General features: G+C 38.1%; 54 protein-coding genes and 2 tRNA genes (2 of these 56 cut by a window edge). 26 read left to right on the top strand and 30 right to left on the bottom strand.

What is annotated here, in order from left to right; translation table 11 throughout:
• The 3 genes in view from FD20_RS03990 to yycF are tightly spaced (at most 37 nt apart) and all read right to left on the bottom strand, a layout consistent with a single transcriptional unit that may run on beyond the window.
• Positions 1–430, bottom strand: partial view of a YycH family regulatory protein gene (locus tag FD20_RS03990; RefSeq protein WP_057736299.1) — the beginning only. The gene continues 896 nt to the left of window position 1, outside the view; 430 of the gene's 1,326 nt are visible here — the first part of the coding sequence; it begins with the start codon at positions 428–430; its stop codon lies off the left edge, out of view.
• On the bottom strand, positions 420–2,288 hold the full coding sequence (gene walK, locus FD20_RS03985) for a cell wall metabolism sensor histidine kinase WalK (protein ID WP_057736298.1): 1,869 nt from the start codon (positions 2,286–2,288) through the stop codon (positions 420–422). The genes FD20_RS03990 and walK overlap by 11 nt, the downstream gene beginning before the upstream one ends.
• A gap of 37 nt (positions 2,289–2,325) precedes the next feature.
• Complete coding sequence (gene yycF / locus FD20_RS03980; RefSeq protein ID WP_057736297.1) at positions 2,326–3,039, bottom strand: response regulator YycF; 714 nt, start codon at positions 3,037–3,039, stop codon at positions 2,326–2,328.
• A 316-nt stretch (positions 3,040–3,355) separates the two neighbouring features.
• Here yycF and FD20_RS03975 point away from each other — a divergent pair, with 316 nt between their 5' ends.
• From FD20_RS03975 to FD20_RS03965, 3 genes are all read left to right on the top strand, one after another.
• The gene (locus FD20_RS03975) at positions 3,356–4,219 is read left to right on the top strand and encodes a pyridoxamine kinase (protein WP_057736296.1); all 864 of its coding nucleotides are present in this window, start codon (positions 3,356–3,358) and stop codon (positions 4,217–4,219) included.
• A 2-nt stretch (positions 4,220–4,221) separates the two neighbouring features.
• Positions 4,222–4,782: an ECF transporter S component gene (locus FD20_RS03970; protein WP_083489034.1), complete on the top strand. Its 561-nt coding sequence runs from the start codon at positions 4,222–4,224 to the stop codon at positions 4,780–4,782.
• A 126-nt stretch (positions 4,783–4,908) separates the two neighbouring features.
• Positions 4,909–4,981 (top strand) — tRNA-Lys (locus tag FD20_RS03965).
• Between the two features lie 299 nt (positions 4,982–5,280).
• Here the strand turns inward: FD20_RS03965 and FD20_RS13285 are convergent.
• Positions 5,281–5,421: a hypothetical protein gene (locus FD20_RS13285; protein ID WP_157060842.1), complete on the bottom strand. Its 141-nt coding sequence runs from the start codon at positions 5,419–5,421 to the stop codon at positions 5,281–5,283.
• Between the two features lie 233 nt (positions 5,422–5,654).
• On the opposite strand from FD20_RS13285, the gene FD20_RS03960 reads away from it, so the two are divergent.
• Entirely contained in the window at positions 5,655–6,494 is an 840-nt protein-coding gene (locus FD20_RS03960; protein ID WP_057736295.1) for an aldo/keto reductase, read from the top strand.
• 121 nt (positions 6,495–6,615) lie between these two features.
• Positions 6,616–6,687, top strand: a tRNA-Asn gene (locus FD20_RS03955).
• 266 nt (positions 6,688–6,953) lie between these two features.
• Here FD20_RS03955 and nhaC read toward each other — a convergent pair.
• A complete protein-coding gene (gene nhaC, locus FD20_RS03950; protein WP_057736294.1) occupies positions 6,954–8,378 on the bottom strand; it encodes a Na+/H+ antiporter NhaC in 1,425 nt (474 codons plus the stop codon).
• 782 nt (positions 8,379–9,160) lie between these two features.
• On the opposite strand from nhaC, the gene FD20_RS03945 reads away from it, so the two are divergent.
• Positions 9,161–9,661, top strand: a complete 501-nt coding sequence (locus FD20_RS03945; RefSeq protein WP_057736293.1) for an acyl-CoA thioesterase — start codon at positions 9,161–9,163, stop codon at positions 9,659–9,661.
• A 15-nt stretch (positions 9,662–9,676) separates the two neighbouring features.
• Here FD20_RS03945 and FD20_RS13970 read toward each other — a convergent pair whose 3' ends face one another.
• From FD20_RS13970 to dnaA, 15 genes are all read right to left on the bottom strand, one after another.
• Positions 9,677–9,799 (bottom strand): hypothetical protein, encoded by a 123-nt coding sequence (locus FD20_RS13970; RefSeq protein ID WP_268871932.1) that lies wholly within the window; start codon positions 9,797–9,799, stop codon positions 9,677–9,679.
• Positions 9,800–10,219: 420 nt separating this feature from the next.
• Positions 10,220–11,512: an adenylosuccinate synthase gene (locus FD20_RS03940; RefSeq protein ID WP_057736292.1), complete on the bottom strand. Its 1,293-nt coding sequence runs from the start codon at positions 11,510–11,512 to the stop codon at positions 10,220–10,222.
• 481 nt (positions 11,513–11,993) lie between these two features.
• On the bottom strand, positions 11,994–13,391 hold the full coding sequence (gene dnaB / locus FD20_RS03935; RefSeq protein ID WP_057736291.1) for a replicative DNA helicase: 1,398 nt from the start codon (positions 13,389–13,391) through the stop codon (positions 11,994–11,996).
• 75 nt (positions 13,392–13,466) lie between these two features.
• The gene (gene rplI / locus FD20_RS03930) at positions 13,467–13,916 is read right to left on the bottom strand and encodes a 50S ribosomal protein L9 (protein WP_057736290.1); all 450 of its coding nucleotides are present in this window, start codon (positions 13,914–13,916) and stop codon (positions 13,467–13,469) included.
• A gap of 25 nt (positions 13,917–13,941) precedes the next feature.
• Positions 13,942–15,945, bottom strand: coding sequence for a DHH family phosphoesterase (locus FD20_RS03925; protein WP_057736289.1), 2,004 nt, complete (start codon positions 15,943–15,945; stop codon positions 13,942–13,944).
• A 296-nt stretch (positions 15,946–16,241) separates the two neighbouring features.
• The gene (gene pnuC, locus FD20_RS03920) at positions 16,242–17,012 is read right to left on the bottom strand and encodes a nicotinamide riboside transporter PnuC (protein WP_057736288.1); all 771 of its coding nucleotides are present in this window, start codon (positions 17,010–17,012) and stop codon (positions 16,242–16,244) included.
• Between the two features lie 271 nt (positions 17,013–17,283).
• Positions 17,284–17,520, bottom strand: a complete 237-nt coding sequence (gene rpsR / locus FD20_RS03915) for a 30S ribosomal protein S18 (RefSeq protein WP_057736287.1) — start codon at positions 17,518–17,520, stop codon at positions 17,284–17,286.
• 20 nt (positions 17,521–17,540) lie between these two features.
• On the bottom strand, positions 17,541–18,068 hold the full coding sequence (gene ssb / locus FD20_RS03910; RefSeq protein WP_057736286.1) for a single-stranded DNA-binding protein: 528 nt from the start codon (positions 18,066–18,068) through the stop codon (positions 17,541–17,543).
• A gap of 33 nt (positions 18,069–18,101) precedes the next feature.
• Positions 18,102–18,389: a 30S ribosomal protein S6 gene (rpsF, locus tag FD20_RS03905; RefSeq protein WP_057736285.1), complete on the bottom strand. Its 288-nt coding sequence runs from the start codon at positions 18,387–18,389 to the stop codon at positions 18,102–18,104.
• Positions 18,390–18,583: 194 nt separating this feature from the next.
• The gene (gyrA, locus tag FD20_RS03900; RefSeq protein WP_057736284.1) at positions 18,584–21,103 is read right to left on the bottom strand and encodes a DNA gyrase subunit A; all 2,520 of its coding nucleotides are present in this window, start codon (positions 21,101–21,103) and stop codon (positions 18,584–18,586) included.
• 75 nt (positions 21,104–21,178) lie between these two features.
• Positions 21,179–23,131 carry a DNA topoisomerase (ATP-hydrolyzing) subunit B gene (gyrB, locus tag FD20_RS03895; RefSeq protein WP_057736283.1) on the bottom strand — a complete coding sequence of 651 codons (1,953 nt, stop codon included), beginning with the start codon at positions 23,129–23,131 and terminating at the stop codon, positions 21,179–21,181.
• Positions 23,132–23,170: 39 nt separating this feature from the next.
• The gene (recF, locus tag FD20_RS03890; RefSeq protein ID WP_057736282.1) at positions 23,171–24,295 is read right to left on the bottom strand and encodes a DNA replication/repair protein RecF; all 1,125 of its coding nucleotides are present in this window, start codon (positions 24,293–24,295) and stop codon (positions 23,171–23,173) included.
• Positions 24,295–24,525, bottom strand: a complete 231-nt coding sequence (gene yaaA / locus FD20_RS03885; protein WP_057736281.1) for a S4 domain-containing protein YaaA — start codon at positions 24,523–24,525, stop codon at positions 24,295–24,297. The genes recF and yaaA overlap by 1 nt, the downstream gene beginning before the upstream one ends.
• Before the next feature lie 287 nt (positions 24,526–24,812).
• Positions 24,813–25,952 carry a DNA polymerase III subunit beta gene (dnaN, locus tag FD20_RS03880; RefSeq protein ID WP_057736280.1) on the bottom strand — a complete coding sequence of 380 codons (1,140 nt, stop codon included), beginning with the start codon at positions 25,950–25,952 and terminating at the stop codon, positions 24,813–24,815.
• Positions 25,953–26,113: 161 nt separating this feature from the next.
• Positions 26,114–27,466 carry a chromosomal replication initiator protein DnaA gene (dnaA, locus tag FD20_RS03875; RefSeq protein WP_057736279.1) on the bottom strand — a complete coding sequence of 451 codons (1,353 nt, stop codon included), beginning with the start codon at positions 27,464–27,466 and terminating at the stop codon, positions 26,114–26,116.
• Between the two features lie 512 nt (positions 27,467–27,978).
• Here dnaA and rpmH point away from each other — a divergent pair.
• The 3 genes from rpmH (at position 27,979) to yidC (ending at position 29,382) form a co-directional block, all read left to right on the top strand.
• Complete coding sequence (rpmH, locus tag FD20_RS03870) at positions 27,979–28,113, top strand: 50S ribosomal protein L34 (RefSeq protein WP_057736278.1); 135 nt, start codon at positions 27,979–27,981, stop codon at positions 28,111–28,113.
• Positions 28,114–28,177: 64 nt separating this feature from the next.
• Positions 28,178–28,522, top strand: a complete 345-nt coding sequence (gene rnpA, locus FD20_RS03865; RefSeq protein ID WP_057736277.1) for a ribonuclease P protein component — start codon at positions 28,178–28,180, stop codon at positions 28,520–28,522.
• Between the two features lie 26 nt (positions 28,523–28,548).
• On the top strand, positions 28,549–29,382 hold the full coding sequence (yidC, locus tag FD20_RS03860; protein ID WP_057736276.1) for a membrane protein insertase YidC: 834 nt from the start codon (positions 28,549–28,551) through the stop codon (positions 29,380–29,382).
• A gap of 115 nt (positions 29,383–29,497) precedes the next feature.
• Here the strand turns inward: yidC and FD20_RS03855 are convergent, their stop codons facing one another.
• Together FD20_RS03855 and FD20_RS03850 are read right to left on the bottom strand one after the other, a co-directional pair.
• Complete coding sequence (locus FD20_RS03855; protein ID WP_057736275.1) at positions 29,498–31,405, bottom strand: M13 family metallopeptidase; 1,908 nt, start codon at positions 31,403–31,405, stop codon at positions 29,498–29,500.
• 240 nt (positions 31,406–31,645) lie between these two features.
• Positions 31,646–32,500 (bottom strand): aldo/keto reductase, encoded by an 855-nt coding sequence (locus FD20_RS03850; protein ID WP_057736274.1) that lies wholly within the window; start codon positions 32,498–32,500, stop codon positions 31,646–31,648.
• 203 nt (positions 32,501–32,703) lie between these two features.
• Between FD20_RS03850 and jag the strand changes: the two genes are divergently transcribed.
• Both jag and FD20_RS03840 read left to right on the top strand, forming a co-directional pair.
• The gene (gene jag / locus FD20_RS03845; RefSeq protein ID WP_057736273.1) at positions 32,704–33,435 is read left to right on the top strand and encodes an RNA-binding cell elongation regulator Jag/EloR; all 732 of its coding nucleotides are present in this window, start codon (positions 32,704–32,706) and stop codon (positions 33,433–33,435) included.
• A gap of 49 nt (positions 33,436–33,484) precedes the next feature.
• Positions 33,485–33,937 (top strand): MarR family winged helix-turn-helix transcriptional regulator, encoded by a 453-nt coding sequence (locus FD20_RS03840; RefSeq protein WP_057736272.1) that lies wholly within the window; start codon positions 33,485–33,487, stop codon positions 33,935–33,937.
• 229 nt (positions 33,938–34,166) lie between these two features.
• Here the strand turns inward: FD20_RS03840 and lrgB are convergent, their stop codons facing one another.
• From lrgB to FD20_RS03815, 5 genes are all read right to left on the bottom strand, one after another.
• Positions 34,167–34,889, bottom strand: coding sequence for an antiholin-like protein LrgB (gene lrgB, locus FD20_RS03835; protein WP_057736271.1), 723 nt, complete (start codon positions 34,887–34,889; stop codon positions 34,167–34,169).
• A gap of 2 nt (positions 34,890–34,891) precedes the next feature.
• Entirely contained in the window at positions 34,892–35,374 is a 483-nt protein-coding gene (locus FD20_RS03830) for a CidA/LrgA family protein (RefSeq protein WP_057736270.1), read from the bottom strand.
• Positions 35,375–35,503: 129 nt separating this feature from the next.
• The gene (locus tag FD20_RS03825) at positions 35,504–36,244 is read right to left on the bottom strand and encodes a LytTR family transcriptional regulator DNA-binding domain-containing protein (protein ID WP_057736269.1); all 741 of its coding nucleotides are present in this window, start codon (positions 36,242–36,244) and stop codon (positions 35,504–35,506) included.
• A 2-nt stretch (positions 36,245–36,246) separates the two neighbouring features.
• Positions 36,247–37,971, bottom strand: a complete 1,725-nt coding sequence (locus tag FD20_RS03820) for a sensor histidine kinase (RefSeq protein WP_057736268.1) — start codon at positions 37,969–37,971, stop codon at positions 36,247–36,249.
• 305 nt (positions 37,972–38,276) lie between these two features.
• The gene (locus FD20_RS03815; RefSeq protein WP_057736267.1) at positions 38,277–38,525 is read right to left on the bottom strand and encodes a hypothetical protein; all 249 of its coding nucleotides are present in this window, start codon (positions 38,523–38,525) and stop codon (positions 38,277–38,279) included.
• 181 nt (positions 38,526–38,706) lie between these two features.
• Between FD20_RS03815 and FD20_RS03810 the strand changes: the two genes are divergently transcribed.
• From FD20_RS03810 to FD20_RS03780, 7 genes are all read left to right on the top strand, one after another.
• Positions 38,707–39,150, top strand: a complete 444-nt coding sequence (locus tag FD20_RS03810) for a MerR family transcriptional regulator (protein WP_057736266.1) — start codon at positions 38,707–38,709, stop codon at positions 39,148–39,150.
• A 26-nt stretch (positions 39,151–39,176) separates the two neighbouring features.
• On the top strand, positions 39,177–39,563 hold the full coding sequence (gloA2, locus tag FD20_RS03805; protein ID WP_057736265.1) for an SMU1112c/YaeR family gloxylase I-like metalloprotein: 387 nt from the start codon (positions 39,177–39,179) through the stop codon (positions 39,561–39,563).
• Between the two features lie 281 nt (positions 39,564–39,844).
• Complete coding sequence (acnA, locus tag FD20_RS03800) at positions 39,845–42,460, top strand: aconitate hydratase AcnA (protein ID WP_057736264.1); 2,616 nt, start codon at positions 39,845–39,847, stop codon at positions 42,458–42,460.
• 27 nt (positions 42,461–42,487) lie between these two features.
• On the top strand, positions 42,488–43,576 hold the full coding sequence (locus FD20_RS03795) for a citrate/2-methylcitrate synthase (protein ID WP_057736263.1): 1,089 nt from the start codon (positions 42,488–42,490) through the stop codon (positions 43,574–43,576).
• A 19-nt stretch (positions 43,577–43,595) separates the two neighbouring features.
• A complete protein-coding gene (gene icd, locus FD20_RS03790) occupies positions 43,596–44,882 on the top strand; it encodes an NADP-dependent isocitrate dehydrogenase (RefSeq protein ID WP_057736262.1) in 1,287 nt (428 codons plus the stop codon).
• Positions 44,883–45,076: 194 nt separating this feature from the next.
• A complete protein-coding gene (locus tag FD20_RS03785; protein ID WP_057736261.1) occupies positions 45,077–45,829 on the top strand; it encodes a CPBP family intramembrane glutamic endopeptidase in 753 nt (250 codons plus the stop codon).
• A 164-nt stretch (positions 45,830–45,993) separates the two neighbouring features.
• Positions 45,994–46,590, top strand: coding sequence for a TetR/AcrR family transcriptional regulator (locus FD20_RS03780; RefSeq protein WP_057736260.1), 597 nt, complete (start codon positions 45,994–45,996; stop codon positions 46,588–46,590).
• Between the two features lie 147 nt (positions 46,591–46,737).
• Here the strand turns inward: FD20_RS03780 and FD20_RS03775 are convergent, their stop codons facing one another.
• Positions 46,738–47,106, bottom strand: coding sequence for a PaaI family thioesterase (locus FD20_RS03775; protein ID WP_057736259.1), 369 nt, complete (start codon positions 47,104–47,106; stop codon positions 46,738–46,740).
• Between the two features lie 52 nt (positions 47,107–47,158).
• On the opposite strand from FD20_RS03775, the gene menB reads away from it, so the two are divergent.
• Complete coding sequence (gene menB, locus FD20_RS03770) at positions 47,159–47,980, top strand: 1,4-dihydroxy-2-naphthoyl-CoA synthase (protein WP_057736258.1); 822 nt, start codon at positions 47,159–47,161, stop codon at positions 47,978–47,980.
• A gap of 32 nt (positions 47,981–48,012) precedes the next feature.
• Positions 48,013–49,482, top strand: coding sequence for an o-succinylbenzoate--CoA ligase (locus FD20_RS03765; RefSeq protein ID WP_057736257.1), 1,470 nt, complete (start codon positions 48,013–48,015; stop codon positions 49,480–49,482).
• Between the two features lie 252 nt (positions 49,483–49,734).
• On the opposite strand, the gene FD20_RS03760 is transcribed toward FD20_RS03765, so the two are convergent.
• Positions 49,735–50,064 carry an ArsR/SmtB family transcription factor gene (locus FD20_RS03760; protein ID WP_057736333.1) on the bottom strand — a complete coding sequence of 110 codons (330 nt, stop codon included), beginning with the start codon at positions 50,062–50,064 and terminating at the stop codon, positions 49,735–49,737.
• Between the two features lie 127 nt (positions 50,065–50,191).
• Positions 50,192–51,133 (bottom strand): nucleoside hydrolase, encoded by a 942-nt coding sequence (locus FD20_RS03755; RefSeq protein WP_057736256.1) that lies wholly within the window; start codon positions 51,131–51,133, stop codon positions 50,192–50,194.
• Positions 51,134–51,360: 227 nt separating this feature from the next.
• Here FD20_RS03755 and FD20_RS03750 point away from each other — a divergent pair, with 227 nt between their 5' ends.
• From FD20_RS03750 to FD20_RS03725, 6 genes are all read left to right on the top strand, one after another.
• On the top strand, positions 51,361–52,392 hold the full coding sequence (locus FD20_RS03750) for a BMP family lipoprotein (RefSeq protein ID WP_057736255.1): 1,032 nt from the start codon (positions 51,361–51,363) through the stop codon (positions 52,390–52,392).
• Positions 52,393–52,510: 118 nt separating this feature from the next.
• Positions 52,511–54,025, top strand: a complete 1,515-nt coding sequence (locus FD20_RS03745) for an ABC transporter ATP-binding protein (RefSeq protein ID WP_057736254.1) — start codon at positions 52,511–52,513, stop codon at positions 54,023–54,025.
• A 22-nt stretch (positions 54,026–54,047) separates the two neighbouring features.
• Positions 54,048–55,133: an ABC transporter permease gene (locus FD20_RS03740; protein ID WP_057736253.1), complete on the top strand. Its 1,086-nt coding sequence runs from the start codon at positions 54,048–54,050 to the stop codon at positions 55,131–55,133.
• Positions 55,130–56,089, top strand: coding sequence for an ABC transporter permease (locus tag FD20_RS03735; protein WP_057736252.1), 960 nt, complete (start codon positions 55,130–55,132; stop codon positions 56,087–56,089). The genes FD20_RS03740 and FD20_RS03735 overlap by 4 nt, the downstream gene beginning before the upstream one ends.
• A gap of 234 nt (positions 56,090–56,323) precedes the next feature.
• Positions 56,324–57,481 carry a baeRF6 domain-containing protein gene (locus FD20_RS03730; protein ID WP_057736251.1) on the top strand — a complete coding sequence of 386 codons (1,158 nt, stop codon included), beginning with the start codon at positions 56,324–56,326 and terminating at the stop codon, positions 57,479–57,481.
• A 161-nt stretch (positions 57,482–57,642) separates the two neighbouring features.
• Positions 57,643–57,671: the 5' portion of a methylated-DNA--[protein]-cysteine S-methyltransferase gene (locus tag FD20_RS03725; protein WP_057736250.1), read on the top strand. It continues 577 nt past the right edge of the window; 29 of the gene's 606 nt are visible here — the first part of the coding sequence; it begins with the start codon at positions 57,643–57,645; its stop codon lies off the right edge, out of view.

The following is a 57,671-nucleotide window of genomic DNA, read 5'->3' as shown; positions in this document are numbered from 1 at the left end:
GCTTCTCTATTTTTTGTGAGAAAGCTTGATTAAACAATTTTATCGTCACAGAATCCGAATAGTTCAGAACGACAGCATTTTTTTGTTCAAGAAAAGCAACATATTCTTCCTCATTCTTAAAAGTTGTTTTAGTGATGTTTTTACGTGCAGTCCATTTACGGATCTCATTACGAAAACTATTGACTAAGTTTACTTTTGAACTGTACAACTGGTACTGCTCCCGATCCTGATTTAAGATTGTTTGAACAGGTACAAAAGTATCACTTACTGTTCTGGTGCTCGTTGTCGTATCATTCTCCCCAGGTGACGTTGTCGTTTTTGAATCGCGCTGAAAGGTCGCTGGGTTTGTTAAAATAATAGTGGTTAAAACAACACTGACAATTACCGTAACCGTCAGCCCAAAGTGTAATAAAAAGTTCCTAATTTTCATCCCACAGGTCCCCCTCATATTCTTCATAAGGTAATGAGATATAGAATGTTGAACCTTTTCCTTCTATACTATCAACCCATATTTTGCCTCCATGCATTTCAATGACTTCTTTCGAGATAGCTAAGCCGAGTCCTGTCCCACCTTGAGCACGTGATCTCGCCTTATCAACTCTAAAGAATCGGTCAAAGATATGGGCAACATCCTTTTTAGGAATTCCCAATCCTTGATCAGAAATACTTAAAATGACATGATTGTGTGTCTCTAACAGGCGGCAGGTAACTACACCACCATCAGGCGAATACTTAATAGCATTATTCATAATATTATCAACAACCTGCATAAACTTGTCCGTGTCTATTTCAACCCATAGTTCTCTACGTGTAAAGTCACGTTTGATAGTGTAGTTTTTCTTAACTTTTTCAGAAGTATCACTAGAATTATCCGTTTTCAACATCATATCAAAACGGTCAAGAATGTAGTTATACAGTTCATTCAAATTAACCAATTCTAAATCTAATTTTGATGTTCCTGAATCCATTCGCGACAGACTTAACAAGTCATTGATCATCCTTATCATTCGATCAGTCTCATCTTGGGTTACTTTTAGAAAATTTGGCGCTACTTTGGGATCTTTCCAAGCACCATCATTTAAGGCCTCAATATAGCTGCGCATACTCGTTAGTGGTGTCCGCAATTCATGTGAAACGTTCGAAACAAATTGACGGCGCTCACGATCAATTTTCTTTTGTTCAGTAACATCATGCAACACACATACAAGACCACTAATAAATCCTGATTCCCGCTGAATCAGTGAAAAATAAGCGTTTAATACTTGATCATGTTCCTCATCTGAAAGATCCAAAATAATTTCATCATGCTTTTCCAATAAATCACGCAACGTATAACGTCCGCGAATATTCAATGTATCTAAAATAGAATGTCCATCAGCGTCAGCTGCATCTATATTAAGAGCTTCAGAAGCCGTTTCATTCATAATGATTACATTGCCACGACGATCAGTCGCAATGACACCATCAGACATATGTGACAATACACTGTCCAGCCTTCGTCGCTCCGCCTCAGAAGATTCCTGGGCTTCTTCCACACGAACAGATAAATTATTAACTGCTTGCGCCAATTGGCCTAATTCATCGTTACCGTACACATGTACTTGACCGGAATAATCCCCGCGCGCAATTCTGGCTGTCTGCTTTTTCATCTCATCAATCGGTTGTGTAATAGCACGTGAAATCAGAATAGCTAGAAATAATCCCAACCCAGTTGCTATCAGTGAGGCTGAGAAAAAGATAACTGTTACATTACTAAGTGATGAATAGACTTGCTCCAAGCTTGCTCTGAGATAGACAGCCCCAACCAAAGTATTAGTGCTGCCACTTGAGCTGAACAAAGGTGTGATTGAAACATAATACCGCTTATTATCGGTCTTATCATAAGTCAGTTTACTATACGTTCTGCCATTATAAAGGACCTGCTTAATATCTTCATCAGTTGTTTTTTGTCCGACCCACGCCTGACTATTGACATCACTATCTCCTCGAATTGTTCCTTTAGTGTCTACAACTTGGACTTGAGTCACATTTGAGTTATTAATGTCTTCCAAAATATCACGAATATTGGCATTAGCACTTTTAGTATCGCCCTTAGCCAGATTATCGATCAAAGAATTGTCAACATAACTTGAAAGTTCAACTTGCTGCTTGAACGTCTTCAAGTTATCCCTTTTCAATTGTTGCACAAAATAAGCCCCGATTATCTGGAACGTTATTAAAAATAATAACGCAAAAACGAGAGCTATTTTAAAGTGTATAGATTGAAAAAAATGTAGTTTTTTATTCATTGCAACTCCACTGACCTAATTTAAAAACATTCAAAAGTTATTCTGTTTCTGGATTACGTAAATAATATCCAACTCCGCGTCGAGTCACTAACCATGTTGGCCGGCTGGGATTATCTTCAACTTTTTCACGCAATCGACGCACCGTCACATCAACGGTTCTAACATCACCAAAATAATCGTAACCCCATACGGTTTGTAAAAGATGCTCACGTGTCATTACCTGCCCAATATGCTTTGCCAAATAGTAAAGCAATTCAAATTCGCGATGTGTCAATTCAATTTTTTCATCACGTTTTGACACCATATAAGCCTCTGGATGAATGGTTAAATCACCAATTGTGATTTCATTATTCTTGTTTTCTTCTTCATTTTGAGCCGTCGCTGCTGCGCTTGACTGACGCCGGAGGTTAGCTTTGACACGCGCAACCAGTTCTCGATTAGAGAAAGGTTTTGTAACATAATCATCAGCACCTAATTCCAAGCCCAGCACCTTATCTATCTCTGCATCCTTAGCTGTTACCATAATAATAGGCATGTCATGGGTTTTCCTTACTTCGCGTGCCACTTCAAGACCATCAATTTTTGGAAGCATAATATCAAGCAGCACCAGGTCAGGATTTACTTCCTTAACCTGCTTCAACGCTTCTTCTCCATCATAAGCTGTGTAAACATCAAAGCCTTCTTTGGTTAAATTAAATTTAACTATATCAGAGATTGGTTTTTCATCATCCACAACTAATATCTTCTTCATCTTCAAACTCCCTCCAATAAATACCTCATTGCTCTAATCCCTAGCACTAAGCCAGCATTTCAGCAATATTTTAAAAAAGACCGCTTTGCTTACTTATACTAACAATTTACGCTTAATTACGGTCATTCTTTTTAATATCTTTACGTATTTATAATTCGTTAAATCATAGTCTTTTCTATTATAACCTATCCTTAACCTAAAACCAACTAGCCTTCTACTTGCATCAGTGGCTTTGCAATAAATATAATACTTTAAAAGTATGCTTCTAATTGTGCTATAATGTTGTTACTCTATCCGAATTCAAGGAGGTGAATAGATGCCAACAGATGTTTTAGTTGCTCAAGACTTATCTTGTGTTGGTCAAGTCTCTATGAGTGTCGCCTTACCATTACTAGGTGCCGCGGGGCTTCGTCCAACAGTTCTTCCAACAGCTTTATTATCTACCCATACAGGTGGATTCGGTGCCAATACATACCTTGATTTAAGTAGTGAAATCGAAAAAATCATAGCACACTGGCACTCTCTCAATTTTAATTTTTCAGCTGTTTACCTAGGCTATCTGGGTCAAAAACCTTTAGAAATGCTCTTGCAGCATTTTGATACGTTAGTTACCCCGCAATCGTTCAACTTGATTGACCCTGTCATGGGTGATAACGGTCATCTATACCATGGCTTTGATAGCAATTATATTGATGGTATGCGTCAATTGATAAGTAAAGCCCAACTGATTACGCCCAATGTAACTGAAGCAGCGTTGCTTTTAGGCAAAACCACTTCCTTCAAACAAGCCTTAACTCTTCATGAAGCACAAGACTTGCTACAAGAGTTAGCTCAAGCCTTCAACAAACAACAGATCGTACTGACAGGTGTCCATTTAACTAACGGCAAAATAGCTGTACTTGGTTATGATAAGATTTCCCGGGAAATATGGAATCAGCAGCAAGAAAAAATTCCAGGAAACTATTTTGGAACTGGTGACATTTTTGCCAGTGTATTGTTTATCATGCTATTAAAGGGCTCGACTATCCGCATGGCTGTTAAAATTGCCATGGAGTTCGTCAGCAATTCAATTCAAAGCACTCTTGAAGCTCCGGGCTTCAATGCCCGCTATGGAGTTAACTACGCTCCGCATCTGCCACAATTGTTGAAAAAAATAGCTCATATTCAAAGGAGGATCTAGATTTGTTACACTACAATAAGAATTCACTTCAAGCAATTATTATGACTGGACTTTTCACTGCCCTTATTTATCTTGGAATTTTCATTTTTAGAATACCTATTCCTGCTTTGGTTGGGAGACCATTTATTCACTTCGGTAATACGTTAGCTATTTTGGCTGTTTTATTCCTTGGTCTGCGTAATGGTGCTCTGGCTGGAATAATTGGATTAGGCGGTTTCGATATTTTGAATGGTTATGCCTTAACATCATGGCTCACGATGTTAGAGATTGCCATCGTGGCATTAGTTGTCAGTTTTCTGTTAAGCGTCTTCAATTACAACGATAGTAAGAAAAATATCATTATTATCGCTATTGTGGCAGGAGTGCTTAAAATTTTCACATCTTACTGCACATCAATTGTTGAGGCTTTGATGGTTGGAACATCATTTAATGCAGCTGTGGTTGCGTCTTTCCTAAGTCTTCCAGCAACCGTGATTAATTCCATTTCAACCGCAATTTGTGTCCCACTTCTTTACTTTCTATTAAAACGGATTTTCAAGATCATTGAAAAGCGTCGTAATTAGTCCTGACTATTCATTTCACGGTGATTCTCAATATTTAGCAGAATCATCCTTACTTTGAAATTTATTTTTAAATTAGGTTGCATCTCATCAATATAAATGGTAATATATTTCTTGTTGATGAGATATGGGTGGCTAGCTCAGCTGGCAGAGCAACGGACTCTTAATCCGTGGGTCCAGGGTTCGATCCCCTGGCCACCCATCAGAGGTTTACTACCAGTAATCATAGGATGTCAAAATCCTTATGGTTACTGTTTTTTTGTATCTAAAATCAGCTTAGCGTTTTATCAACTAATACTAATTATATAAAAAAAGTGGATGTTAAAACTAAAAAAGCTCAAGACAAAAACTGTTTTTGCTTTTGTCCTGAACTTTTTTACTAAGAACCTGCTGCAATTACCAGCACACGTGGCTAAGTAAATAAATTAATGCCCATTTGTTTTGCATACATACGAATATTAATTTACTTGCTTATCTAACTGAAAATAAGTTACTTTGCGCTTAAATCGTATTGATATCATTCTTAAGAGAACGCAGTACGTTGATAACTTCTGAAGTGCTTAAAACGTTGTGGCCTTCTCGTAATACTGATTCAATATCATCAATTCTAGTAAAAATAAGCCCCTTTTCTTTTTTATCCACAAGCTCACCCCCTTCCCAAGCTCTGTTTTAATAATACCATATGCTGATGCACTATTTCATCCGCTTTTTTAATAATTTTACACCTGCTATCATTAATTTTCACAGTCCTTTTAAAACAACTTGAGTAAGCAAAAGCAGTATATTTCACAAAAACAATATAAAGTATTATCGTAAAGACACACATTAATAAGAATTCTGATTAAACATTATTATTAATAAGGAGGATCTGTCACATGAATATTCCTAAAATAACTCTTAACGATGGCCATCTGATTCCTTCTATCGGTCTTGGAACCTACCAGATACGTGGAGGTCAGGGAATCGATCAGGTTCTCTCCGCCATTCAGGATGGTTATCGATTACTTGATACCTCAACTAACTATGATAGCGAAGGAATTGTTGGAGAAGCGATCCGCCGTTCTGGTATTCCGCGTTCAGCCTTTACTGTTACTTCAAAACTTCCTGGCAAATATCATCATTACGATGATGCCCTGATGAGTATCCAAGAGTCGCTATGCCGCATGGGCCTGTCATATTTTGACTTGTATCTGATACACTGGCCTCTACCTAAGAGAAAACTTTATGTTGAAGCATGGAAAGCACTTATAACTGCTCAAAAGCTAGGCCTCATCCGCTCGGTCGGTGTTTCGAACTTTGAACCTGAACACCTTGATCATCTTGTTGACAAAACGGGGATTACTCCAGCTGTTAATCAAATTGAGGTCCATCCCTTCTGGATTCAAGAACGGATGTTGAAAGCAAACAAAGAACGTGGGATAGTTACAGAAGCATGGAGCCCTCTCGGACGTGGAAACAAAGTTCTGCAGGAACCATTGATCAAAAAACTCGCTGACAAATACCATAAAAATATCGGCCAGATAGTTTTACGTTGGCATATTGAAAGAGGAGTTGTTCCAATTCCAAAATCAAGCAACCTGCTGCACCAACGCTCTAATCTAGATGTCTTTGATTTTAAACTAACTACCGCAGAGGTTGACGCCATCAATGGCTTGACTCGGACCGATGGACGCATCGATGATCAGGATCCTAATGAATATGAGGAGTTTGACTGACTTTTATTCGTCGAATTGTTACTTAATCATCCACTGAATACTGTAGCTCATTATTCTAAAAAAATATGTTTACAAAGCATAATTGATATGGTATAACTATATATGTGCTATTAATGATCATTGCTCAGTAGTTCAGTGGTAGAATAATTGACTGTTAATCAAGAGGTCGTAGGTTCGAATCCTACCTGAGCAGTTTTTAATTTATCGGTATAAAAAAGAACTTGTAATTATACAGGTCCTTTTTTTGTAGTCTAATAATTGATATGTTGCAGTCTATCTGTAGACTCCGCTAACTTGCAGTATTATTATTTTGACAAATTAATTATAGTTAGTAAGAAAGTTCGACCTCTAAGTAAATAGCGCTTATCATCCCTGAATTTTCTGATGATAAGCGCTATTCAAAAAATCATCCATACATTATCACTGCAATACAAAGCATCCTGATTAGAAAAATTTCCATTAATTGATTTGACTGCCTTCTACCGCATTTGTGTCAACTAGTGCATCTCCTGCGGAAATTCGTTTCAGACCTACTCCTGTAAAACCGCTCAAAATTGAAAAAAGAGGACATAAGAGACTGAAGAAGACAAATGGCAGGTAATGTACTGTTGGTACACTTAATGTATTGGCCAAGAAAACTCCACCAACTCCCCAAGGAACCAAGTAATTAATGACTGTGCCACCATCTTCAAGCACACGACCCAATGCATCATTTGCTAGGCCACCTGCATTAAATGTTTGCTTAAATGCCCGCCCAGGTAAAATGATCGATAAAAATTGTTCGCCCACAAAAATATTAACACCTAGACATGCTAGAATCCCGGCTGTGATCAATTTACCTGTACTATTGAGATGCTTGGCCAATGGAGCCATCACAGTTCTTATCAAGCCAAATCTGACGAGGAGTCCGCCCAAAGACAAGGTCAAGACGATTAAAGCGACAGTTGGCATCATACTGACAATTCCCCCACGCGACAACAACGTGTTAACTGTTACATTTCCCGTTTTAGCGACAAAACCATTTGTAATAATTTCTGCCAGTTTTTTTAATGGAATTTGAGGATCCTGCACAAAAATCATAATGCTCGTGACAAAAATGTTTAAGAGCATCGTTGGGACGGCTGGCATCTTAAAACCAGCACACAAAAAAACTAAAACAATTGGAATTACCGCCCAAAATGAGATATTGAAATGTGAATTTAAAATAGCAACAGTTTTATTGATTCTCTCTAAACTCATACTGGAATTATCATGACCCACGATCATGAACAGCACAGCTGTCAGAATTCCTGCTGGCAACGTTGACCATAAAAGGTTCCTGATATGTTCAAATAATTCTGTATCTACTACTGCTGAGGCCAGATTATTAGTTTCCGAAAGTGGTGAAAGCTTATCTCCAAAAATTGCGCCCGAGATAATAGAGCCCGCTATCATGGCTGGGTTCAATCCCATCGTAATCCCCATACCCATAAAAGCAATTCCTACAGTTGAGGCCACTGTGAAGGCACTCCCAACTGCTGCTCCCACAAGTGTGCATACAACAAAAACGGAAGGAAGAAACCAGCGCACACTTATTATTTTAAATCCCAATACCATTAAAGACGGAATCGTACCAGCGGCAATCCACGTGCTAATCATGGCACCAATCAGTATAAAAATAAAAATAGGGATGATCCCCTTCTCAATTCCATCTTTAATGCCTAAATTGACGCTCGCCCAGCTGAAACGTTTTAGCTTCGCCCACAAAATGATTGTCCCCATTGCTAACATAACGGGAACTTGTGGTGAAAGCCCGAAACCGATTACGCCGCCTCCCATTATCAGTAATACCAAAATCAAAATACAACTTGCTTCTTTTACACTTATCTTTTTAATTTCATTCATTTTGACACTCCTCATCGTTGTTAATGTTTGCTAATTTTTATTGTTTTCGTGCGCAATATTGATAACCCGCTATTCCCCCAAAGCTTCCAACCATTCCTTATCACCCTTTTTTAAATAATAAAAAAATCCCTATTGCAATAAATGCAATAGGGACGAATTTCCGTGTTACCACCCAGTTTGAAGACAAAAAAGCCACTAGTCTTCCACTCACTAGACGATAACGGAGTCTAGTTATTAGCCGTTCAAAGAAACTCTGTCAATGTATTTCGCCAAACTACCCTGATCGGTTCGCAGTAACCACCGACTTCCTGACACCCAGATAGATAAACTACTTATTATGACATTCAACGTTCAGTTATTAGATTACGCAAAGATTAACATGCTATACTTCCTATGTCAACCCTTCACTTAAATGTGCTATCAAGAAATTCACATACACTTCCACGTAAATTTATTTTCAAAAAAGCCACTTGAAGGCAAATTAACATGGTATTTCAAATTACATTGGTGCAGTTTGTCGATATTTGATTCTTTTCATCGTTAAGTACTCAGTATTTCTGCACTAGTATGTCTTCTCCGCCTTATTTCCGTCCCCTTTTACATATTTTGGGCGAAATCAGTTGGATTCTAACCATATTCAGAACTGTATATTTTTTTATTGAAAACGGTTATTAATGTTTCATGTGAAACATCAATAACCGTTTCATTTTCTCATAGCTTTTACTAGTGTGCTATTATAATACTGAAACTCAAGTAAAAAATTAGGAGGTCTAGACTTCACTATGAACTGTCAGCAAACCTTAGCAATCACAAGCCATCGGGTCCTAGTTAGTGATTTAAATGAACACGAAACCGTCTATGGCGGTCGTCTACTCGAATTGTTGGATAGTACTGCCTCAATCTCGGCATCGCGTGTTGCACGCACAGAAACAGCCACTGCATCACTTGATCACTTTAATTTTATCGCTCCTTTTAAATTAAAAGATTTTTTCTACATTGAAACCTATGCCAGTGGTGTCGGAAAACGCTCCATCGAAATATTTGCCAAAATAATCGGCGAACATCTTCAAACAGGTGACCGTTTTCTGGGGGCAACCGCTTTTTTAACATTTGTTGTTCTTAACAAAGAAACTATACTAGAACCCATAATCCCTACATCAAAAGAAGAAAAAGCCATCTGTTCAAAGTATCCTGAACGAAAACAAAAACAAATTGATCAACTTAAACAACAAAAAGAATTCAGACAGAGGATCTCACTTGCACTCCCCTGGCAACAAAAATGACCAACTGCTGAAAATCTAATTCACTGACCTTTGCTTTTGGACAACGTCAATTAAAAATGCTATTGCTTCCTCATATGTACACGCTTTCTGTTTCATTACTGTCCTGATCGCCTTTTCTGTATCACTAGAAAATACCATTATCATCACTCCTATAATAATTAACTCTTAGCACCGTACTCTCTATGGATCACAAGACAGCTTTGCTAGACATCAATCTTTTATCGAACGTTCATTCCCATTCTATAACGGTTAGACGGAAAAAACGAGGATAATGTATTGTTAAAATTTGAACTATGTCATCCTTTTAGCGTCAAATTAGGAATTCTTAACTAAAAATTATTTTAGCAGTAAAATAATTACTCACGGCAACATTTATTTTCTAAGAAACCTCAACTCGATTCCAGTAATTGACTTTAAACATCTTAGTATCATTTTTTGCTTACGCTTAAATTAAGTAAAGATTGCAATGTGATTAAACAAAAAGTACCTTCAAAGTTGAAGTGAAAAGCTTTAACTTTGAAGGTACTTTTTTATGACTACAATTTTAAAAAGTAATACTTAGATCTGCTCCCATACATTGTCTAAAACGTTGGTTTGTTCACGATCAGGTCCCACTGAGAATGTTGAAATTCTAACACCAACCAATTCTTCAATTTTTTGTACATAATTGCGTGCATTGACTGGCAAGTCTTCAAGCCGTTTAACATTGGTAATGTCTTCCTTCCAACCTGGTAACGTCTCATAAACAGGCTTGCATTGACTCAGTTGCTTCAAACTTGCTGGATAATGGTAAATTGTTTCTCCATTCAATTCATACGATGTACAAATCTTTATTTCATCCAATCCTGTCAAAACATCCACACAATTTAAGCAAAGATTAGTCAAACCAGAAACACGTTTAGCGTGCCGTAAAACGACGCTGTCAAACCACCCAATCCGACGAGGACGATGAGTGACAGTCCCGTATTCATGACCTGCCTCGCGAATGAAATTACCCGTTTCATTATTCAACTCTGTTGGGAAAGGACCATCGCCCACTCTTGAAGTATATGCTTTACAGGCTCCTACTACCTTATCAATCTTAGAAGGACCGACTCCGCTACCGATCGTCACTCCACCAGCAACTGGGTTCGACGAAGTTACGAATGGGTAGGTTCCTTGATCAATATCAAGCATGACACCTTGTGCACCCTCAAATAAAACTTTTTTCCCACTATCAAGGGCATCATTCAATATCACTGATGTGTCTGCAACATTATCTTTAAATTGTTGGCCATATTCATAGTATGCTTCAAAAATATCTTCAAATTTCAAAGGTTCATGGTCATAAAAACGTATAAATTCTTGATTTTTTTCTTCAAGATTATGTCTTAATTTAGCTTCAAAAATTTCTTTATCTAGTAAATCAGCCACACGAATACCGACCCGAGCCGCTTTATCCATATAAGCTGGTCCGATGCCTTTATTAGTTGTTCCAATTTTCTGATCTTTTTTAGCTTTTTCTTGAAGTCCGTCTAACAGAATATGGTATGGCAAAATAACATGCGCACGATCTGAAATACGCAAATTATCAGTCGAAATTCCTCGGTCTTTCAAATATTTTAATTCTTCAACTAACGACTTAGGATTTAACACAACTCCGTTACCTATTACGCTTGTCTTAGAGGAATAAAAGATCCCGGATGGTATCAAACGAAGCTTGAAGGTTTTTCCACCGAACACAATCGTATGACCTGCATTATCGCCGCCCTGATAGCGAGCTATTACATCAGCATTATGACTTAGGAAATCAGTGATTTTACCTTTTCCTTCATCGCCCCATTGACTACCTACAACTACTATTGATGACATTAAGTTTCACCTCATTGAATGATTTAACCAAAATAAACTACACAAACTTAATCATTAACCTCGATAATTGTATCAGTCAAAAGTTTATCTTTCAAGTAAATAACGAATATTTATAAAAAAGCTTTTTTCAAAACTCAAAAATAACGAACTTTAACTCTGACTTTTGCTTTTTACGGAAGAGTCTAAGAACTTTATATAGGCGGCTATGATGCGGAAAACGACAGATATGTGTGGTAGAAATTCGAGATCTTTCGGCACTAATGGCATATACCAATAACTGTTAGGCTTTAAGCTTTAAGCATTAACTATGAATATAGATTGGACTATGCGTAATTCATGGTTAGATAAAAAATTCATCTTTAAATCATATTGTACGAAATTTCTCAATTACAAAAAAGCTGCAGCAAAACTAATGTCTTGCTACAGCTCTATTTTATTCTTTTTAGCTTTATCTTATAGAAAAGAACGTTGACTAACATTCTTACCCATTCTCAGGAACATATGCTACTGATGAAAATTTATTATATGACTTCACGAATAAAAGTTTGACGGTACCACGCGGTCCGGAACGGTTTTTTTCAATTATTACTTCCACTTCGCCGACATCTTGCGTATCGTCATCTTTACCATTATTGCCGCCATTGCCCTCGTTTTCATCGCCTTCTTGTCGATCATAATAATCATCCCGATACAAAAAAGCAACAATATCTGCATCTTGCTCAATCGATCCTGACTCACGAATATCAGAAAGAACCGGTCTTTTATCTTGACGTTGTTCAACTCCTCGTGAAAGCTGTGACAACGCAATTACCGGTACCGACAATTCTTTAGCCAACTTTTTGAGCTGTCGTGAAATTTCAGAAACCTCTTGCTGCCTGCTTTCCTTATTAGTTCCCTCAATCAACTGCAGATAATCGACTACGATCAAACCCAAATTACCCTTTTCTTTAGCTAAGCGACGACATTTCGCTCTTATTTCAGCCATTTTAATACCTGGTGTATCATCAATATAAATAGATGCTTGTGACAGAGAACCCATGGCCACAACTAAATTCTGCCATTCTTCATCGTTCAGCTGACCTGTTCGCAGATGGTTTGCATTGACACTTCCCTCTGCACAGAGCATACGGTTAACCAACGATTCAGCACTCATTTCAAGTGAGAAAATAGCTACTGTCTGATCTGTCTTGGTTCCAACGTTTTGCGCAATATTCAAAGCAAAGGCCGTTTTACCAACAGCAGGTCGTGCTGCCAAAATAATCAAGTTGTCTGGCTGAAGTCCAGCAGTCATTTTATCTAATTCATTATAGCCTGTTGCCAACCCCGTAATATCTTCATCATTCTGATATAATCTATCAATCTGCTCGATCGTGCTATTCAGAACGTCGGTAATCGACTTAAACCCACTTCGATTTCTACGTTCGGAAACATCCATAATTTGCCGTTCAGCATCGTCTAGTAATGTTGGCACGTCTTCTTCTTGGTTATAGGTCTGGGTGACAATGTTCGAAGCTGTCGCTATCAAACGACGCATAATCGCTTTTTCTTCAACAATACGCGCGTAATACGCGACATTCGCAGCCGTTGGAACGGCTGTTGCTAATTCAGCAATATAACCGACCCCACCGACATCTTCGCTTTGGTTCTTAGCATTCAAATAATCGTTCATCGTCACAACATCAATTACTTCGTCTTGATTATTTAAATCTATCATTGCTTGAAAAATTATCTGATGTGCACGCCGATAAAAATCATCAGGTTGAAGATATTCCATCGCCTCAACTAACGAATCTGAACGCAAAAAGATCGAACCTAAAACTGCTTGTTCAGCCTCAATATTCTGTGGTGGCAAATGGTCTGTCAAAACATCATTACTCATCTTTTTTTCCTCTCACTCCAAATAAGCCTAAACATTAAGGACGTTCTGTTCGAATTGTCGAAACCTCTATATTTGCTATTTTTCTGCTATATGAACTCGGATTTTAGCACTGACTTTGGTGTGCAATTTAACTGGTATATTTGTGTACCCAAGAACTTTGATAGGCTCTGGCAAATCCATCTTGCGCTTGTCGATCTTTAAGCCATACTGCTTAACAAGTGCCTGTGCTACTTGTTTGCTTGTAATCGAACCAAACAATCTTCCATCTTCTCCGGCTTTCGCTTTCAGTTCAACGACCATTTTACCAGATTCCAATTTTTCTTTAAGTACTTTTGCTTCTGCTAAAATTTCAGCATCTTTCTTTTCTTCAGCACGTTGTTGTGCTTTCAATTGACTCATTGCCTGTGCTGTTGCAGCTTTAGCTTTATTTGCCTTCATCAAAAAATTGGCATACCCATCAGGAATATCCTTGACTTCTCCACGTTTTCCCTTGCCTCTAACATCTTGTACAAAAATAACTTTCATTCTAAATCCTCCTCAAAATAAAACTCTAATTTTCTTTTTTCAGAACATCTAAAAGTTGTTCTCGTGCCTCGCTAACTGAAACACCTTCCAGTTGTGTTGCCGCATTCGAAAGATGACCGCCTCCACCCAACTGTTCCATAACGACTTGGACATTGGCCTTTCCATTGCTGCGTGCAGATATTCCCACTTTTCCATCCTTACGTTGCGTAACAACGAATGAAGCCTCAACTCCGCTAACTGTAAGAAGTGCATCTGCAGCTTGTGCCGCAGTCACCGGATCATAAATTTTATCTACCTCACCGGCACACAACGCCAAATTTTCACCAATAAACTCTACACGATCAATTAAATGATTGCGTTGCAAGAAATTGTCGGCATTTTCTTTCATAAAATGCTGTGACATAGCTGAATCTGCCCCAACTGAACGCAAGTAACTAGCCGCATCAAATGTTCTCGTTCCTGTTCGCAGAGAAAATGATCTTGTATCTACGATAATCCCTGTCAACATTGCTGTTGCTTCTATCTTGTTAATCGGTTCACTCTCCTTGGATTGATATTCGAACATTTCTGTTATCAATTCACACGTTGATGATGCGTAAGGTTCAATATAAACTAAGATTGGATTTTCAGGAAACTCTTCACCACGGCGATGATGATCGATCACCATTACGCGGTTGATTAATTTAGTATAAAGTTCCTCACTGACTGAAATCGATGGTTTAGAATGATCGACCATTATTAACAAACTTTGTTCTGTCGTTTTTTCCAGCGCTTCCTCAGCCGAGATAATGTTTCCCTTTATATCTGGATACTGTTCAAGTTCCTCCATCAGCCGCTCAACGTCAGAGTGCAGACCGTCTTTATCCAGAACAATCCAGCACTTTTTTTTGTTCATGGCAGCAATTCGCCTAATTCCAAGACATGCACCAACAGAATCCATATCCGGTTGTTTATGACCCATCACAAAAATTTGCTCCGACTGACTCATCAACTCCTGTAAAGCCTGTGAGATCATGCGTGCTCGAACGCGGGTCCTCTTCTCCATTGGGTTTGTTTTCCCACCATAGAAGCGAGCCTGTCCATTAGGTGTCTTCACAACGACCTGATCGCCCCCGCGGCCAAGAGCCAAATCTAGATTACTTTGAGCGAGTCTGGCTAAAGCAGCTAAATTATCATCATCGTAGGCTATTCCGATGCTTAACGTTAACGGAAAGTTTTGTTTTGAAGTTCTTTCACGAATTCGATCTAGTATCCTAAACTTCTCATCTTCTAACTGTTTTAGAACTCCTGCATAAGCCACAACAAAAAAATGGTCATCATCAATTCGTTTAAGATACATTTCAAAACGTTTAGCCCAATTAGACAATTCATTGGTCACATAATTGCTTAAATTGGAAACTTTTTTATCAGTCATCGTCTGGGTAACCTCATCATAGTTATCCAGAAAAATTTGACCGACAACAATTCCTGTATCACGGTCATGCTGCTCAATTTGAGCATATTTTGTCACATCCATCAAATATACCGCATGAATATCATTTTGTATCAGCATCTGAAACCTACGTTTGCCCCAAGAAACTTCCAGAGCACCCTTAGTTTTATAGTTTTCTTTGATTAAAGTAGCTAATTCTTCATCAACTTCAGACACAGACTTCCCTAACACTTCATTTTTGCCAAAATATTTTTGCAGGTAAGGGTTAATCCACTCTATCTCACCCTTCTCACTTAAAAATAAAATTCCAATCGGCATTTTTATTAGCGATTCTTGTTCACCACGCTTAATACGGTAGGACAAATCCGAAATATATTCATTGGTATCCTCTGTAATTTCCTTTAGCGTAAAAAACGCCACTGCAATTGTTAGCACAACCAAAACTAAAAGAACCAGACCTAAAATTGGATTCACAAGAAACGCCATTATCTCGCAAACTATTGAAAGTAATAAAAGAAAGATTGCGATTAACATTATCTTGTTATTTTTCATAAAAGCCGGCAAATGCCAGAAATCCTTTGAAAAAAATTGTTTCACTATCTTCTCCTCACATTCTGTGAATATTAACCAAAACCGTAAATCAGATCAAAATCAGCCATGGGTTTTACCCTATAGATTTCTTAACCAGTATACAGTCTCATATGATAGCATAAAATATAAAAAGCTCATCGTTCTTTCTATTTTATCACAAACAACAAACTGTTACATCAGATACAAAATTAACTAGTATGTCCAACTATTTTTATAAATATCTTTTTAAATTCGACTTTACAAAAACAAAAAAGCTGTGAGTTTAGTTATTGAACTCACAGCTTTTTTGTTTTTGTATCATACTAAGCTTCTGTATGTGTATTTGAACGAAACCATCCCCGAACACTAAAGAATGCATACATATCATTTAAGAAGAAGACGCCATAACTGAAAATCAAAGCAAAATTTCCATCTCCTTGCAGCATAGTCTGCATCCATAATGCAATTGTGAAAATCGAACTAATAGTCCACACATAATACTGTTCACGTTTTCGATTCAATTCTAGCAATGATCCGGTGATGGCCATTGCCAAATTTAAACTATCTAAGAAAACACGCGGATCACTAGTTAAACTAAAGATATAGTAGAGAACTGCCCATGCCAAACCAAAGAAAATGACATACGCTATCCATTCAAACCGGTTCTCAAATTTTTCAGCTTGAATATTATCATTCCATTTTGGATCCAAAATGCAGAAAAAATCAAGGAAAAGCAAATACCCGATTTGTTCCCAAGCAGTTGCATAATTTCCCGCCATAAAGCCCACTGAAGCAATGCAGATAGCACTGACAGCACCTGCCCACCCCTGAATACCAGAACGATTTGAAATTCCGATAACACAGGCCACAGAGAGATTACCGCCGATAAACGAAACAACAGATTGAAGAGGAGCCACATTAAATGATTGCAGTAATGAAAAAATCTGTAAAATAAAATTAAAAATCAATAGTCCATAACTAAACTTTCCCCAGCCGCGACATTGATTCAGTAACCAGCTAAAATAGTCCTTTCGAAAAACATTCTTAGAATAGCTTGGTAAGTTTGTTAGTACATCAATATAGCGATTAAACATCTTGATAATAACCTCCTTAAAATTTAGAGCACTTTCAATTAATTCAGGTACTTTCCTGTCGACAGAATAAAAACATTTTTCTGAATTTCATGTTTGAGTGGCTCACGCTTTACAAGTATATGCGCTAAATTTAAGAAAAACCAGTCTTGACATTCCAATATGTTGATCAACTAATGACACATGGCACAATATATAGTATTTAAATTTTTTAATTAGCTTTTTGAGCAAAAAAAATAAGGCTCGGGAAACCGTGCCTTGTTTTTCTTTTTTCTTAGTCCTCTGTAACAAATGGTAAAAAGCCCATAATACGTGAACGCTTAACTGCGATAGTTAAACGACGCTGGTTTTTAGCACTTGTTCCCGTTACTCGACGTGGTAAAATCTTGCCTCGTTCTGAGATAAAACGTTTCAAAAGATCAGTATCTTTGTAATCAATATATTCAATGTGATTGGCCGCAATAAAATCTACCTTACGGCGACGGCGTCCGCCTCTACGTTGTTGTGCCATTTAATTTCCCTCCCTTTGGATTAAAATGGTAAGTCATCATCTGAGATATCTATCTGTTTTCCATTATCTGCAAAAGGATCGACATCATCATTATTGCCCTGCTCTTTTGCAGGATTATTTTTAGCCGGACCTCCAAACAAATTATCATTGCTTGTACCAGATCCATTTTGAGAGGAAGCGGAACCTTGCGTATCGTTGCCATGTTGCTGTTGATAACGTTCTGATTGTGAACGAGATTCAAGCAATGAAAAACTATCAACAACAATTTCAGTCACATAAACACGATTACCCTGTTGATTTTCGTATGAGCGAGTTTGAATTCGACCATCTACTCCAACCAATGAACCTTTGTGAGTAAAATTAGCAAAATTTTCTGCTGCTTTACGCCAAATTACGCAATTAATGAAATCAGCTTCACGTTCCCCTTGCTGATTAGTAAATTGACGATTGACAGCAACCGTAAATGTTCCAACGGCTACTCCACTGCCGGTATAACGCAAATCTGGATCACGTGTTAATCGACCTACAAGAACAGCTCTATTGATCAAGATTCCGTTCCTCCTTTTTTAATTTCAAAATAATTAAGCTTCACGTTTAACTATCATGTGACGTAAGATTCCTTCGTTGATCTTAGCAAGACGATCAAATTCATCAATTGCTACTGCATCATCAGCCTTTACGTTAACGATATGGTAAATACCTTCTGTAAAACCACCGATTTCGTAAGCAAAACGACGCTTAGACCAGTCTTTTGAATCTACGACTTCAGCACCGTTGTCTTTTAAAACTCCATCAAAACGCTCTACTAAAGCAGCTTTTGCAGCTTCATCGATGGCTGGGCTGATAATATAAGTAATTTCGTAAGTCATGACTGTTTACACCTCCTTATGGACTATTGGTTCTTATTTTTTAAGAACAAGGAAAGTAATCTAATGCTATTTCTAGTTAGATACTAACGAATAAAAATTATAACATTTAAAGATGGATAATGCAAGAGGACCCCTGATGACCTTACAACTATTAAGTACGCAGGTTTATCGGAATCCTCTTGAAAATATTCTTTTTATTCTTTATCGTCTTCTTGTTCTGTTGGTTCTGTTGGTTCTGTTGGTTCTGTTGGTTCTGTTGATTCAACTGATTCTGCCGTCATCTGTTCAGGCTCCACTTTCGCCATTGTCGAAACTGCTGCATCTTCGTTAACCTTGATCAAATGAACACCAAGCGTTGCACGTCCAGTCTGAGAAACACTATCAATTCCGAAACGAATCATTACTCCCTTATTCGTAATCAGCATTATATCTTCTCCTCCAAGGACCGTGGTCAGTCCGGCTAACGGACCATTTTTCTCGGTGATATTGGCTGTTTTAATTCCCTTGCCGCCACGTCCCTTAATCGGGTATTCTTTCGATGCTGTTTGCTTGCCAAAACCTTTTTCACTAATAACAAAAACGCGACTGTCTGGATACAATATGTCTGCACCAACAACGTAGTCTCCCTCACGTAAACGAATTCCGCGAACACCGGCCGCAGACCTTCCCATTGCTCTCACGGCTTCTTCGGCAAAGCTAACTGCGTAGCCTAGATGAGTCCCGATAATGATGTTGCGTTTGCTATTAGTAATCTGAACACTCATTAGTTCGTCCCCATCTTTGAGTGTAATAGCCTTAAGTCCATTGCTTCTTATGTTCGAAAATTCATCAACTGCTGTTCGTTTAACAGTCCCTTGACGTGTAGTAAAGAAAAGATAGCTCTTCTGATCTTCATTGTTTCTGGAGACATTGATCACCGCTTGAATCTTCTCACCTGAATCAATTCCTAATAAATTAATAACAGGAATTCCTTTAGCAGCACGCCCGTACTCAGGAATCTCGTATCCTTTCATTCGATATACTTTTCCCATATTTGTAAAGAACAAAATACCTTCATGTGTAGAGGTAGTAGTCAAATGCTCAATGAAGTCATCATCATGAACACCCATACCTTGGACACCACGACCTCCGCGCCGTTGAGACTTGAATTCACTGGTTGGTAATCTTTTAACATATCCATTATGTGTTAACGTAACAACAATTTCTTCTTCTTCAATCAGATCTTCATCTTCAAGACTTAAAACTTCTCCAACCATTAATTCGGTTCGGCGATCGTCGCCATACTTCTCCTGTATCTCAAGCAGTTCTTTGTATATTATCTGGTCAATTCGTTCTTGATGTGCCAAAATATCCTTGTAATCGGCAATAGCTTCCATCAAGCGCTGATACTCATCCTCAATCTTATCACGTTCCAAACCAGTTAATTTAACTAGACGCATATCCAGAATTGCCTGTGCTTGCTTGTCCGACAATTGGTATTCATTAATCAAACGAGACTTTGCAATTTCACCACTTTTTGAACCGCGAATAATATTAATGATGGCATCAATATGATCCAATGCAATGCGCAAGCCTTCCAGGATATGTGCACGAGCCTGAGCCTTCTTTAACTCGAATTCAGTTCGACGTCTGATTACACTTTCCTGATGCTTAAGGTAATACTGCAAAATTTGTTTCAAATTTAAAATCCGTGGTGTCCCATTTACAATCGCCAACATATTAAAACTAAAAGTTGTTTGCATCAATGTCATTTTATATAAATTATTCAAAACAACTGACGCACTCATATCCTTCCGGACATCGATTGTTATCCGCAGACCTTCGCGATCAGATTCATCTCTGATATCTGTAATTCCCTCAATTTTCTTTTCTCGCGCTAACTCGGCTATCCGCTCGATTAATTTTGCTTTGTTGACCATGTATGGTAGTTCATGAACCACAATTACTTCTTTACCACTCTTGAGCTCTTCTATCTCAACTTTAGCCCGGAGAGTAACCGTGCCTCTGCCCGTTTCATAGGCTTTTCTTATTCCAGACTTTCCTATGACGATTGCACCTGTTGGAAAATCAGGACCTTTGATAACCTCCATCAAGTCGGCTGTTGTTGCCTCAGGATTATCCATCAAGATATGCAGCCCTGAAATAACCTCTTTTAAATTATGCGGTGGAATATTGGTGGTCATCCCAACGGCAATACCCGTTGCTCCGTTGACTAACAAATTAGGGAAACGTGCTGGTAAAACTTTAGGTTCACGTTCAGTACCGTCATAGTTTTCCTTAAAATCAATTGTATTCTTGTTAATATCTCGCAGCATTTCCGTCGCTATTTTACTCATTCTAGCTTCAGTATATCGCATAGCAGCTGCACCGTCACCATCGACTGATCCAAAATTCCCATGTCCGTCAACCAACATGTATCGGTAACTGAAATCCTGAGCCATTCTGACCATTGATTCATATATTGCTGAGTCACCGTGAGGATGATACTTTCCCATCACATCACCGACAATCCTCGCAGATTTTTTGTATGGCTTATCTGGTGAAACTCCCAGCTCATTCATTCCATATAAAATGCGTCGATGAACCGGCTTCAATCCGTCACGAACATCTGGCAAAGCTCGAGCCACAATAACACTCATTGCATAATCTAGGAAAGATTTACGCATGATACCAGACAAATCCGTTTTCTCCACTCGATTTGGTAATTCTACCAATATTCCTACCTCCTACTTTTAAACCTTTTTAACATTTCAGAAAATAGATATCCTCGAATATTTCCTGGGAAATTTTTAGACATCCAAATTTTCAACAAAGGTTGCATTAGTTTCAATAAATTCACGTCGAGGCTCTACTTTGTCTCCCATTAGCATATCAAAAACATTGTTTGCTTCCTCTGCATCAGATAAACTAACCTGTAAAAGCCGTCGCTTTTCCGGATCCATCGTTGTTTCCCATAGCTGTTCTGCATCCATTTCACCCAAACCTTTGTACCTCTGAATAGCTGGTTTAGGGCTTGGTTGCAGTTTGCTCAACGTCTCTTCTAATTCCTCATCCGAATCAATATACCTAATCATTTTTCCTTGACGAACTTGGTATAATGGTGGCTGCGCAATGTAAACAAATCCATTGTCGATCATTGGACGCATAAACCGATAGAATAAGGTCAAAAGCAGTGTACGAATATGCGCACCATCAACATCTGCATCAGTCATAATGATTAGTTTGTGATATTTTGCTTTACTAACATCAAACTCATTGCCGAATCCTGTCCCTAAAGCTGTAAATAGCGAACGTATTTCTTCATTTGCTAAAATTCGATCTAAACTTGCTTTTTGAACATTTAGAATTTTACCCCTAATAGGTAAAATTGCTTGCGTCAAACGTGAACGTCCTTGCTTGGCTGATCCACCCGCTGAATCACCCTCGACGATAAATAATTCTGAAATTGCAGGATCTTTACTCGTATTGTCGGCTAATTTTCCAGGCAAATTACTGATTTCCAAGCCATTTTTCTTGCGTGTCACTTCGCGCGCTCTTTTAGCTGCAACTCTTGCTTTTGAAGCAAGAATTCCTTTGTCTATTATTTTTCGTGCAACTGTAGGATTTTCCATCATAAACTTACTAAAATGTTCTGCGAACATCCGATCTGTGACCGTTCGTGCGTCAGAGTTGCCTAACTTAGTCTTTGTTTGTCCTTCAAACTGCGGATTTGGATGCTTAATACTGACAACAGCAGTCAACCCTTCACGAACATCTTCACCTGACAGATTATCTTCATTTTCTTTCATCAAATTATTCTTATGAGCATAATCATTGATCACACGTGTCAAGGCTGTCTTGAAACCTGCTTCATGTGTGCCGCCTTCGTAAGTATGAATATTGTTTGTAAAAGTTAATAAATTTGAATGATAGCCATTAGTGTATTGTAGTGCAACTTCAACGGTAATTCCCTTTTGTTCACCCTCAACATAAATAGGTTCTTCAAAAAGAACTTCCTTGCCTTTGTTCAAGAACTCAATATAATGTTTGATTCCACCTTCATAATGAAAAGTGTTATTTGTTGCCTTTTCTGGGCGCATATCATCAATCGTTATTTTTAAGCCCTTATTCAAGAAAGCTAATTCTCTTATCCTTGTTGTTAATGTTTTAATATCATAGACTGTTGTCTCTGTAAAAATATCTGGATCTGGCAAAAAGTGAACGATGGTCCCATGTTCATGCTCCCCGCAAGTTCCAATTACACGCATTTCCTTAGCTACTTTTCCACGCTGAAAATCCATCGCATAGATTTGACCATTACGCATAACTTTAACACTCAAAGTGGTTGACAACGCATTAACGACAGAAGCACCCACACCATGCAAACCGCCTGAAACTTTGTAGCCTCCGCCACCAAATTTTCCACCGGCATGCAAAATCGTGAAAACAGTTTCCAAAGCTGGGCGCCCCGTCTTCGCTTGAATATCAACAGGAATTCCACGGCCATTATCTTTGACCGTAATACTATTATCCTTTTCGACAATAACATTAATTTCATCTGCAAATCCTGCCAAGGCCTCATCTATACCATTATCAATAATTTCCCAAACCAAATGGTGAAGTCCTTGCGAACTGGTCGAGCCAATATACATCCCTGGACGCTTTCTAACCGCTTCAAGCCCTTCAAGCACTTGAATTTGACTCGCATCATAATCTTTGGCACGTTCTTCTTTGACTTCTTCTTGTTTTTCCCTGTCTGTCAACCTTTTTTCCTCCTCAAAGCAGTTGCTTGTATTACATAACTAATTACTTTTTTGTAATTCAACTTTTCCTTGTGCGATTCTAAATATTTTAGGATCATCAATCAGCTGCCTAGTAATTTCACTAAGGCTAGGTGTTGTCAAAAAAGTTTGTACTTTATCTTGAATTGTTTTCAATAAATGCGTTTGCCTATCTCCATCAAGTTCAGACAAAACATCATCTAAAAGTAGGATTGGATATTCTCCCGTTTCCTCCTTCATTAACTCAATTTCAGCAAGTTTAACCGATAAAGCAGTTGTTCTTTGCTGACCTTGCGAACCATATGTCTGCACATTTCTCATGTTGATCAAAAAACGTACATCATCTCGATGGGGGCCATATAAGGTCGTACCTTGAAAGATTTCCTTTTTACTATTGTCAGCAAAGCTCTGCCGTAAAACACCATAAAGTTCATCAACTGATTTTTCAGAAACTTCTGAAATACTTGCCTCATATTCAAAAGACAAATTCTCTTTGGATTGAGTTATATTATTTTGAATTTCCTGTGCATACTTCTCAAGTTTATCTAGAAATTTCAAACGCCGCGCAATTATTTCGGCTCCAAAAGCTGCCAGCTGATCTGAAAGTACACCTAATAAAACTAAGTCCACAGCTTTTTTTGATTGCAACTGCTTCAGATATTTATTACGCTGCTTCAAAATTGTTCGATATTGGCTTAGATTGTGCAGATAATGTGGGTCAATCTGTCCAAATTCCATATCAATAAATCTTCTTCTTACAGCCGGTGCACCTTTCACAAGCGCTAAATCTTCGGGAGCAAATAAAATGACATTCATCTGTCCAACATACTGGGAAAGTCGTGCTTGCTCCAAATGATTAACTTTTGCTTTTTTCCCCTTTTTACTCAGTATCAATTCCAATTTAAGTTTACCCAATTTACGTTCAATCGTCCCGCGAATAGTGGCGTTTTCTTTTTTAAAAGTTAAAAGCTCACGCTCACTACTTGTGCGATGACTTCTTGTCATTGCAAGAACATAAATTGCTTCGAGTAAATTTGTTTTTCCTTGTGCATTTTCGCCAATTAGGACATTAATTTTTGGAGAAAAAGAGAGCTCAACATCTTCATAATTGCGAAAATTTTTCAATGCTAACTCACTTAAATACATTATTTTTCCTGCTGTTTAGAACGCATTATAAAAGTACCTGCATCTGGAACTATAACTTTGTCCCCAGCGCGCAATTTGCGTCCGCGGCGGGCCTCGGCTTCATCATTGACTAACACCTTATTCTCTTGTAAAAACCACTTTGCTCGTCCACCCGAGTCAATAATCCCCGTAATTTTTAGAAATTGCCCTAATGTTATGTACTGCGTTCTCAAAAAAAGATCCTTTTCCACCGGACGTCACCTACCTTTACCTAATACTTCGATTATAACCTTTTTTGATATAAAAAACAATTTTATAAAGCCCATACAAGCCTTTAGAGACATTTTATAGGCTTTGAATGGATTTATACTGAAATAGTTTAAAAACGTTTATAAGCTAATTTAATTACAAATTGGCTTATTTTTTAGAACGATGGTGTCTTTGGAAACAGTCCTCATCTGTTACAATGCTAAAATTTTAGAGTAAAAAAACGGCGGCCCCTCCTAAAAGGAATAAGGCCGCTGCATGAATTTAGTAATTAAAAAGTTCTAACTGGTGTAATTAACTGAATAAAATGTTCATGATCTTCACTTGGAACAAGTGTGAATGGACGCAGCGGTTTTGTAAATGCAACAGTTACCGTCGTTTGACCAAAAGATCTCAATGCATCTTTCATATAATCAGGGTTAAATGATATTTCCAATGTGTTACCTGTTAAGTTTTGGAATTTCAAAGTTTCTTCAACATTCCCGATTTCAGGGGAATTGCTGTAAATTGTTGCCTTTTGCTCTGGTACATCCAAAGAAAGTTTCACAATATTATTATGACTTTCATGGGACAACAAGGATGCGCGTTCAATTGAAGATAAGAACTCTACTGCATTAAATTCAATCGTGGTTTCTGAATTTTGAGGAATTAAACGTTCCGTATCCGGATAGTTTCCTTCGAGTAAACGTGAATAAAAGGATGTATTTCCAAAAACAAAAAGAATTTGATTTTCTGAAATTCTTAATTCCACGTCACTTGAATCATCTGGCAGCATTTTAGCTAATTCATTCAAAGACTTTCCGGGAACAATGATATCGTACGCATTGTTTTGCCCACTGTCGATCGTTATTTTACGTTGACTTAATCGATGACTATCAGTTGCAACCGCCATAAGCCCCTCGTCTTTGATTACGAGATGAATACCAGTTAAGATAGGTCGACTTTCCTGATTAGAAACAGCAATCACAGTTTGACTGATTATCTGTTTCAAAATATCACTTGTCAAGGATAAATGTTGTGTTTCATCAATTTCAGGTAAGTGTGGATAATTATCTGCATCTAATCCTTTGATCGTAAATGATGCTTGTCCAGATGTTATTTCTGTTTGGTAATTTTCTGTTACATTGATTGTTAAGACTGCTTCAGGCAATTTTTTTATAATCTCACTAAAAAATCTAGCAGGTAAAACAATTTTCCCTGTTTCCTCAATTTGAAGTTCAGCACTGTCGTCATCTACAGATATAAATGTTTCTATTGAAATATCTGCATTGCTTCCTGTCAGTGTTAGTCCTTGTGCTGCTAAAGTTAATTTTAATCCCGTTAATATTGGAATAGTTGTCTTAGACGAGATAGCCCTTTGGACATCATTTAAGCTTTTTATGAAGTTTGTTCGATTAACTGTAAATTTCATGCGAACCTCCTGTATATAATTATTAATAATAAATAAAGTAATAGTAGTAGGGGCTGTGGATGCTGTGGAAAACTAAAAAAGGCGTTGCTGCTGAAAGATATCCACATGTTCATATCCTGTGTATAAGTACGCTCTTTTATCCACATTTGTCCACAGGTGGATTATTTTTTTAGTTCACCTTTTAAGTCATTGACTGCTCTTTGCATGTCACTATCACTCTCTAAAACACCAGATATTTTTTCATGAGCATGTATCACGGTTGTATGATCTTTACCACCAAATTCATGCCCAATTTTTGGTAAAGAGGCATCCGTTAATTCACGAGCGAGATACATTGCAATTTGACGAGGAATGACAATATTTTTGACCCTCTTTTTGCCCTTTAAATCACTGATAGAGATATGGTAGTATTTTGCAACTTTATCTTGAATAACTGCTATTGATATTTCATTGCTTTTACCGTTTAATTTGAGATTCTTCAATGCATCAGCTGCTAGACTAGTTGTTACAGGCATATGAGTCATAGATGAGTACGCTTGTACGCGTACAAGTGCTCCCTCAAGTTCTCTAATGTTGGAGTCTATTTGCCCTGCTATGTAGCTCAATGTGTCATCAGGAATAGCAAGATCATCTGCATCGGCTTTATTTCTAAGAATGGCTATTCTTGTTTCAAGGTCAGGTGGGGTTATGTCTACGGAAAGCCCCCACTTAAAACGAGAAACTAAGCGTTTTTGCAGTTTAGGGATCTCATTTGGAAGACGATCTGATGAAAGAACAATTTGTTTCTTATCATCATAAAGTGCATTGAAGGTGTGGAAGAATTCTTCTTGCGTTCCTTCTTTATCCGCAAAAAATTGAATATCATCGACCAGTAGAAGATCAACGCTACGGTATTCTTTCCGAAATTCCTCTTGGCGCTTTGTTTGTATTGAGTTGATGAAGTCATTTGCAAATGCTTCACTCGTGACGTACTTGACTTTCGCTTGAGGATTGTTTGCCAGCATTTGATGTCCGATAGCGTGCATCAAATGGGTTTTTCCTAGGCCGACACCTCCAAAGAAGAACAAAGGATTGTACAAAGCTCCTGGTTCTTCGGCGACAACTAGCGCCGCGGCATGAGCCATTTGATTCCCTTTTCCTATAACGAATGTATCAAATGTATACTTGTCATTTAATTTTGTTTCGCGCATAAACGTCGGTCGTGAAGGATCCCGTGCAGGAGATGTGTTTGTATACGCATATGAAGAATTTTCCAAAGGGTTTGGTTCTTCGGGCAATTTAGCAACTACATCAATTTTTTGGCCTATTGAAGCAGCTATCATAGCAGTTACTTGCTTACTCAAGTTAGCTTTCCAATAGTCTTTGTGAAGTGCGGTTGGAACTTCAAGGACTAAGGTGTTGGACTTGAATTGGATCGGTTTGACAGCTTTGAGCCAGGTATTATAACTGATAGTTGACAGCTTTTTACTGAATTCATCGCAGATATATTGCCATAAGGTTTCGAGATCAGGCACAATTAAACCTCCTTTTCTGAGTTATCACTATGCTATTCTAGCATTTAATTCTAAAGTTTTCCACAGGTTTGTGTAGAACTCAAAATTTTAAATAACAGACTGTTACAAAGTTTTCCACAGTCTGTTTTATAAAGTGCACAACAGTTTTCCATGAAAGTTTTCCACAGGAAGACGTTCCTAAGTACTGCTTGCATAGCAGCCTTTATAGCGGTTTTCCACAGGGATAAAACAGCTTGTGGAAAAACAATTAACAACCTGTTTATCTGTGGTTAAACTCTGAGGGAATCCTGTGTGTAAAAAATGTGGATAACAAGAAATCCACAGATGATGTGCCTTTATTAGATACTTTTGTGGATAACTGTAGGAAAGCTTTTTAAAAAATTGTCTTTTATTAAAAACCAAATTATGATAGGATAGTTCAGTAAGGCAACTTGACAGAGATAGTTTTTTTTAGTAAAATTCTGATTACGATTGTTGAGTATGCTTATTGGATCAAGGAGGTGTTGAATCCTATGAAGAGAACTTACCAACCAAAGAAGCGTCATCGTTCAAGAGTACATGGTTTCCGCAAACGTATGAGTACAAGTAGCGGTCGTAATGTTTTAGCACGTAGACGCCGTAAAGGTAGAAAAGTATTGTCTGCATAGACCACTGACCGTCAGTGGTCTTTTCTTTATTTGAAGACTTTTACAAGGCACTTGGAGATGTATTATGCGAAAATCATACCGTGTCAAGAAAGAAGCGGAGTTTCAAAAAGTATTTGTGCAGGGGAAGTCATGTGCTAACCGACAATTTGTCGTTTATATGATTGAAAAACCACAGCAAACTCATTTCAGAGTTGGAATTTCAGTGGGTAAAAAAATTGGAAATGCTGTTGCCAGAAACTGGGTGAAACGTCGTATAAGACAAAGCTTGACTGAACTTAAACCGCAATTGAAACAGGATTGCGATTTTATTGTCATTGCTCGTCCCGCCGTTTCTGGATTGTCAATGGCTGAAACAAAGCAACATTTGATACATGTTTTGCGCTTGGCTCATGTATTGAAAAAAGATTAAAAGATGTTTAAAGTGAGGGAAGTGCAGTGAAGAAAGCGAAACGGATCGGCATGTTTGTTAGTGCTGGCATGATAATGTTCTTTTTAGCCGGCTGTAGCAGATCAACTGTGACACAAAATAGTTCCGGTATCTGGGATCATTATATTATTTGGAACTTTATTAAAGCTATTCAGTTTTTAAGCAAGGTGTTCGGTAATAGCTATGGTTGGGGGATTATTGTATTTACGATCATCGTTCGTGTTATCCTCTTACCATTGATGTTCTATCAAACAAAGAGCATGCGTAAGACAACGGAACTGCAACCTAAATTAAAAAAGCTGCAGCAGAAGTATTCTGCTAAAGATAGTGAAACACAAGCTAAGTTGCGTGAAGAACAGCAGAAACTGTACGCAGAAGCTGGTGTAAACCCGGTAGCAGGATGTTTACCTATTTTAGTGCAAATGCCTATTTTATTAGCATTGTACCAGGCTATTTTAAGGTCGCAAGTTCTAAAGACAGGTTCTTTTCTGTGGATGCAGCTTGGTGATCGCGATCCATACTTCGTCTTACCTATTCTTGCAGCTATCTTTACCTTTGCTACATCTAAGCTAAGCGTGATGTCACAACAGGAGCAGAATGGAATGACTGCTGCCATGACTTATGGAATGCCAGCAATTATTCTTTTTTCTGCAATCAGCCTGCCTTCAGCACTCTCGCTTTACTGGGTTATTACCAATGCTTTTTCGGTTGGACAGACAATGCTTATCAATAATCCGTTCAAAATCAATAAAGAACGTGAAGAAAAGCAGAAAGCAGAGAAGGCAAGAAAAAGGGCACTTGAAAAAGCAAAACGTAAGGCTTATAAGAGTAAGAAAAAATAACAATAACAGGGACTCATGTGCAATCATTATTTGATGATGTTGCTATGAGCTTATCTAACAAAAAAGAGGCATATTATTTCCTAGGAAATAATATGCCTCTTTTGGATTGAAAAGCTTACCAAATATTAACGCGTTTTTCGGGTTCCAAGTACATTCCATCTTCAGGACGGATGTTGAATGTTTTATAGAAATCAACTAAGTTTTGGGGTTGTACATTAGCTCGCAACTCGTGAGGGGCGTGGACATCAATTGCGAGTAACAGTTTTTGGCGCTCTAATGATGATTTCATGCACCAAACCCGTGCCCAGTTATAAAAGAAAGTCTTTAAGTCAGCACTGGGGTCACTTTTTACTGCTTCTAAAGCACAGCTTAAACCGCCAGCATCAGCAATATTTTCTGAAACAACCAGTTTTCCATTAACTTTTCCGGCGGGGGTTTTAAGCCCATCAAACTCTGTAATCATTTTTTGAGATAGTTTGCTGAAATAATCAAGATCTTGCTTGGTCCACCAATTATGAAGATTGCCCAATTCATCAAAATGTGCACCATTGTTATCAAAAGCATGCGATATCTCATGCGCAATAACAGCGCCAATACCACCATAGTTTTCGCTGGCTGACTGCTCAAAGCTATAAAACGGTGCTTGAAGAATGGCTGCAGGGAAAACAATAACATTGTATGAAGGATTATAATAAGCATTAACCGTGTGAGCACTCATTTCCCAACGCGTCCGATCCACATTTTTATTCCATTTGCTATAATGGTCTTTCAGTGCTATTTTATCAAAAGTAAGACTATTTTCTAATAAATTCCCTGCCTTAACTTTGAATCTTTTATATAAAGGATCAAGCTTATCCGGATAGCCAACTTGAATACCGAGTTTTTCGAGTTTAACGACAGCTTTTTCACGGGTGTCCTTGCTTAACCATGTGTTATTAGAAAGTCGGTTTTTATAAATGTCAGCCATTTTTTTAACCATGGCTGTTACATCTTTTTTAGCAGCTTCTCCGAAATATTTGTGTGCATAATACAGACCGACAACCTGATCGAATTGAGATGTTGCTAGGTAATAAGCACTTTTAGTCGGATTCATTGGTTCTTTACTGCCCGAAATAGCACGTGAATAAGTCCCAGCAACGATGCGAATTTTATCAGAAAGATATGGGCTAACAGACAAAATAGTTTTTACTAAAAGCCAGCTTTTCATGTTGATAAATGTTTTTTCATTAACGATATCGTTCAATGCTGCATAATATTTTGGTTCAGTGACAATTACCTGATCAGGTTCATGTTTTAGCAAGGCTGTAATGTAATTTCGAACATCAAAATGCTGACTGAAATTTACAAATTTAGTTAGACTGTATTTATTATATGATTTAACATAATCAGCTAATTCGGTACTATCCTTAACATGGGCAACCAAAGATTTATCGAAAGCTAATGCCCCAGCAATCGTTTTTTGAGTAAATTCTTCTGAATAGCCGGCCAAATTTAATAATTTTTTTAGCATTGTCGAATAAATTTGCAATAGTTTTTCAGATGAAGGGTTCTCTGGAGAATAATATGTTTTATCGGGAAGAATGAGATTTGGAACACCTGCGTATAGGGCGTACAATTTGGTATTTTTCATATCCGGTTCAACATAAAGGGGAATCGGAGAAGGGTAGCCTGCTAAGGTTAAGTCTGTTAATTGTTTTTCCCAATCTGACAAATTTTTTAAATCTTCAATTTTTTTGAGATATGTGCGGGCTGGTTCAAATCCAGCTGTATCTCGTTTTGAAAAATCCATTGCTAATTTATAGTATTTTAAGAATTCAAGTAAATAAGGATCATCTGAATTAAGTTCACCACTATTTAATTGTTCAAAATCATGCATCAATGTTTTCTCAATGTTGTCGGCCAGGTCTGCAAAACCGCCTGTTAAAGGTTTGTCTGCAGGAATTTTTGCAGTCTTGAGCCATTCGCCATTAACAGCCATATATAAGTTGTCTTTAATTAAAGATTCATTGACTTTTTTATTCATTTTAAAACTCCTTTACGCATAATATGATTTTATTGTAATTCAAAATTACCTGAAGTATAAAGAGTTAATAACTTTTTCTGAAATAAAAATCGATTATTACTTAACAAAGGACAAAGGAGCTATGACAAAACAAATAATTTGTCACAGCTCCAGTATTAACTACAAATATTTATACATTTTGGTTGTTCGATATTTGTAATCGTTAATGACATAGGAGACATTACTATAGATACAAGTCTCTTAAAAGTCAACTTTATCGGGGTCAGGTGCATAACCCATTATTCCATCAAGTTTATCTATGGTTTCCATATCTTCATCCGATAATTTAAAATCAAAAAGATGTGAGTTTTCTTCAATGCGGTCTTCGTGAATTGATTTTGGTAAGGGTAAGAAACCATGTTGAAGAGACCACCTGAGACATACTTGAGCTATAGTTCGATGGTTCTTTTCTGCTAGAGCTTTCATTGTCTTATCAGAAAATACTTTGCCTGTGCCTAAGGGGCTGTATGCTTCTAATAAGATATCTTTGTTGCGGCAGTACTCAATCGTTTCTTCATCTACATCTCCAGGACATATCCTAATTTGATTGACCATTGGTGCAAGACGTTGTGTTTTTTCTAATACTTCAAAATGTTTTCTCTTAAAATTCGAAACTCCGATTGCTTTGAGTTTTCCTTCATCATAAGCATCTTCGAGTGCGCGCCAAGTATCCTGTAAATGCTCTTCCCAATGAGCATTGCGAGCAGGTTTGGGATTAGGCCAATGTATCAAAAACAGATCGAGGTAATCAACTTGAAGATCTTTGAGTGATTTTTCGATAGCGTCTCTTGCCGCTTCATAGTTGTGTGCATGATTGTTCAGTTTACTCGTCACAAAAAGGGTCCGACGGGATATACCGCTCTCTCTAATGGCTTTTCCTACACTTTTTTCATTACCATACATTTCTGCTGTATCTAGGTGACGATAACCGGATGATAATGCTGATTTGACGGCGATGACTGCAAGAGGACCATCTTGTGTTTGCCAAGTGCCAAAGCCAACAATCGGTATTTTTGAGCCATTGCTTAGTGTGTAAGTGTCAATTAAACTCTTCATCGAAAAACCTCGCTTTTAATTGATTTAAAATACACAGTATATTCTACTACAATCCGAATAAAAATGTTTAAGAACTAAATTGCAATAACGCATCTTTAAGCGATAAATTGAAGAATAAAATGCTATAATGTCTAATATGTGACAATTAGTAGATGACGAGGAGCGGCCTTTTACTGCAGCAACATTAGTTAGGGGGAATGATAGTGCCTAGATATAAAGGTTGGACAGTTTCAGAGGCCATCGAGAATGGGTTAACTATTCTGCATAAAACCAGAGATGATGTTAAGATAACGGTTTTAGCAGCTGGAAAAAAGGGATTTCTTGGAATTGGTAAAAAGCAGGCTGAAGTAGACCTAAAACTCAATCAGAAACCCCAAAACAAAAAAAAGGTAGGAAAAGCAACTCACAAGACTCCTGGCACGAATGTACGGAGACCAAACAAAAAAAGTATCACAAAAAGAACGAAGAATACAAGTAACGAAAAAGATGTTGTTATTCGCCAGTTAGGGTACTATTTGGCCGATATTACTGAAAAAATGGGAATAAAAACGTCTATCACCGTTGACCAAGCATCACGTAATGTTGTTTATAGTTTCAATACTGAGCAAGAGGGTGCACTTATTGGAAAACATGGACGTATCTTAAATGCCTTGCAAGTCTTGGCACAAAACTATTTAGAGCAGCGAAATTGCACGAGACTCAAACTCATGCTTGATGTTGGTGAATATCGTGAAAATCGCAAACAAACTTTGGAAAGATTAGCTCAAAATGTTGCACGAGATGCATTGGCACAGAGGAAAAAAGTTCATTTGGATGCAATGCCGTCGTTTGAAAGAAAAATAATTCATGCAGCATTAGCAAGTGATAAGCGTGTGAAAACTTATTCGCGCGGCAAAGAGCCACGACGATATGTTATTGTTGAACCATTGGAGTAGTAATGTATGGTAGGAAACTAAAATCTTTAGAAAACAGGAGAGATTCACCATGGGATTAGAACATGTGCCAAACAAGTTAGATGATGAATTATGTTTTGCTATTTATACTGCGCAAAAAATATATAATAAGTTTTACGCTGGGGCCCTTAAGGAATATAAATTAACATATCCACAATATATTACCTTATTGGCATTATGGGAGACAGGGGAACCAATGATGATCAAGGAGCTAGGTGCCAAGTTGAATTTAGACAATGGGACGCTGACACCACTTTTGAAACGCATGGAAAAAGATGGCTGGATTGAGCGCAATCACAGCCTTGAAGATGCAAGAAAGGTTTTTATTTGTTTGACCAAAAAGGCAAAACAGAAAAAATGTGAAATAAAAAACAAAATGACTTCTTGCTTTTCCGCGGTTGAAATGACGGCTAGTGAATATAGGAAAGACGTCGAGCTCATCAAAAATATTGGGAAGAATATTGAAAATGGAAACGAGAAGTAAAAAACGATTGTACTAAATACAGCAACAAAAATAATCTAATATAAATTCCGTTCAAAAGAATTGTTAAATCCAGTTTTTTGAACGGAATCTTTTTATTTACATTGAAACATATTTATATGAAATCAATAAAGGAACCGGGGCAAAGTTTGATTTTTGCCTCAGTTCCTTCCTACGATTAGTCGAGCGTTATTTTAGACAGTCAGCTGACAAATAAAGGTAAACCCCCAAATTAAAGTACTAAATGTGAGAAGATAGGAACAACCAAATCAACAACGGCACCGATAATAACGACGGCGATGGCAGCCATTGATCCTTGAACGGAACCTAGTTTCAATGCAAAGGCAGAACCAACGGTATGACCGGCAGTACCCAAACCAAGACCTTCACCAATAGGATCATCGTTCAATCGAAACTTTCGAACAAGCCAACCGCCAAGTGCGTAAATAATAACAGCGTTGAGAATACATGCCATGGCAGTGATTGAGGAATTTCCGCCAATAGCCTTAGAGATAGGTAGAGCTATTGCTGTTGTTGCAGCTTGAGGGAGCATTGAAGCTGTTCCAGTTTGATTTAAACCGATTAACTTGGAAACACCCACAATAGCAAAGAGTGAAATAACTGTTCCGAAAAGTAACCCTGAAAGAATCTCTGCCCAATATTTTTTGACGATATCATTACGTTTGTATAAAGGAATAGCGAATGCAATCGTTGCGGGATTTAGAAACCAGAAAATGATGTCTCCTCCAGGACGATAAGCAGTGTTGTAAAGGTTAGCAACATCCTGACCTAAAAACTTAGCTAGAACAACTAAAATGATAATTCCTAAAACCATTGCAACAAATAAGGGTTGAAAGAAAAACAGCCCATGTGTTTTTTTAAAAAGCCATTGTCCAACCAGATAGACGATAAGTGAAAGAAAAATGCCGAAAAATGGAGTTGTAAGTATTTGCATAACTAGTTCTCTCCTTTCGCACGTGAAAGTACATGAACGGGAACGCTTTTAGCAGTTTTTGTTTTCTTGAGATGTACAGGGTGCTTCCTTTTCAACCAGATGAAGAAACGCACTGTATACGCTGTTACAAGCAGTAAAATGATGGTGGAAATGATAATTACTGTAACGATTTGCAGGCCTTCAGCCTTCATGATACCAAGGTTGGCTGCAAGGGAGATGCCGGAAGGAACAAAGAGGAAGCCGATCAGATTGATTAAAATGGCACCAAACGAGTCTACCCATTCCACTTTGATAATGTGTAATGAGAGAAGGGAATAAAGCAAAATCATTCCAATGACAGGTGCTGGAACAGGGAATGAAGCTGGAGCTAGGTTAGAAATAATATTAGAAACGAAAAGGATACTTGCATATATTCCCATTTGTACGAGAAGGGGAGCTTGTTGTGATTTTTTGTTAGTGTTAGCGCTTTTATTTTGCTGTGACATAATTCATCATCCTCTCGTGTTTTTATACTTTTATCATAAATAAAAAACACACAAAAAGACCGTTTTTGTGCTTAAATGCAAAAAATGGCCTGTGAATGATGAAAAATAACATGTTAATAGCTAGCCTATCTACATATTCAAACGTTGCTTTAATTCTTTCATGAACGAACGCCCCACAGGTATACGTGCGTTATTTGTCAAAATTAGAACGAATGTGTGGTTGAACCATGGTTGGATTTCACGGATGTATTCAAGGCAGACAATCGCGCTGCGGTGAACTTGCATAAATTTTTGTGGATCCAACTGTCCTTTGATCCAGCTCAATGTTTCATGTGAAACAAAGTTATGGTTTGAATTTGTTGTAACAGTCAGGAGCCCGTTTTCAACTGTTGCAGAAATAATGTCCTTCGTTTTGATGACGGCAGTCTTTTCGTCGGCTGTGAGTGTAATGAAGTCAGCCATATTTTGAGGAGAGGAATCTTTATCCTGTTTATTTGAACGATCGCGATTCACTAAAGCAGTATTTGCTTTTTTTAGAGCTTGGTTGACACGAGTCTGCTCGAACGGTTTGAGCACATAATCAATAGCATTGATGTCGAAGGCTTGAATTGCATATTTATCATAGGCTGTTGCAAATATTACCAGTGGGGGATTGATAAGCTGTTTAAGTTCCTTTGCAAGTGTAAAACCATTTTCTTCATTCAAAGAAATATCTAGGAAAATCAAATCAATTTTTTGTGTGAGCAAGATGGAAAGAGCCTCTTTGATTCCGTCGGCTTCCATAACTTTACCAACAGTAATGTTTTGTGTGAGCAAGTATGATAACTCGTTTCTAGATAAGGGTTCATCGTCGACAATCAGTATATCCATTTTTAAGCCTCCTTGAGAGGGATCATTATTTTAATAGTTGTGCCTGAATCTGTGCTTGTGATTTGAAGATGGCTTTCGTTGCCATAAAGGCCAATCAAACGCCGGTTTAGGTTGGCAAGTGCGGTGCCCGTTCCTGTTGAGGATGCGATGGTTTCTTGACCGAGGCGTTTAAGCAAGTCCTTTCTGATCCCGACTCCATTATCTGTGACTGCCACTTGCAAACTAGTTTTTTCTTTTTTGACAGAAATATGAATCTCATTGCCGTTTTTACGATTCGGGAAAGCATGTTTAACCGAATTTTCAACCAAAACCTGTAAACAGAATGGTGGGATCTTTACTGTTGGATCTGCTTGAATATCATAACTTACATTGTACTTTTGAGGGAAACGTGTTTGTTCAAGAGACATATAGGAATTTACATGTTCTTGCTCCTGTTGCAGCGGAATTTCTGTTTCTTGGACTCCTTGTAGGCTTGAACGGAAGAAAGTACTAAGCTGCAGGAGGGCAGTACGTGCTTTATCAACATCTGTACGCATTAGCGCACTAATCGTATTGATAGCATTGAAAAAAAAGTGCGGATTTATTTGGGCTTGTAATGATTTTATTTCTGCATCACTAATTAGCTTAGACTGTTCTTCTGCCAGTCCTAAGGCCAGTTGACTTGAGAAGATCGAGGCCAGCCCTTTTGCTAAATTTTCTTCAACAGATGTAAGTCTTTCAGCTTTAGTAAAGTACATTTTCAAAGCACCGATTGTTTTTTCATTTACTTTGAGTGGCAAAACAATCGCTGATGCTAGTGGACAGCCTTGATGAGGACAGCCAATTTCTTCTTTGTGATAAGCATACTTAGTTTCACCACTGGCAATTACATGTTTAGAAAGATCAGTTAGTACAGCTTGACCAGCAACATGATGACTCTCACCGGCACCAACATGAGCAAGAACATTGATGCGATCAGTGATTCCAATGGCATCAAAGTTAGTATAGCGTTTAATGATAGTGCAGGCTTTTTGAGCAGAATTGATGTTCAATCCTTGGCGAAAGTAGGGAAGTGTTTTATTAGTCAGATTTAAGACATCGTGTGTTTGGACAGCCTTCAATTGCTGTTCGTTAGAGAGATAAGCATTTAAGATTGAGACGAACACAGCAGCACCGATACTATTTAGTAGAAGCATAGGAATAAAAATTAATTTTACAAGCGCTAAGCCGCTGAAAATACCGATAAAAACCATTTGGATGGACTCAGCCAAAATACCTAAAAGGGCTGTTAACCATGGCCTAGGGTAAGTATTATGTGTTTTTATACTTTTCCCAATCAAACCAATAGTCCAGCCAACGAATGTTGAGCTTACGATGTAAAAGTAATCTGAGAAGTTGCCTTGGAGCACACGGTGGATTCCACCGAGAAAACCAACAACACCACCGACAATTGGACCACCGACAATGCCGGCAACAGTGATGACTAGTGTCCGGGTATTAGCAATTGAATCAGATTGAGGTAGACCGGTTAAAAAAGGGGTTTGAATCAAGGTATTGTTTTGGGTAATTTCAACGCCGGTTAAGTTTGAAATTACAGCGAAAATTGAAAAAATAAGAATCAATGCAATTTGAGCTTTAGTCGTTTTTTTTGTGATTAGTTTTCTAAAAAAAGGAACATTAACCAGCAAAAAAGAAAGTACTAGAATAATCCCTAAACGCTGAAGTAAAAGAACAAAGAGGGTGAACAAGGTATATTGGCTCCTTTCCTAATTTAATTTAGGTGAAATCAATTCTTAATTTATCGTAGCACTTTGACAAATAATATGCTATGAAGCGTTGACATACTAGTGAAAATAACGGCTGTGTTGATTAGCAGGTCCATGGTGAAACTTGCTTATTAGGTGATTATAGTGAGGCAAAAAGACTAGGAGACACTCAATAAAATACTATAAAAAAACCCGCAGCAGAAAGGGTATTCTGTCGCAGGTCTTGCTATTTATTTTTTGTAATTATTGTATGAAAGTAATCTGTCGCAAGTCAAATTTCGTTGCTGTTAGAAAGCGTAACTTTTAACTGGTGTATCAAGCCAGTCATAGCGCATTAGTTGGCGGAGAGTACGATTAACCGGAATCCAAAGACCGCTTCTTAGCAAATCAGCCATTGTTAGCATAAAGACTTTATCTTTCTTTTTTCCCTTCGAGACATTGACAGTGATAACTTCATTTGTTTCAGTTTTTAATATCACTCGTTGTTTTTTTAACGCAATTACTTGTGCAGGTACAATATTGTTAGTAGTATTCATTACAGATGCACATCCTTGATATTTAATTTAACTATCCACAGTGTAGCATATTACTAAAGTCTAAAGAAAGCGTAAACATATAATTACATTTTAATAAAATGTCTAGGAAACAAATCTTATTTGGAAGCAAATGTTCTTTCAATATTGTATTATATAGAATAAAGGCGGAGGACGAAGTTTGATGAACGGTAAAAAATTATCTCTGAAAGCAGATGTCATTGTTGGTATCGGAGATCTCAGCAAAATAACTGGAGTTTCTGCAAGACAACTTAGATATTGGGAAGAAAAGGGGTATATTCAGGCTGTTCCAAGTAAAAAAAATACAACTCGCAAATATAAGTTTGAGATGTCGTATAAGGTTCAAGCGATTAAGCGATATCTGGATGAAGGATATACTCTAGCCAAATCTGTGGAACAAGCCGAAAAATTGCGACAAAAGTTTGAAATTTGGAAAAAATTTATTATGGAAAAAGTTGAAAAAGTCGAAATAACGGATGCCGAAAAAGAGTATGGTGTAATTGATTTAGGGTGTTTTGATGAAAATCAGCAAAAAAAGGTGTACGGAGTGGTCGATGAAAATGGTTGTTATTTTGAAACAAGGGTCAAGCCAGATACTGATGAATAATTTAAAGTCGGATTGGAGTGATTATCATGGAGTTTGAAGGAATACATCATATTGCAATAATTGGGCATGATTTGAAAAGAACTTTAGATTTTTATGTGACCAAACTGGATTTTGAAATTATCGCACAGCATCGAAGAGAGTCCAAAGGAGATATTAAAATAGATCTTCAAAAAAATGGACTGATGTTAGAAGTTTTTATTAAGGCAAATGCGCCCGCGAGATCTACTTATCCGGAAGGAGAAGCTTGCGGATTAAGGCACTTGGCATTTACTGTGTTAGATGTGGATAAGGCTGTAAAACGTTTAAACCAGTTAGGAATTCCAACCGAACCTGTGAGAAGGGATGATTTTACACATAAAAAAATGACTTTTTTTTTCGATCCGGATGGATTGCCGCTTGAGGTTCATGAATAACGAGAATAATCAGAACTTAGCTTACATAATTATGTAAGCTAAGTTCTTTTTTTGAAAATAGGCTTGCTTAATATTTAAATTATTTATCGGTGTTTGATGTAATTATAATAAGTTTGTGAGGTGTTTAGCTTGATAAAAGAAAGTTATGGAGGTCTGTTGTAAAAGGTTTGCATTATATGTCCATTAACGGAGTCATGTGTGACATTGTTTGTAATTATAATTATGTTAGAATGATTAAAAAACAAGTTGCTTTTTAATTAAAAAAGAATCTAGGTGTAAAAATGATTTCTGATTACAAAAAGGATTTTAAATCTAGTGGTCAAAAATATAGTTATTATGACATTGTTTCATTTATGCAGAATAAGCAACAAAATGTTGAAACATTACCCTATTCAATTCGTGTTCTTCTAGAACTGACTTTGCGGCATAGTGCGACGCACCCTGAAATGAAACAGTTTCTTGAAACTTTTGTAGACTGGGATAAGAAACATGAGTTTGATGTTCCATATAAGCCAGAACGAGTTGTTTTACAAGACTTTACTGGAGTTCCAGCTCTTGTTGACTTAGCTGCAATGCGTGAAGAAGTTAAGCGACGTGGTGGGGATGTCGAGAAGATTAATCCGGATGTTCCTGTCCATCTTGTGATTGATCATTCTGTTCAAGTAGATATGGCAGGCAGTGAAGAGGCATTTACACACAATGTTGAACAAGAGTTTAGACGAAATAAAGAAAGATATACTTTTCTAAAATGGGCACAAAATAGTTTTGATAACTTAACTATTATTCCACCTGATACAGGGATAATTCATCAAGTCAATCTTGAATATCTATCTTCAGTAGTACGCTACACGAACGGAGAGGATAGAGTAGCTTTTCCAGATACATTAGTTGGAACCGATTCACATACTACGATGATTAATGGTCTAGGAGTCCTTGGCTGGGGAGTTGGGGGAATCGAAGCCGAAGCAAGTATGCTAGGACAAGAATCTTATTTTCCAATGCCAAAAGTTGTGGGAGTTAAATTAACTGGAAAACTGTCTGCAACTGCGACAGCAACGGATCTGGCACTTACACTGACTCGACTGCTACGTGAGCATAATGTTGTTGGCAAGTTTGTTGAGTTTTACGGACCAGGATTGGCGTCCCTTCCTTTGGCAAATCGTGCAACGATTGCCAACATGGCTCCTGAATATGGAGCAACATGTGGTTTCTTCCCAATTGATGAACAAACCTTGGCGTATTTGAAATTAACTGACCGCACCCCAGAACAGATTCAGTTAGTTAGAGATTATGCCGATGCAAATCACTTTATGTATAATGTTGAGCAAGACGACGTTCGACATTACTCAGAATATGAAGAATTGGACCTATCAACCGTCCGTAGCAATGTCGCTGGACCAAAACGTCCGCAAGACTCTGTTTATCTTGAAAATTTACCGCACCAATTTACAGAGTATGCTGATCTTCAGAATTATCCCGTTGAAGTAGAGGGCGAACATTTTAATTTACTTCCAGGCGATTTAGGCTTAGCAGCAATTACGAGTTGTACCAATACTTCAAATCCTGAAGTACTGATCGCAGCTGCTCTGATTGCAAAGAATGCTATTGCGGCAGGTTTGAAGGTTCCCAAGTATGTTAAAACGTCATTTTCACCGGGGTCTCGAGTTGTGACAGATTATCTTGCAGCTGCAGACCTACAACGTTATTTAGATGGTTTAGGTTTTCAGATTGTTGGTTACGGCTGTATGACATGTATTGGAAATTCAGGCAAGTTGAAGACTGGCCTGCAAGAGCGTTTAGCAGATGAAAATTATCCGATTGCAGCAATTGAAAGTGGTAACCGTAATTTCGAAGGAAGAGTTAATCCACTGATAAAGGATACTTATTTAGCATCACCGCCATTGGTCGTTGCCTATGCACTTGCGGGAACATTAAATATCAATGTTGATACGCAACCTCTTGGAACAGATCCAAAAACTGGTACTGAGGTATATCTTAGAGATCTGTGGCCAAGTCAAGAAGAAATCAGTTCTGTTATCCATCGGTTTGTTAAACCACAGCTCTTTTCCAATAATTATAGAGATATCTTTAAACAAAACAAAATGTGGAATGAACTGAAAGCTCCAACATCCGAGACATATCATTGGGATGAAAAGTCCACTTATATCGCTGAACCGGATTTCTTTTCTGAAACGAGCAAACAAGAAAAATTAACGGGGCTTAGAGTTTTGGCTAAGCTGGGTGATTCTATTACAACAGACCATATTTCACCAGCTGGATTTATCGGGCAACGCACGCCTGCGGGAAAATATTTATTGGACCATGGAGTTGATCCTGCTGATTTTAATTCGTATGGATCTCGCCGTGGCAATCATGAGGTTATGATGCGTGGGACGTTAGCTAATATCAGGCTTCAAAATCAATTGACTGCAGACAAAATGGGCGGTTTCACCAAATCGTGGTTAAGTGGAGAAGAAACAACGATTTACGATGCAGCAATGGAATATAAAGAACATCAGATCGGAACTGTTATTCTAGCCGGGAAAGATTATGGTATGGGTTCTTCACGCGATTGGGCTGCTAAAGGTGTTTTGCTTTTAGGTGTTAAAGCGGTTATTGCGGAAAGCTTCGAGAGAATTCACCGTTCTAACTTGGTTATGATGGGTGTCTTGCCATTACAGTACCTGTCAGGGGATACGACCGATAAGTTAGGGTTGACAGGTGATGAAGAAATTTCAATTCAGCCAGATGGAGAGATAGCTCATGTGAGCGCAGTGAGCAAAGAACACACAATTAAATTTGATGTCAGAATCAGATTTGATGCACCGATTGATCGAACTTATTATCAGGAGCACGGTATACTGCCATTAGTTGTTAAAAATAAATTAGAAGTATAGAAGGGCACAAGTATAAGGAGGGATTAGATGAGTTATGCGAAAGGCTTAGCTGGTGTTGTTGCAGGACAGACCAAAATCAGTTCAACAGATAATCAAAGACTGACGTACGCAGGTTATCCGATTGAAGAGCTGGCACAGAAAACGTTTGAGGAAGTTGTATTTTTGTTATGGAATACACGTTTGCCAAATCATGCTGAATTACTGGAATTTAGGAAAGATTTGGTCAACAAGATGGTTTTACCAGCGGAAACAATCCGTTTGTTGAGTTATATTGCTAGAGAACCGCAGCATCCGATGAGCATTTTGCGAACAACGACTTCGCTTTTAGGAACAACTAACGATGTCGAGCATGATGAACCACCTAAAATACTTGCAAAAATGCTGACAGCAATAGCAGCGATAGTTAGGATTCGCGATAATGACCCATTGGTTGATCTCGATCCTTCATTAGGTGTTGCGGACAACTTCCTCCATATGCTGACAGGAAAGCGTCCAGATTCTGAGTTATCAAGGATGTTTAACACGGTTATGATTTTGCACGCAGATCATGAATTTAATGCATCTACTTTTACAGCTAGGGTAGTTTCTTCAACATTTGCAGATTATTATTCATGTTTAACGGCTGCTGTATGTGCGTTGAAAGGGCCACTGCATGGCGGCGCAAATGAACGTGTTTTTGAAATGCTGAACATAATTGTAGAAAATGGGATGGACCCGTTGCGTTTTGTTGAAGTGCAGAATCAGAATAAACGCAAAGTAATGGGATTTGGTCATCGAATTTATAAAAATGGTGATCCACGAGCCTTTATTTTGAAAGATATTGCCCAAAAGTTAGCAAAAGAAACTGATAATCAAAAATATTTTGAAATTCAACAGCAGCTAGCTGATTATATGCTCAAAAGTAAACAATTGCATCCAAATGTTGATTATTACACGGCACTTATCTACCACTGCTTAGGACTAAAAAAGGAAACTTTTACAATGATTTTTGCGGCTTGTCGGACAGCCGGATGGCTGGCGCACGTGGTTGAACAACGTAATCAGAAGTGCTTGATAAGGCCAAATTCCGAATATATTGGTCCTAAGGAACGACATTGTATAAAACAGCAAAATTGATAAGAAGGAGATAGGAGTTATGGAAGCTAAGAAGATTCAGATTATAGGCGGAGAACTTTTGACTCCAGATATTCCAACGATCCCCTTTATAGCGGGCGATGGAATAGGTCCCGAAATTTGGCAGGCTGCTAAAAAAGTCTTCGACGAAGCAGTAAAAAAAGCTTATGCGGGTGAGCGGCAGGTTAATTGGCTGCCATTGCTAGCAGGAGAGAATGCATATCGAAAAACAGGTAAATGGCTTCCAGACGAAACTGTTGAAGCTTTAAGAAAATATCTTGTCGCAATTAAAGGGCCATTAACGACGCCAGTCGGACATGGACATCGTTCTATTAATGTGACTTTGCGACAAGAGTTGGATTTATTTGCTTGTTTCCGGCCTGTGAGGTATTACGTGGGAACTCCATCACCTGTCAGAGAACCGGAAAAGGTCAATATAGCGGTTTTTCGAGAGAATACAGAAGATATTTATGCCGGAATAGATTTTGATTCTGGCAGTACAGCAGCAAAAGAATTGCTGAAGTTGCTTGAAAAAGAAAATCTAGCTGACAGGGTACGTTTCCCGAAGACCTCGGCTTTTGCAATCAAACCGGTTTCCAGTGAAGGGACTAAACGTCTTGTTAATGCAGCAATTACTTATGCACTTGAGCATGGAAAACACAATGTTACGTTAGTACACAAGGGTAACATTATGAAGAAAACGGAGGGAAACTTCAAAAAGTGGGGTTATGAAATAGCAGAGAGCTTTGGGGACAAAGTCTATACGATGGCACATTATGAAAAAAGCAAGAAAGAAAACGGTGAGGCAGCAGCACAGCAGCAATTAGAGACAGCTAAGCTGAATGGCAAAGTCATTGTTAAAGACATAATTGCAGATAACTTTTTCCAACAATCTTTGCTGAATCCTGCTCAATATGATGTAGTTGCTACTTTAAATCTGAACGGCGACTATATCTCTGATGCTTTAGCAGCTCAGGTTGGAGGAATTGGTATTTCTCCAGGAGCAAATATTAATTATCAGACAGGACAGGCGATTTTCGAGGCTACTCATGGCACAGCACCTCAATTTGCAGGCCTGAATAAATTGAATCCAACTTCATTGATCCTATCTGGAGCGATGATGTTTGATTATATTGGCTGGACGGAAGCTGCAGTATTAATCGAATCTTCTGTCTCGGATGCTATTGCACAACACTATGTTACAGAGGATTTTGCTCAAAAGATAACAGATGCACATAAGCTAGGGACAAGTGAGTTTGCTGATTATATTATTAGTAAACTCAAAACTAAAACAAATAATCTAGGATAAGTTTTTGTATGTTGGTATAGTTAAAGTAAGGGATTAATCCGGTAAAGCTGGTTTAGTTCCTTTTTTTTATGGTTTCAAATAAGAGTGACCAGTTATTTTTAAAATATTGGGTTTATTTTTTGATGATATAAGTTGATGCTGTTCTAAGTCAAGGTAAGATGATATTCTTAAGTTTAGCGGGGGTATTTGATCGAATGAAAACAAAAGAAAACAATCTTAAAGAAATTATAGGTTTTATCATCCTTACAATGGCTTTATTGAAATTTTTACGCTGGCTCGTGGGTGAAGGCCTATCCGATTATTGGAATATTATGTTTTTCAGTGAGTTATGTATTCTTATAGTAGTTTCATTGATGAACTGGCTGTATTTTAAAGTTCAAATAGAGGCTAGGATTGGATATTTAAGAACAGGGCTGCTTTTAAGCATTCCTGCATTAATTCCGGCTGCTGCAAATTATTTACAAATAAAACAGCTTCCTCCGTGGTCGACTACACTTAAGTTGCTGGCTTTAAGTTTGTTGGTCGGTTGTTTTGAAGAATTATTGTTTAGAGGAATTCTGCTACGTAGCTTATTGATAAAATGGAAAGGCTTGAAGCATGGACCGCTATTAGCACTTTTTGTTTCAAGCGTTGTTTTTGGTTTAATTCATTTGATTAATCTGACGCACCAGTCGCTTCCGGCGACTTTTTATCAGGTAGAGTTTGCTTTTAGCTTAGGGATGCTTCTTGGAGGAATTTATTTACGGTCGCATAATATACTTTTGTGCATTTTTTTACATGCATTGATAGATAGTGGTGCATTTTTTGCTAATTGGATGAATAATAGTGTAACTATGCAAGCACCCGCAATATGGATGCTTGCCGCAGGGATTATTATTTTTGCACCATATTATCTTTTAGGTGTAATTTATGTCAGACCTAGTAAGAGAAAGGTTATTTTTAAATGAAAATTGAATCTGAGTGGACGGATAGTTGATGTAATTAATTTTAAAACACATTATTGCAAGAAATTGAAGTTAAATATAAAAATTGGGATCTCTAGTCCCAAACCATTGCAGTCGAGCCGAATCCTGCTATACGAAATAAAAGAAATAAATGACGGAGTGATATTTTGACTGGGAAAAAAAACAATCGAAGGACTCTCTATACTAAGAGAATGATTCGTGAAAGCTTTCTGGAACTGTTGCGGCATAAAGAATTGGAAAAAATAACGGTAACTGATATTTGTTACGAAGCTGATATTAATCGAGGAACATTTTATCGATATTATGAAAGTCCGCTTAATTTAATGCAGTGCTTGCAAGATGAGGTGTATGAAAGATGCATGTGTTTGATTAAACAACGATTCAAGGGTGATACTTGTGTAGTGCTCAGAACTGTTTTTGAAGTGCTAAAAGGGACAGATCCAGAAATTGTTAAGTTTACTATAGACAAGCAAAATCACTATACGTTTTTGGAAGAAATTTTTAAAGGTGCTAAGGAAGCTACACGTCCTTTTATCATGCAGCGTATAAAATGGTTGACGGATACTCAGTTTGATTATTACTATGCATATGTTACGAATGGAATCATAGGGATCATTTCACAATGGATTCGTAGTGGAATGACACATAATACGGACAAAATCGAAAAAATGTTCGTACTTCTTCTTGAACAGAGCAAACAAGACTTGGAAACTAGAAGTTTGGAATTTCTCAAACTCAATTGAAAAACTTTATAAGTGTCAATCAAAATTAGTCGGCAGTTATAAGGGATTTTACCAAGGAAGAAAATGTTGGGTTATTGAGCGAGCTTGAGCAGGACTAAAAAAATAGCACTGTGTTAAAATCGTATTGTGTCCTAGGTATTTGGATCTCTAGGTCGTGTGAAACTTAGTTGTGACAATACTGGTGCTGCTCAAGATGCGATTAGGATACTGAATTGTGTCAACGTGCCAGACTTGAAGAGAGCGTCCTATACGGATGGGTTTTGCAACTGCGTTAAGGATTCCGTTTGAGACGGGAGCAAGGTGATTTGTATTAACACTGATGCCGATGGCAATCTGATCATCAGAAGCTGCACAGTTGGCTGCGATGCTAGCCGCTGTTTCGGCCAATACAGTGTTAATCCCTCCGTGGACAAAACCATAGGGCTGTTTTATAGCATCACTTACTTTCAAGGAAACAATAGTTTTTTGGGCGCTGCGGCATTCAACTTTTATATCTAAGTTTTCAAGCAGATTCATGGTCAGACCTCCAATAGTTGCAACTTTATTTTAACAGAAAGGAACTACGATAATGGAAAAATATAATTGGAAAAGAATTAAAAAATATTCTGAGATCATTTTTGAAAGAACGGACAGAATTGCGAAACTGACAATCAATCGTCCTGCAAAACGGAATGCGTTCACTCCAGTCACTATTAGTGAACTTATAGAAGCTTTCAGCATTTGCCGCGATGACAGCACGATTGGAGTCATTATTTTAACAGGCGCGGGAAATCAGGCATTCAGTTCAGGTGGTGATCAGGGAATACGTGGTAATGGCGGGTATGTGGGGCCAGACAAAATTGCACGTTTAAATGTTTTAGATCTACAGCATTTGATCAGAATTATTCCTAAACCAGTGATTGCAATGGTGAAAGGTTGGTCTGTTGGTGGAGGCAATGTTTTGCAACTCGTCTGTGACCTGACAATTGCTGCGGATAATGCCATGTTTGGCCAAACGGGGCCCAAAGTCGGTAGTTTTGATGCTGGTTATGGTTCAGGCTATTTAGCGCGCGTTATTGGTCACAAACGTGCTAAAGAGGTTTGGTTTCTAAATCATTGGTATACAGCTCAAGAAGCACTTGAAATGAATTGGATTAATAAAGTGGTTCCATTGGATGATGTTGAAGTGGAAACTTTGAAATGGTGTGATGAATTGCTGACTAAGTCACCAACAGCGCTTCGTTTTATCAAGGCTGCAATGAATGCTGATACGGATGGACTTGCGGGTCTGCAGCAATTTGCAGGCGATGCTACTATGCTTTATTATACAACTGATGAAGCTAAGGAAGGCCGCGATGCATTTAATGAAAAAAGGCATCCAGATTTCGGTCAGTTTCCTAAATTCCCATAGAATAAATAAATCAGGTAACAGGAAGCGATATAATGGAGAATTGGTTGATTAAGCAAGCTGAACTGGCACCATATCGGCCAGCTTTAGTTTATGAGGGACGAACATGGAATTTTAGGCAACTTAAAACAAAGGTACATAAAATTGCTGGAAAGTTAACGCATTTTATCGGCAAATCCGTCAAACGAGCTGGAATTATTGCGGACAATACACCTGCGAGTTATTTTATGATACTTGCATTTCAGCAGTTGGGTGTACAGCCTGTTCTATTAAATTGTCGTTTAGCTTTTTCGGAATTAGAACGTCAGCGAGAAGATGCTGAGGTTTTGGTGGTTTTTGTTGATGATTTATTAAAAAAAAGATTTGAGCAGCGTGTGAAAAGTAATACACATTATTATTTTATTTCAGAATTGGATTCAATTACATCCGATAGCCCAGTTATAATCCAGTCTTTTGAAGATGATAAAATTGCATCCATTATGTATACCTCAGGAACAACTGGACATCCGCATGGAGTGTTGCAAACTTTCCGTAATCATTTTTTTTCAGCAGTTGGTTCAGTATTTAATCTGGGGCTTCAAATTGATGATCAATGGCTTTGTGCTGTTCCTATTTTTCATATTAGTGGTTTGTCAATAATGATGCGTAGTTTAATATATGGGACCGGTGTTATTCTGGTACCGCATTTTGATCCTGTAAAAATTACTAAATTGCTGGCTTTTAAACACGTTAGCTTGATGTCGGTCGTTCCCATAATGCTTAAGCAGCTTTTGGAACTGTATCCGACTGAAGGATACAATGAGTCTTTTCGAACGTTTTTGCTGGGAGGAGCTCCAATTGATGCTGCGACACTTGGCAGCTGTCAGAAAAAAGGAATTAGCGTCATCCAATCATACGGGATGACAGAGACCTGTTCTCAGGTTGTAGCGTTAAACTTTGCTGATGCTCCATCCAAGATTGGATCAGTGGGCAAACCACTTTTTCCAGTTCAATTGCGAATTAATACAGGAAAGATTGGCGAAATTGAGGTTAAAGCGCCTAATCTGGTGAAGGGATATCTTAACGACCAAGCAGGCTTCAATGATAAACTGACACAGGATGGTTGGTTTAGAACTGGGGATATTGGAAATTTCGATAAGGAAGGTTTTCTCTTTATCAAGGGGCGCAAGGATGAAATGTTTATCTCGGGCGGAGAGAATGTTTTTCCAAATGAGGTCGAAAATGTTTATGCTAAAGTGGCGGGAATAAAAGAAATTGCGGTCATCGGGATACCTGACAAAAGATGGGGGCAGGTCCCCTATGCATTTGTTGAACTGCAAGATCATTCTAAGCTTGATGCTGCTAGCTTAAAACTATACGGTAGAGAGAAACTGGCTCATTATAAGGTTCCACAAGCGTTTATCACAGTAGATAAACTCCCGCGCACTGCTAATGGAAAGTTAAAACATTCTGCAGTACGTGAGCAATTCTCGAAAGTAATAGCTAAATTGAACAAGGAAAATTAAAGATTTTCCTTGTTGTTTGAAAAAATTTTTATTAATGGAGCTGCTACAAAAATATCTAATGAATTTCAAATCTGCATTTCCCAGGAAATAGTAACTTAAAGACTTATATGTGCTAATTTGAGAATTAATTTACTGATCCTTGGCTGCGTGTTCTAGTGTGATCTCTGTCAACAGAGAAAAAAGCTTGTAAAGCTGAACAATAAAATGACTGACTGAAAATGTCTTTGGCAGATACTTTCAGTCAGTCATTTTTTAGTTGTTATAGTTAGTGTTCTTTTCACTCACGTGTTCTCTTACTTGTTCAAAAATAGTCACAATATGGCGGTCTGATAATTGATAGTTAACTTTTTGACCGGAACGAATGCCGCGAACAAGACCAGTTTGGCGTAGCAATTTTAATTGATGCGAAATTGCAGATTGTGAAATACCGATTGTTTCGGCAATCTCATTTACGGAGAGACTGCGTTCGGTTAACAGAAAAAGTATTTTATAGCGTGTCTGGTCACCAAAAGACTTGAAAAGCTGAACACTTTTTTCAAGCTCAATTGTTGTCGGTAATTGGATATCGGTTGATTTTGCCATCAGGTTCACCTTTTTAGACGTTTTTGCAATATTATCAGAAGCTAGCCTCATCTAATAGTTACTTTCAACCATTATACCGCAATTCAAAAATGAATCAAAATAGAAAAAAGCGGGATGTAGTGGTAAATTACTCGGTTTTTTTAGCTAACATATCTATCAGGTCAAAAAATTTAGTATGATCCACGTCATACACTAAATTCGCTTTACGTCCATTATCAGTTAAGAAAGTTTGTCCATCAGATGGAAATTCAAGCTTAACATCGCATTTTATTTCCTTAGTTTTAACGATGCTTGGATCGAAGAAATAACATGTTGTTAAAACATCCCATAGATAATAAGTCGAATTTGTTTCAAAAAAATTTAACTCTGGAACGAAAGCATAGCTGTTGCCAATGAAATCAAGACCTGGATAACGACGTTGTGAAGCCCACCTTTGACGGATTTTTTGTGTTAATGGAACATTGTTTGTACTTTCAAGGCTGACCAAATCGATTGGTATTGATGAATTAAAGACAGTTTTCACTGCTTCAGGGTCCCAAAAAGCATTCCATTCTTGTGTTCCGTTGCAATCTGGTTCAGCAACATTTCCCTTTTGCAAGAATGTTCCCCCCATCCAAATGAGACGTTTAATTTTTTTCTCAATTGAAGAATCTATTTGCAAAGCCTGAGCAAGATCTGACAGAGGACCAGTGAAGAGTAGCGTTATAGGGTTTGACGCCCTTTGAAGCTTATGTAAAAGATCAAGATGAGCTGGCTCAGATGCATTCGGAGTAATTATTTTTCCACTTTCATTCAGAATGGGGAGTGCATTTTCGGAGTAAGCTGCTAGACGCCATTCTTTAGGGAAAGGGTGTGCTGCACGCGCGTTAGATGTTGCAATAGATAGTTTGGCGCCTTGACCAAAGCGATCAACAATTTTGCGACTCGCTTCAACTGCCGGGACAACATAGCTATCGGCGTTGACAACTCCAACTCCTGTTAATTCAACGTTTTCCATTTGCAGCAACAGAAAGAGAGAGATTAAATCATCAACTCCCCCATCATGGTTAAAATAAACTTTTTCAGTCATGTTTTGCGACCTTTCTAATAAAAACTTAATGAACCGACTAAACTAATATCCTAAATTATACATAAAAGGATAGTGTTCGTCAAAACATTCCAATAACGAGCTTATTACATTAAATGTCAGTATATAGGCTACTAAAGACGAACTATTTGTGGTTTATATCAAAATAATATATTGATTTTATGGTGGAAGAAAGGTATACTTCTCTGCATAGAAAATTAATTTGGGGGATGCATTCATTGAAAAAGAAAGCAGTAGCAGTTCTAGCGGCAACATTGATGGTCGGAACATTTCTTGTAGGATGTGGTAATAATTCTGCATCAAGCAAGGGAACCAAACATTCAGCAGCTTTAGTTACCGATGGCGGAGGGATTGATGATAAATCCTTTAATCAGTCGGCTTGGGAAGGTTTGAAGAGCTGGGGGAAAAGTGAAGGACTGAAAAAGGGAATCAATGGATACAACTATGCACAATCAGACGATGACTCAGATTTTTTGCCTAACATTAATAAATTAATTAAGGCTAAGTATGCAACTATTTTTGGAATAGGTTATAAGCTGGATAATGCAATTAGTTCGGCTGCAAAGGACAATCCTAAAACGAATTTTGCAATCATTGATTCAGTAGTAAAGGGTCGAAAAAATGTAGCGTCAGTGACGTTCAAAACGGAGCAATCTTCGTTCTTAGCAGGGGTGGCAGCTGCTGAAACTACTAAGACTGGACGTGTAGGTTTTGTTGGTGGAATTCAAAGTGATGTTATCAAAACATTCGAAGCTGGTTTCAAACAAGGTGTAAAAGCAGTTAATCCTAAAATTAAAGTTGATGTTAAATATGCAGGTTCGTTTACAAAAGCTGACGTTGGCCAGTCTTTGGCAACCGCTATGTTTAACAACAATGAAGATGTTATTTTTCACGCAGCTGGCGGAACAGGTGCAGGAGTGTTCACCGCAGCCAAAAACGCAGCCAAGAATGGTAAAAAAGTTTGGGTTGTCGGTGTTGATCAAGATCAAAAAGCAGATGGTGCATACAAGGGTGGTAATGTAACTCTGGCGTCAGCTGTGAAAAAAGTAGGAACGGCTGTAAAGGATTTGTCTAAACAAGCTGCAAAAGGCAAGTTTCCTGGTGGAAAGACAGTTACTTATGATTTGAAAGATAATGGCGTAGGAATCGTTAATGATAATATGTCTGCAAGTGCTTGGAAGTCAGTTCAACAATATGAAAAGAAAATTGAAAATGGTCAGATTACTGTAAGTCCTAAATAAAGAATTCAAGGCAGTGTGCTGGGTCATTCTTAACACATATAAATGGTGAAGAGTTGGTAATGTACCAATGCTTCACCATTTTGCTACTTTGTGAGCTGACTTAAAGAAAGGAAAAAGAATGGAAAAAGACGTTGTTCAAATGAAAAACATTACCAAGAAGTTTGGAAACTATAAGGCTAATGATGATATTTCATTAGAGCTAAAACAAGGAGAAATATTGGCCTTGCTTGGTGAAAATGGGGCAGGGAAATCTACTTTGATGGGGATGTTGTCTGGCTTGTTGAAACCTACTTCCGGCGAGATTGTGATCAACGGAAAATCTGTAAAAATGGAAAATCCGCGGGATGCAAAAACGTTAGGAATTGGAATGGTTCATCAGCATTTTATGCTGATACCTGCATTTTCTGTACTTGAGAACATCATTCTCGGGGATGAACCGCTTAAAGCAGGGCACATAAATTATAAGCAGGCCGCAAAAGACATAGCACTTTTAGCTGGTAAGTATCATTTGAAAATAGATTTAAGTGCAAAGGTAGCTGATATTACGGTCGGAATGCAGCAACGTGTGGAGATAATGAAAGCATTGTATCGCAAAGCCAACATTTTTATTTTTGATGAACCGACAGCAGCACTGACTCCGCAGGAAATAGACCAGTTGATGAAAATTATGCGTGCTTTGTCAGATGAAGGCAAGTCAATTGTTTTTATTACACACAAGCTCAAGGAAATCAAAGAAGTAGCAGATCGATGTGTTGTCATACGAATGGGAAAAGTTATAGATTCTGTCAAGGTTGCTGAAACAAGGGAAGAAGCATTGGCAGAGATGATGGTTGGTCACAAAATTAATTTTGCAGTAGATAAAAAAGAAACCAATAAAAAAGAAACTATTTTCAAAATTGATAAGTTGAATGTGGAAGCACATGGACAGCTTAAAATAAAAAACCTGGATCTGACGGTTCATTCCGGTGAAATAGTCGGTGTTGCAGGTGTTGATGGTAATGGTCAAAGTGAATTGATAGAAGCTATCACTGGTTTGCGTAAAATAAAAACTGGCATCGTTGTATTGAATGGCAAAAAAATTCAGCACCAATCTGCACGTAAAATAGCCGAGGCAGGAGTTGGTTGTATTCCTGAAGATCGGCAGAATGTAGGCTTAATACTGCCTTTGACGATTTCTGAAAATTTAGTTTTGAAATCCTATTACAAAAAGCCAGTTAGCAATAAAGGTTTTTTGAATTATAAAAAAATTAACGAAGATGGACGCCAGCTAATCAAAAATTTTGATATTCGTTCTCAAAGCGAAAAAGAGCTAGTAGGGGATCTTTCTGGGGGAAATCAGCAGAAAGTAATAGTTGCACGTGAGATAAGTGCTCAGCCAGAGTTATTGATTGCTGCCAATCCAACACGTGGGGTTGACATTGGGGCAATTGAGTATATTCATGAGAAAATTATAGAGCAACGCAATGCAGGCCGTGGAGTACTATTGGTAAGCTTTGAACTTGAAGAGATTTTAAAGTTATCGGATCGTGTTGTTGTGATGCATGAAGGACAGATTGTTGGAGAAATTGACCCTAGGGATACTTCTAGTGAAGAACTAGGCATGCTGATGGCTGGGAAGCAGCTGGCTGAATAAGAGATGGGAGAGGTAAGTTAAGATGCTACATAGCAGGTCGATGAAAGGGTTAGCCGTTCCTTTGATTTCAATTGCCGCTGGTTTCATTATTGGTGCAGTATTGATGTTGATATTTGGTTATGACCCGATACAAAATTATCAAAACTTGTTGATTGGTTCATTGGGCGACGTTTATTCTATCGGTGAAACGTTGCGCAATATGACACCTTTAATATTAACAGCTTTGGGTTTTGCAGTTTCAAGCAAGGCAGGTTTTTTTAATATTGGTGGTCCAGGACAATATTTGATGGGGTGGTTTGGTTCCATTGTTTTCGCATTAAGTTTTTCTAACTTACCAACGTGGTTTTTGATTGTTGGTTCCTTGATGTGCGGAGCTTTTTTTGGTGGAATTTGGTCTTTTATCGCGGGTTTTCTAAGAGCTTATTTTGGCACCAGCGAGGTTATTACGACAATTATGTTAAATTATATTGCATTGTACTTTGTTAATTTTGCTGTTAAAAATTGGCTGGCTAGTAAGGGAAGTGATTCATCGCCCAACATCGCAAAAAGAGCCAGTTTGAATACAGAGTTCTTACAGAAACTTACAAATAACTCAACTTTTAATTGGGGTTTCTTTATTGCACTTATCATGGTTGTAGTGATTTGGATATATTTCAATAAAACACGTTCTGGATTTGAGGTTCGATCTGTTGGATTAAATGAAGCAGCGTCACTGTACGCTGGGATTAATGTAAAAAGAACGATTGTGGTTGCAATGCTAGTCTCAGGTTTGCTCGCCGGGGTGGGCGGTGCGATCGATGGGTTAGGTAATTTTCAGAATATTTCTGTCTCTAATAACCTTCCGAGTGTTGGTTTCAATGGGATGGCGGTTGCTTTACTGGCAGCTGAAAATCCAATCGGAATTATTTTTGCGGCCTTGTTATTTTCTGCTCTGCAGATCGGTGGATTGAGTATCTCGGTTTATTCCAATACGCCTAGTGAAATTGTTGATATTGTCATTGCTTCTATTATCTTTTTTGTTGGTATTAAATACATTTTCAAAGTAGCCTTAGCTAGAAACTGGGGTAAAAGAAGACGTAAAACAACAAATGGAGGTGCAGATAAATGAGTCTATCGACAATTTTAATGACGGTTTTTTCAACAACCTTAATCTATGCGGCTCCGCTTATCTTTACAGCTTTAGGTGGAACCTTCTCTGAAAGAAGCGGAGTTGTTAATGTTGGTCTTGAAGGTATGATGATTGTGGGTGCCTTTTCCAGCACGGTTTTTAACCTATCCTTCGGAAACGTTTTTGGGGCTGGTACCCCATGGTTGTCGCTTTTAGTCGGGGGGATTTTCGGGCTTCTTTTTTCGCTTTTGCACGCTGTTGCTACAGTTACTTATCGCGCAGATCACATTATCAGTGGGACAGTTTTGAATCTAATGGCACCAGCTTTATGTGTGTTTTTGACACGTATTTTTTATAATGGCAAAGGCCAGACACCCGTGATTGATCAGAGCATGGGTAACTTTACTTTTCCAGGGCTTACAAACATTCCACTTCTAGGAAAGATTTTATTTACTAGAACATCGTTAATTGCCTATTTAGCAATACTCGTTGGTGGAGCAAGTTGGTTTTTTCTGTATCGGACAAATATTGGCTTACGGCTCCGTTCTGTAGGTGAGAACCCTACAGCGGCAGATACACTGGGAATAAATGTGGCAAAGTATCGTTATATGGGGGTCTTGATTTCGGGTGCTCTAGGCGGAATTGGCGGGGCTGTTATGGCACAATCGATTACACTGAATTTCTCAGCTAGTACGATTTCAGGTCAGGGATTTATGGCATTAGCAGCGATGATTTTTGGCAAATGGAATCCAATGGGAGCAACTGGGGCGGCGGTCTTTTTCGGCTTAGCGCAAAGTTTACCAATTATCGGAGGTTATATACCTATTTTGTCACATGTGGACTCTGTATGGTTTCAAATTGCACCTTATGCAATTACAATCGTCGTTTTGGTCGTATTTTTAGGCAAAGCAGTTGCACCTGCCGCTGACGGACAAAATTATATTAAAGGCAAATAATAAGTGGATTCAGCATAGTCAAGAGACTGAAGTAAGGAATAATGTGTCACGCTGTCGAAGGCATCGGATGGCTGTCTAAGTGATTTATTCTTTTTCACAGTCTTTTTGTGTTCTAAAAAAATATTTTTTGCCAGTAAGCGTTTTAGATGAAGCAATTTTTCTAATGTGTTAGCATTAACACAGGGTATTTATCTGTCAATGGTTGGAGTTACTTTAATATTGGAGGGATTCACTATGGCGCTTACTGAAGAATTCAGAGAAGTTTTGACATTAAAAAATAGTCCTGGTCCATTTATCTCACTTTTTATGCCGCTTAGTTCGTCACTTCATGATGTTTCGGCTGATCGTACTCAGCTCAATAGCTTGATCACTAAAGCAAAACATGAATTAACACATAACTATACTGCAAGTGATTGGTCTTTATATGCACGTGAATTCGATAAATTTGAGCACGATCCTTTAGGCAATGCTGATGCACGCGGTTTAGTTATATATGTGGGGCCAACCGGCAGTCGGTCTTTTAAAGTGGCAAGGTCGCTTCCAAGCAAGGTAAGCATTTCAGATAAACCTGAGATTTTACCCTTGATTGCAGCGCGTGAACTGAATTTTTCATACGATATTTTGTTATTAGGGAGGGATATGTTCCGTTTAGCTCGAGTTGTCGACAATAAACCTGAGCTTGTCAAACTTCCAGATGATGCTCCTCAAACTCTGCAAGACGCTTTGGGTTCTGAATTAGGCAGTCGTGGTCACTGGCAGCGATCAACGGGCGGCGATAATGGCGGCACACAGTACAGTGGGACTGGCTCTTTAGACACGGCTGAAAATGCAGATCGGCGTAATTTCTTTATGATAGTCGACGAGTATCTGTTTAAAAACTTCTCTAATCAGGATCATCGTTCTTTAATTCTCGTTACGGATGCAAAGAATCAAGGAAATTTCCGAAAACTTTCTCAAAACACTTATTTAAATAAAGATGTGCAGATTGCACAGGTAGCCAATTTAAAGGAACCGATGACTGACTTACAAACATTAGCAACTAAAATAACGGGACAATTGGAAAAAGCAGAAATGGAAACTTTTGAGCATAAATATGAGCAAGCCGCCGGTTCTAAAAGAACTGTAACCGATTTAGGTGCTCTGATGGAAGCGGCAGTTGCGGGACAAATCGAAATGCTCTTTGTGCGCAGCGGTGCAAGTTTCCCAGGTCGCATTTCAGATCAGTTGCAAATTGATACAACATCGGTATTGAGTCGTGACAACAATGTTTACAATGATTTGGCGATGCTGTCATTGAGCCATGGAGGTCAAGTTCATGTTCTGCCATCAGAACAGATGCCCATTGCGGGGAATGCTGCCGCTATTTTAAGAAGTACAGTAACTAATAGCTGAAGATTTTATTTGCAAAGGGAATTAGCAGAAATAATTTCAAATATGCTTTAAGTGATGAAGTGGAGATTCAGTCTAAGCTTCATCTCTTTTTACATAATTAATTATTAATTTGGGCAAAGTAAAATAATATTAATGTGAAAAAGATGCAAGGAGAAAAGCTGATGCGGCAATTTGAGGATGATAACACTGC

Source organism: Liquorilactobacillus uvarum DSM 19971, assembly GCF_001434935.1.
Taxonomy (GTDB): Bacteria; Bacillota; Bacilli; order Lactobacillales; family Lactobacillaceae; genus Liquorilactobacillus; species Liquorilactobacillus uvarum.
Note: the sequence above shows the minus strand (reverse complement) of the source record. Positions and strands in the feature narration are given on the sequence as shown.

Coding starts and splice junctions, on each gene's coding strand:
- FD20_RS03840 (WP_057736272.1), top strand. CDS start 33,485: ATGGGATTAGAACATGTGCCAAACAAGTTAGATGATGAATTATGTTTT.
- FD20_RS03850 (WP_057736274.1), bottom strand. CDS start 32,500: ATGAAGAGTTTAATTGACACTTACACACTAAGCAATGGCTCAAAAATA.
- lrgB (WP_057736271.1), bottom strand. CDS start 34,889: ATGCAAATACTTACAACTCCATTTTTCGGCATTTTTCTTTCACTTATC.
- rplI (WP_057736290.1), bottom strand. CDS start 13,916: ATGAAAGTTATTTTTGTACAAGATGTTAGAGGCAAGGGAAAACGTGGA.
- FD20_RS03755 (WP_057736256.1), bottom strand. CDS start 51,133: ATGACTGAAAAAGTTTATTTTAACCATGATGGGGGAGTTGATGATTTA.
- acnA (WP_057736264.1), top strand. CDS start 39,845: ATGATTTCTGATTACAAAAAGGATTTTAAATCTAGTGGTCAAAAATAT.
- FD20_RS03825 (WP_057736269.1), bottom strand. CDS start 36,244: ATGGATATACTGATTGTCGACGATGAACCCTTATCTAGAAACGAGTTA.
- FD20_RS03765 (WP_057736257.1), top strand. CDS start 48,013: ATGGAGAATTGGTTGATTAAGCAAGCTGAACTGGCACCATATCGGCCA.
- menB (WP_057736258.1), top strand. CDS start 47,159: ATGGAAAAATATAATTGGAAAAGAATTAAAAAATATTCTGAGATCATT.
- icd (WP_057736262.1), top strand. CDS start 43,596: ATGGAAGCTAAGAAGATTCAGATTATAGGCGGAGAACTTTTGACTCCA.
- dnaN (WP_057736280.1), bottom strand. CDS start 25,952: ATGAAATTTACAGTTAATCGAACAAACTTCATAAAAAGCTTAAATGAT.
- FD20_RS03750 (WP_057736255.1), top strand. CDS start 51,361: ATGCATTCATTGAAAAAGAAAGCAGTAGCAGTTCTAGCGGCAACATTG.
- FD20_RS03760 (WP_057736333.1), bottom strand. CDS start 50,064: ATGGCAAAATCAACCGATATCCAATTACCGACAACAATTGAGCTTGAA.
- FD20_RS13970 (WP_268871932.1), bottom strand. CDS start 9,799: ATGGTATTTTCTAGTGATACAGAAAAGGCGATCAGGACAGTAATGAAA.
- gloA2 (WP_057736265.1), top strand. CDS start 39,177: ATGGAGTTTGAAGGAATACATCATATTGCAATAATTGGGCATGATTTG.
- walK (WP_057736298.1), bottom strand. CDS start 2,288: ATGAATAAAAAACTACATTTTTTTCAATCTATACACTTTAAAATAGCT.
- dnaB (WP_057736291.1), bottom strand. CDS start 13,391: ATGAGTAATGATGTTTTGACAGACCATTTGCCACCACAGAATATTGAG.
- FD20_RS03795 (WP_057736263.1), top strand. CDS start 42,488: ATGAGTTATGCGAAAGGCTTAGCTGGTGTTGTTGCAGGACAGACCAAA.
- pnuC (WP_057736288.1), bottom strand. CDS start 17,012: ATGTTTAATCGCTATATTGATGTACTAACAAACTTACCAAGCTATTCT.
- FD20_RS03975 (WP_057736296.1), top strand. CDS start 3,356: ATGCCAACAGATGTTTTAGTTGCTCAAGACTTATCTTGTGTTGGTCAA.
- FD20_RS03785 (WP_057736261.1), top strand. CDS start 45,077: ATGAAAACAAAAGAAAACAATCTTAAAGAAATTATAGGTTTTATCATC.
- rpmH (WP_057736278.1), top strand. CDS start 27,979: ATGAAGAGAACTTACCAACCAAAGAAGCGTCATCGTTCAAGAGTACAT.
- FD20_RS03940 (WP_057736292.1), bottom strand. CDS start 11,512: ATGTCATCAATAGTAGTTGTAGGTAGTCAATGGGGCGATGAAGGAAAA.
- yycF (WP_057736297.1), bottom strand. CDS start 3,039: ATGAAGAAGATATTAGTTGTGGATGATGAAAAACCAATCTCTGATATA.
- FD20_RS03735 (WP_057736252.1), top strand. CDS start 55,130: ATGAGTCTATCGACAATTTTAATGACGGTTTTTTCAACAACCTTAATC.
- FD20_RS03815 (WP_057736267.1), bottom strand. CDS start 38,525: ATGAATACTACTAACAATATTGTACCTGCACAAGTAATTGCGTTAAAA.
- FD20_RS03830 (WP_057736270.1), bottom strand. CDS start 35,374: ATGTCACAGCAAAATAAAAGCGCTAACACTAACAAAAAATCACAACAA.
- FD20_RS03775 (WP_057736259.1), bottom strand. CDS start 47,106: ATGAATCTGCTTGAAAACTTAGATATAAAAGTTGAATGCCGCAGCGCC.
- FD20_RS03740 (WP_057736253.1), top strand. CDS start 54,048: ATGCTACATAGCAGGTCGATGAAAGGGTTAGCCGTTCCTTTGATTTCA.
- FD20_RS03960 (WP_057736295.1), top strand. CDS start 5,655: ATGAATATTCCTAAAATAACTCTTAACGATGGCCATCTGATTCCTTCT.
- nhaC (WP_057736294.1), bottom strand. CDS start 8,378: ATGAATGAAATTAAAAAGATAAGTGTAAAAGAAGCAAGTTGTATTTTG.
- FD20_RS03945 (WP_057736293.1), top strand. CDS start 9,161: ATGAACTGTCAGCAAACCTTAGCAATCACAAGCCATCGGGTCCTAGTT.
- rpsR (WP_057736287.1), bottom strand. CDS start 17,520: ATGGCACAACAACGTAGAGGCGGACGCCGTCGCCGTAAGGTAGATTTT.
- FD20_RS03855 (WP_057736275.1), bottom strand. CDS start 31,405: ATGAATAAAAAAGTCAATGAATCTTTAATTAAAGACAACTTATATATG.
- rpsF (WP_057736285.1), bottom strand. CDS start 18,389: ATGACTTACGAAATTACTTATATTATCAGCCCAGCCATCGATGAAGCT.
- FD20_RS03810 (WP_057736266.1), top strand. CDS start 38,707: ATGAACGGTAAAAAATTATCTCTGAAAGCAGATGTCATTGTTGGTATC.
- recF (WP_057736282.1), bottom strand. CDS start 24,295: ATGTATTTAAGTGAGTTAGCATTGAAAAATTTTCGCAATTATGAAGAT.
- FD20_RS03730 (WP_057736251.1), top strand. CDS start 56,324: ATGGCGCTTACTGAAGAATTCAGAGAAGTTTTGACATTAAAAAATAGT.
- rnpA (WP_057736277.1), top strand. CDS start 28,178: ATGCGAAAATCATACCGTGTCAAGAAAGAAGCGGAGTTTCAAAAAGTA.
- FD20_RS03745 (WP_057736254.1), top strand. CDS start 52,511: ATGGAAAAAGACGTTGTTCAAATGAAAAACATTACCAAGAAGTTTGGA.